Origin of the sequence: Sinanaerobacter chloroacetimidivorans, assembly GCF_018128545.1 — a bacterium.
Classification (GTDB): Bacteria; Bacillota; Clostridia; order Peptostreptococcales; family Anaerovoracaceae; genus Sinanaerobacter; species Sinanaerobacter chloroacetimidivorans.
Genome location: NZ_JAGSND010000002.1, coordinates 414139 through 466954 on the forward strand (window position 1 = coordinate 414139; position 52816 = coordinate 466954).

General features: G+C 42.7%; 68 protein-coding genes, 1 tRNA gene and 1 other annotated feature. Of the genes, 1 reads left to right on the forward strand and 68 read right to left on the reverse strand.

All coding sequences use genetic code 11. From position 1 onward, the window contains the following. The 57 genes from KCX82_RS05085 to KCX82_RS05365 all read right to left on the reverse strand — a co-directional run. Positions 1-702: DNA-directed RNA polymerase subunit alpha (locus tag KCX82_RS05085; protein ID WP_227017354.1), on the reverse strand; the 702-nt coding region annotated here is incomplete at its 3' end. A 223-nt stretch (positions 703-925) separates the two neighbouring features. After that, a complete protein-coding gene (rpsD, locus tag KCX82_RS05090; RefSeq protein WP_227017355.1) occupies positions 926-1546 on the reverse strand; it encodes a 30S ribosomal protein S4 in 621 nt (206 codons plus the stop codon). A 22-nt stretch (positions 1547-1568) separates the two neighbouring features. Beyond that, positions 1569-1967, reverse strand: a complete 399-nt coding sequence (rpsK, locus tag KCX82_RS05095; protein WP_227017356.1) for a 30S ribosomal protein S11 — start codon at positions 1965-1967, stop codon at positions 1569-1571. Between the two features lie 14 nt (positions 1968-1981). Further along, positions 1982-2353 carry a 30S ribosomal protein S13 gene (gene rpsM, locus KCX82_RS05100; RefSeq protein ID WP_227017357.1) on the reverse strand — a complete coding sequence of 124 codons (372 nt, stop codon included), beginning with the start codon at positions 2351-2353 and terminating at the stop codon, positions 1982-1984. 335 nt (positions 2354-2688) lie between these two features. After that, positions 2689-2802, reverse strand: a complete 114-nt coding sequence (gene rpmJ, locus KCX82_RS05105) for a 50S ribosomal protein L36 (RefSeq protein ID WP_227017358.1) — start codon at positions 2800-2802, stop codon at positions 2689-2691. A 62-nt stretch (positions 2803-2864) separates the two neighbouring features. Further along, a complete protein-coding gene (infA, locus tag KCX82_RS05110; protein WP_027399943.1) occupies positions 2865-3083 on the reverse strand; it encodes a translation initiation factor IF-1 in 219 nt (72 codons plus the stop codon). Positions 3084-3202: 119 nt separating this feature from the next. Beyond that, a complete protein-coding gene (gene map / locus KCX82_RS05115) occupies positions 3203-3949 on the reverse strand; it encodes a type I methionyl aminopeptidase (protein ID WP_227017359.1) in 747 nt (248 codons plus the stop codon). 3 nt (positions 3950-3952) lie between these two features. Beyond that, positions 3953-4603 (reverse strand): adenylate kinase, encoded by a 651-nt coding sequence (locus tag KCX82_RS05120; RefSeq protein WP_227017360.1) that lies wholly within the window; start codon positions 4601-4603, stop codon positions 3953-3955. A gap of 125 nt (positions 4604-4728) precedes the next feature. Next, positions 4729-6003 carry a preprotein translocase subunit SecY gene (gene secY, locus KCX82_RS05125; protein WP_227017429.1) on the reverse strand — a complete coding sequence of 425 codons (1275 nt, stop codon included), beginning with the start codon at positions 6001-6003 and terminating at the stop codon, positions 4729-4731. Between the two features lie 7 nt (positions 6004-6010). Beyond that, entirely contained in the window at positions 6011-6451 is a 441-nt protein-coding gene (gene rplO, locus KCX82_RS05130) for a 50S ribosomal protein L15 (RefSeq protein WP_227017361.1), read from the reverse strand. Positions 6452-6469: 18 nt separating this feature from the next. Beyond that, a complete protein-coding gene (gene rpmD, locus KCX82_RS05135) occupies positions 6470-6652 on the reverse strand; it encodes a 50S ribosomal protein L30 (RefSeq protein ID WP_227017362.1) in 183 nt (60 codons plus the stop codon). A 14-nt stretch (positions 6653-6666) separates the two neighbouring features. Continuing rightward, the gene (gene rpsE, locus KCX82_RS05140; RefSeq protein WP_227017363.1) at positions 6667-7173 is read right to left on the reverse strand and encodes a 30S ribosomal protein S5; all 507 of its coding nucleotides are present in this window, start codon (positions 7171-7173) and stop codon (positions 6667-6669) included. An 18-nt stretch (positions 7174-7191) separates the two neighbouring features. Then, positions 7192-7557, reverse strand: a complete 366-nt coding sequence (rplR, locus tag KCX82_RS05145; RefSeq protein ID WP_227017364.1) for a 50S ribosomal protein L18 — start codon at positions 7555-7557, stop codon at positions 7192-7194. A 15-nt stretch (positions 7558-7572) separates the two neighbouring features. After that, a complete protein-coding gene (rplF, locus tag KCX82_RS05150) occupies positions 7573-8121 on the reverse strand; it encodes a 50S ribosomal protein L6 (protein WP_227017365.1) in 549 nt (182 codons plus the stop codon). A 14-nt stretch (positions 8122-8135) separates the two neighbouring features. Further along, positions 8136-8534, reverse strand: coding sequence for a 30S ribosomal protein S8 (gene rpsH, locus KCX82_RS05155; protein WP_227017366.1), 399 nt, complete (start codon positions 8532-8534; stop codon positions 8136-8138). Between the two features lie 32 nt (positions 8535-8566). Then, positions 8567-8752 carry a type Z 30S ribosomal protein S14 gene (locus tag KCX82_RS05160; RefSeq protein ID WP_227017367.1) on the reverse strand — a complete coding sequence of 62 codons (186 nt, stop codon included), beginning with the start codon at positions 8750-8752 and terminating at the stop codon, positions 8567-8569. Between the two features lie 10 nt (positions 8753-8762). Continuing rightward, positions 8763-9305 carry a 50S ribosomal protein L5 gene (gene rplE, locus KCX82_RS05165; RefSeq protein WP_227017368.1) on the reverse strand — a complete coding sequence of 181 codons (543 nt, stop codon included), beginning with the start codon at positions 9303-9305 and terminating at the stop codon, positions 8763-8765. A gap of 24 nt (positions 9306-9329) precedes the next feature. Then, entirely contained in the window at positions 9330-9635 is a 306-nt protein-coding gene (rplX, locus tag KCX82_RS05170; protein WP_227017369.1) for a 50S ribosomal protein L24, read from the reverse strand. A gap of 15 nt (positions 9636-9650) precedes the next feature. After that, on the reverse strand, positions 9651-10019 hold the full coding sequence (gene rplN, locus KCX82_RS05175) for a 50S ribosomal protein L14 (RefSeq protein ID WP_227017370.1): 369 nt from the start codon (positions 10017-10019) through the stop codon (positions 9651-9653). 17 nt (positions 10020-10036) lie between these two features. Beyond that, complete coding sequence (rpsQ, locus tag KCX82_RS05180) at positions 10037-10294, reverse strand: 30S ribosomal protein S17 (protein ID WP_227017371.1); 258 nt, start codon at positions 10292-10294, stop codon at positions 10037-10039. 18 nt (positions 10295-10312) lie between these two features. Beyond that, positions 10313-10516 (reverse strand): 50S ribosomal protein L29, encoded by a 204-nt coding sequence (gene rpmC / locus KCX82_RS05185; protein WP_227017372.1) that lies wholly within the window; start codon positions 10514-10516, stop codon positions 10313-10315. Further along, positions 10516-10950: a 50S ribosomal protein L16 gene (gene rplP / locus KCX82_RS05190; RefSeq protein ID WP_227017373.1), complete on the reverse strand. Its 435-nt coding sequence runs from the start codon at positions 10948-10950 to the stop codon at positions 10516-10518. Before rplP ends, rpmC begins: the two co-directional genes overlap by 1 nt. 26 nt (positions 10951-10976) lie before the next feature. Next, positions 10977-11867, reverse strand: a complete 891-nt coding sequence (rpsC, locus tag KCX82_RS05195; RefSeq protein WP_227017374.1) for a 30S ribosomal protein S3 — start codon at positions 11865-11867, stop codon at positions 10977-10979. 26 nt (positions 11868-11893) lie between these two features. Beyond that, complete coding sequence (gene rplV / locus KCX82_RS05200; RefSeq protein ID WP_227017375.1) at positions 11894-12226, reverse strand: 50S ribosomal protein L22; 333 nt, start codon at positions 12224-12226, stop codon at positions 11894-11896. Between the two features lie 20 nt (positions 12227-12246). Continuing rightward, positions 12247-12531: a 30S ribosomal protein S19 gene (rpsS, locus tag KCX82_RS05205; protein WP_227017376.1), complete on the reverse strand. Its 285-nt coding sequence runs from the start codon at positions 12529-12531 to the stop codon at positions 12247-12249. 22 nt (positions 12532-12553) lie between these two features. After that, positions 12554-13387 carry a 50S ribosomal protein L2 gene (gene rplB / locus KCX82_RS05210; RefSeq protein WP_227017377.1) on the reverse strand — a complete coding sequence of 278 codons (834 nt, stop codon included), beginning with the start codon at positions 13385-13387 and terminating at the stop codon, positions 12554-12556. A gap of 15 nt (positions 13388-13402) precedes the next feature. Next, on the reverse strand, positions 13403-13693 hold the full coding sequence (gene rplW / locus KCX82_RS05215; protein ID WP_227017378.1) for a 50S ribosomal protein L23: 291 nt from the start codon (positions 13691-13693) through the stop codon (positions 13403-13405). Next, positions 13693-14316: a 50S ribosomal protein L4 gene (gene rplD / locus KCX82_RS05220; protein WP_227017379.1), complete on the reverse strand. Its 624-nt coding sequence runs from the start codon at positions 14314-14316 to the stop codon at positions 13693-13695. The genes rplW and rplD overlap by 1 nt, the downstream gene beginning before the upstream one ends. A 28-nt stretch (positions 14317-14344) precedes the next feature. Next, a complete protein-coding gene (gene rplC, locus KCX82_RS05225; RefSeq protein WP_227017380.1) occupies positions 14345-14980 on the reverse strand; it encodes a 50S ribosomal protein L3 in 636 nt (211 codons plus the stop codon). 94 nt (positions 14981-15074) lie between these two features. Next, a complete protein-coding gene (gene rpsJ / locus KCX82_RS05230; protein WP_227017381.1) occupies positions 15075-15386 on the reverse strand; it encodes a 30S ribosomal protein S10 in 312 nt (103 codons plus the stop codon). A gap of 438 nt (positions 15387-15824) precedes the next feature. Beyond that, positions 15825-16001 (reverse strand): hypothetical protein, encoded by a 177-nt coding sequence (locus tag KCX82_RS05235; protein WP_227017382.1) that lies wholly within the window; start codon positions 15999-16001, stop codon positions 15825-15827. Between the two features lie 78 nt (positions 16002-16079). Continuing rightward, positions 16080-16268, reverse strand: coding sequence for a hypothetical protein (locus KCX82_RS05240; RefSeq protein WP_227017383.1), 189 nt, complete (start codon positions 16266-16268; stop codon positions 16080-16082). Positions 16269-17083: 815 nt separating this feature from the next. Beyond that, on the reverse strand, positions 17084-17722 hold the full coding sequence (locus tag KCX82_RS05245) for a lactate utilization protein (RefSeq protein ID WP_227017384.1): 639 nt from the start codon (positions 17720-17722) through the stop codon (positions 17084-17086). 329 nt (positions 17723-18051) lie between these two features. Next, on the reverse strand, positions 18052-19245 hold the full coding sequence (gene tuf, locus KCX82_RS05250; RefSeq protein ID WP_227017385.1) for an elongation factor Tu: 1194 nt from the start codon (positions 19243-19245) through the stop codon (positions 18052-18054). Positions 19246-19269: 24 nt separating this feature from the next. Then, positions 19270-21333 carry an elongation factor G gene (gene fusA / locus KCX82_RS05255; protein ID WP_227017386.1) on the reverse strand — a complete coding sequence of 688 codons (2064 nt, stop codon included), beginning with the start codon at positions 21331-21333 and terminating at the stop codon, positions 19270-19272. Positions 21334-21373: 40 nt separating this feature from the next. Beyond that, positions 21374-21844: a 30S ribosomal protein S7 gene (gene rpsG / locus KCX82_RS05260; protein ID WP_227017387.1), complete on the reverse strand. Its 471-nt coding sequence runs from the start codon at positions 21842-21844 to the stop codon at positions 21374-21376. 271 nt (positions 21845-22115) lie between these two features. Beyond that, the gene (gene rpsL, locus KCX82_RS05265) at positions 22116-22532 is read right to left on the reverse strand and encodes a 30S ribosomal protein S12 (protein WP_227017388.1); all 417 of its coding nucleotides are present in this window, start codon (positions 22530-22532) and stop codon (positions 22116-22118) included. Between the two features lie 121 nt (positions 22533-22653). Then, on the reverse strand, positions 22654-26304 hold the full coding sequence (gene rpoC / locus KCX82_RS05270; protein ID WP_227017389.1) for a DNA-directed RNA polymerase subunit beta': 3651 nt from the start codon (positions 26302-26304) through the stop codon (positions 22654-22656). A gap of 18 nt (positions 26305-26322) precedes the next feature. Continuing rightward, on the reverse strand, positions 26323-30018 hold the full coding sequence (gene rpoB, locus KCX82_RS05275; protein ID WP_227017390.1) for a DNA-directed RNA polymerase subunit beta: 3696 nt from the start codon (positions 30016-30018) through the stop codon (positions 26323-26325). A gap of 207 nt (positions 30019-30225) precedes the next feature. Further along, positions 30226-30591, reverse strand: a complete 366-nt coding sequence (gene rplL, locus KCX82_RS05280) for a 50S ribosomal protein L7/L12 (RefSeq protein WP_227017391.1) — start codon at positions 30589-30591, stop codon at positions 30226-30228. Between the two features lie 252 nt (positions 30592-30843). Continuing rightward, positions 30844-31341: a 50S ribosomal protein L10 gene (rplJ, locus tag KCX82_RS05285; RefSeq protein ID WP_227017392.1), complete on the reverse strand. Its 498-nt coding sequence runs from the start codon at positions 31339-31341 to the stop codon at positions 30844-30846. 128 nt (positions 31342-31469) lie between these two features. Continuing rightward, positions 31470-31604, reverse strand: a sequence feature (ribosomal protein L10 leader region). Between the two features lie 17 nt (positions 31605-31621). Continuing rightward, positions 31622-32320 carry a 50S ribosomal protein L1 gene (rplA, locus tag KCX82_RS05290; RefSeq protein WP_227017393.1) on the reverse strand — a complete coding sequence of 233 codons (699 nt, stop codon included), beginning with the start codon at positions 32318-32320 and terminating at the stop codon, positions 31622-31624. A gap of 45 nt (positions 32321-32365) precedes the next feature. Then, a complete protein-coding gene (gene rplK, locus KCX82_RS05295) occupies positions 32366-32791 on the reverse strand; it encodes a 50S ribosomal protein L11 (RefSeq protein ID WP_227017394.1) in 426 nt (141 codons plus the stop codon). Positions 32792-32976: 185 nt separating this feature from the next. After that, entirely contained in the window at positions 32977-33501 is a 525-nt protein-coding gene (gene nusG / locus KCX82_RS05300; protein WP_227017430.1) for a transcription termination/antitermination protein NusG, read from the reverse strand. Positions 33502-33754: 253 nt separating this feature from the next. Continuing rightward, a complete protein-coding gene (gene secE, locus KCX82_RS05305) occupies positions 33755-33997 on the reverse strand; it encodes a preprotein translocase subunit SecE (RefSeq protein ID WP_227017395.1) in 243 nt (80 codons plus the stop codon). Positions 33998-34181: 184 nt separating this feature from the next. Further along, the gene (gene rpmG / locus KCX82_RS05310) at positions 34182-34331 is read right to left on the reverse strand and encodes a 50S ribosomal protein L33 (protein ID WP_227017396.1); all 150 of its coding nucleotides are present in this window, start codon (positions 34329-34331) and stop codon (positions 34182-34184) included. Between the two features lie 187 nt (positions 34332-34518). After that, positions 34519-35019, reverse strand: coding sequence for a PaaI family thioesterase (locus tag KCX82_RS05315; protein WP_227017397.1), 501 nt, complete (start codon positions 35017-35019; stop codon positions 34519-34521). Next, on the reverse strand, positions 35000-35467 hold the full coding sequence (locus KCX82_RS05320) for a YbaK/EbsC family protein (protein ID WP_227017398.1): 468 nt from the start codon (positions 35465-35467) through the stop codon (positions 35000-35002). The genes KCX82_RS05315 and KCX82_RS05320 overlap by 20 nt, the downstream gene beginning before the upstream one ends. Positions 35468-35684: 217 nt before the next feature. Further along, positions 35685-36878, reverse strand: a complete 1194-nt coding sequence (gene tuf, locus KCX82_RS05325) for an elongation factor Tu (RefSeq protein ID WP_227017385.1) — start codon at positions 36876-36878, stop codon at positions 35685-35687. Positions 36879-37074: 196 nt separating this feature from the next. Beyond that, positions 37075-37150, reverse strand: a tRNA-Thr gene (locus KCX82_RS05330). Between the two features lie 202 nt (positions 37151-37352). Further along, complete coding sequence (locus KCX82_RS05335) at positions 37353-38120, reverse strand: ABC transporter ATP-binding protein (protein WP_227017399.1); 768 nt, start codon at positions 38118-38120, stop codon at positions 37353-37355. Then, positions 38113-39111, reverse strand: a complete 999-nt coding sequence (locus KCX82_RS05340; RefSeq protein ID WP_227017400.1) for a FecCD family ABC transporter permease — start codon at positions 39109-39111, stop codon at positions 38113-38115. Before KCX82_RS05340 ends, KCX82_RS05335 begins: the two co-directional genes overlap by 8 nt. Next, positions 39098-40096, reverse strand: a complete 999-nt coding sequence (locus KCX82_RS05345) for an ABC transporter substrate-binding protein (RefSeq protein ID WP_227017401.1) — start codon at positions 40094-40096, stop codon at positions 39098-39100. The genes KCX82_RS05340 and KCX82_RS05345 overlap by 14 nt, the downstream gene beginning before the upstream one ends. Before the next feature lie 17 nt (positions 40097-40113). Next, a complete protein-coding gene (nirJ2, locus tag KCX82_RS05350) occupies positions 40114-41106 on the reverse strand; it encodes a putative heme d1 biosynthesis radical SAM protein NirJ2 (RefSeq protein ID WP_227017402.1) in 993 nt (330 codons plus the stop codon). Between the two features lie 231 nt (positions 41107-41337). Further along, positions 41338-41949 (reverse strand): RNA polymerase sporulation sigma factor SigH, encoded by a 612-nt coding sequence (gene sigH / locus KCX82_RS05355; protein ID WP_264373190.1) that lies wholly within the window; start codon positions 41947-41949, stop codon positions 41338-41340. 2 nt (positions 41950-41951) lie between these two features. Beyond that, positions 41952-42704 carry a 23S rRNA (guanosine(2251)-2'-O)-methyltransferase RlmB gene (gene rlmB, locus KCX82_RS05360; RefSeq protein ID WP_227017403.1) on the reverse strand — a complete coding sequence of 251 codons (753 nt, stop codon included), beginning with the start codon at positions 42702-42704 and terminating at the stop codon, positions 41952-41954. Between the two features lies 1 nt (position 42705). Further along, positions 42706-43191 (reverse strand): dihydrofolate reductase, encoded by a 486-nt coding sequence (locus tag KCX82_RS05365; RefSeq protein ID WP_227017404.1) that lies wholly within the window; start codon positions 43189-43191, stop codon positions 42706-42708. A 304-nt stretch (positions 43192-43495) separates the two neighbouring features. On the opposite strand from KCX82_RS05365, the gene KCX82_RS05370 reads away from it, so the two are divergent. Next, positions 43496-43858 (forward strand): NifB/NifX family molybdenum-iron cluster-binding protein, encoded by a 363-nt coding sequence (locus KCX82_RS05370; protein ID WP_227017405.1) that lies wholly within the window; start codon positions 43496-43498, stop codon positions 43856-43858. A 77-nt stretch (positions 43859-43935) separates the two neighbouring features. Here the strand turns inward: KCX82_RS05370 and thyA are convergent, their stop codons facing one another. The 11 genes from thyA to KCX82_RS05425 all read right to left on the reverse strand — a co-directional run bounded on the left by thyA (position 43936) and on the right by KCX82_RS05425 (position 52668). Then, positions 43936-44766 carry a thymidylate synthase gene (gene thyA / locus KCX82_RS05375; RefSeq protein ID WP_227017406.1) on the reverse strand — a complete coding sequence of 277 codons (831 nt, stop codon included), beginning with the start codon at positions 44764-44766 and terminating at the stop codon, positions 43936-43938. A 16-nt stretch (positions 44767-44782) separates the two neighbouring features. After that, a complete protein-coding gene (locus KCX82_RS05380; RefSeq protein WP_227017407.1) occupies positions 44783-45265 on the reverse strand; it encodes a hypothetical protein in 483 nt (160 codons plus the stop codon). Beyond that, complete coding sequence (locus KCX82_RS05385) at positions 45240-45665, reverse strand: Mini-ribonuclease 3 (protein ID WP_227017408.1); 426 nt, start codon at positions 45663-45665, stop codon at positions 45240-45242. Before KCX82_RS05385 ends, KCX82_RS05380 begins: the two co-directional genes overlap by 26 nt. Before the next feature lie 162 nt (positions 45666-45827). Continuing rightward, complete coding sequence (locus KCX82_RS05390) at positions 45828-46553, reverse strand: polymer-forming cytoskeletal protein (RefSeq protein WP_227017409.1); 726 nt, start codon at positions 46551-46553, stop codon at positions 45828-45830. A 28-nt stretch (positions 46554-46581) separates the two neighbouring features. Beyond that, positions 46582-47292: a bactofilin family protein gene (locus KCX82_RS23115; protein WP_227017410.1), complete on the reverse strand. Its 711-nt coding sequence runs from the start codon at positions 47290-47292 to the stop codon at positions 46582-46584. A gap of 36 nt (positions 47293-47328) precedes the next feature. Further along, positions 47329-48204: a polymer-forming cytoskeletal protein gene (locus KCX82_RS05400; RefSeq protein ID WP_227017411.1), complete on the reverse strand. Its 876-nt coding sequence runs from the start codon at positions 48202-48204 to the stop codon at positions 47329-47331. Positions 48205-48231: 27 nt separating this feature from the next. Next, entirely contained in the window at positions 48232-49137 is a 906-nt protein-coding gene (locus tag KCX82_RS05405; RefSeq protein WP_227017412.1) for a polysaccharide deacetylase family protein, read from the reverse strand. A gap of 139 nt (positions 49138-49276) precedes the next feature. Then, entirely contained in the window at positions 49277-49819 is a 543-nt protein-coding gene (locus KCX82_RS05410) for a YfcE family phosphodiesterase (protein ID WP_227017413.1), read from the reverse strand. Positions 49820-49906: 87 nt separating this feature from the next. Then, positions 49907-50632, reverse strand: a complete 726-nt coding sequence (gene nagB / locus KCX82_RS05415; protein WP_227017414.1) for a glucosamine-6-phosphate deaminase — start codon at positions 50630-50632, stop codon at positions 49907-49909. A gap of 10 nt (positions 50633-50642) precedes the next feature. Continuing rightward, entirely contained in the window at positions 50643-51725 is a 1083-nt protein-coding gene (gene buk, locus KCX82_RS05420; RefSeq protein WP_227017415.1) for a butyrate kinase, read from the reverse strand. Positions 51726-51879: 154 nt separating this feature from the next. Continuing rightward, positions 51880-52668 carry a 5-deoxy-glucuronate isomerase gene (locus tag KCX82_RS05425; RefSeq protein ID WP_227017416.1) on the reverse strand — a complete coding sequence of 263 codons (789 nt, stop codon included), beginning with the start codon at positions 52666-52668 and terminating at the stop codon, positions 51880-51882. Between the last annotated feature and the right edge of the window lie 148 nt (positions 52669-52816).

The following is a 52816-nucleotide window of genomic DNA, read 5'->3' on the forward strand; positions in this document are numbered from 1 at the left end:
CATCGATTCCATGCTATCTGTAAGATCAATGAACAGTTTCAAATGCTCCTGCATGATCTTGGCTCCGATGGAAACCCCTTCTTCCGGCGTAATGCTGCCATCTGTCCAGATTTCGAGAATGAGCTTATCATAGTCCGTAACCTGTCCTACTCTTGTGTTTTCAACTGTAAAATTCACTTTTCTAACTGGAGTGTAGATAGAATCTACCGGAATCACGGCAATTGGCATTGATTCAGTTTTATTCTGATCTGCAGGCACATATCCTCTGCCTCTTGCAATGTTAATTTCCATAACCAGCGTAGCATTTTCTTCAAGAGTGGCAATGTGCAGGTCCGGATTGAAAATTTCGAGATCACTGTCAGCGATAATATCTCCCGCAGTCACTGTCTTTGGTCCTACAGCATTAATGATTACTCTTTTTGAACTTTCGCCGTTGATTCTAACCGCAAGCTTCTTAAGATTCAGAATAATTTCGGTAACATCTTCCTTTACTCCCGGAATCGTAGAAAACTCATGGAGAATTCCATCAATTTTCACCGAAGTAACCGCAGCTCCCGGAAGTGACGAAAGAAGTATTCTTCTCAGGCTGTTTCCAAGAGTGGTTCCGTAACCTCTTTCAAGGGGCTCCACAACAAACTTGCCGTAATTTTGGTTGTCATCAGAAAAATAACATTCAATTGTTGGCTTTTCGATTTCTATCACTCAAAAACCCTCCTTTTTTTTTTCAATCACAGTACAACTGTTCCAAGCTGCCTGATAGACTGTGCCGATGCTTTTATCAAGATCGGCATGTCTTTCCCCTGGCACCTTCTAATTTTGCTCCGCAGTCTTAGAGGCGAATAAGCTTGGAAGTTGTTGCGGGGCACGGCAGGACACCATCCATAATATCCCATAAAATTTGCTTCGCAAATTCGGATAGGTGCGCCTATTTTGAGTATAACTCGACGATGAGATGTTCTGCGATAGGAGTATCGATATCTTCTCTCCTAGGCATTGCAACAACTTTACCCTCAAGTTTTTCTACATCAACCGTAATCCAAACCGGTACGCTGATTGACATATCTTTAATCTCCTTAAATTTAGGAGAAGTTGTACTCTTTTCCTTAACTTTTATCACATCGCCTGCTTTTACTGCAAAGGATGGAATATTTTGTTTCTCTCCGTTTACAGTAAAGTGACCATGTCTTACAAGCTGTCTCGCTTCTTTTCTAGATGAGGCAAAGCCCATTCTGAAAACAGCGTTATCCAATCTTGTTTCAAGCATGATCAGCAGGTTTTCACCTGTGATACCCTTCTTTTTCGCAGCTTTATCAAAGTAATTTCTGAACTGAGTTTCAAGAACTCCGTAGAATCTCTTTGCCTTCTGTTTTTCTCTCAGCTGTAAACCGTAATCAGAAATTTTCTTTCTGCTCTGTCCATGCTGTCCGGGCGCGTAATTTCTTTTTTCAATAGCGCATTTAGGGCTGTAACATCTTTCGCCCTTTAAGAACAGCTTCTGGCCTTCTCTTCTGCATAATCTGCAAGAAGCATCTGTATATCTAGCCATTTTTAATTACACCTCCCTTTAATTAAACTCTTCTTCTCTTTGGTGGTCTGCATCCGTTGTGAGGAATTGGTGTGATATCTTTAATTAGATTGATCTCAAGTCCTGCAGCCTGCAGCGCTCTGATTGCGGCTTCACGTCCGGAACCAGGTCCTTTAACATATACTTCAACCATCTTAAGTCCATGCTCCATAGCACCCTTTGCAGCTTCTTCCGCAGCCATCTGAGCTGCAAAAGGAGTTGACTTTCTGGATCCCTTGAAACCAAGAGAACCGGCACTTGACCAGGAAAGTGCATTTCCGCTAAGGTCTGTAAGAGTTACAAGAGTATTGTTGAAGGTGGATTGGATATGAGCCTGACCACGTTCAATGTTCTTACGTTCTCTTCTCTTTTTTCTAACTGTTTTCTTTACAGTTTTAGCCATGATTTCCTACCTCCTTACTTTTTCTTCTTTCTTCCTACAGTCTTTTTAGGACCTTTTCTAGTTCTTGCGTTTGTCTTTGTGTTCTGTCCTCTTACAGGGAGTCCTCTTCTATGTCTGATTCCTCTGTAACAGCCTATTTCCATAAGTCTCTTAATGTTTAAGGAAACTTCTCTTCTGAGATCTCCTTCTGTCACATATTCAGAGTCTATAATTTTTCTAATTGTTCCCGCTTCATCTTCTGTCAGATCCTTGACTCTAGTATCAGGATTGATTCCAGCCTTTGCAAGAATTTCTAAAGAGGTAGGTCTTCCGATTCCGTAAATATACGTAAGTCCAATTTCTACTCTCTTATCTCTTGGTAAGTCGACACCGGCTATACGAGCCATAAGTTTTCCTCCTTCTCTTGCTTACTAAATTTCCCTTTGGAAATTTGCTGCAATGATCATATCATTAAAATTTATATAGAATTCTTTCCTTAAGGTAGTTTTCTTGTCTCACGACAATAAAACACAGCCGCTCCCCCAAGGGAAAATTCCTTACTGTAATTTTGGTCCAATCTCGAACAAATATCATTTTCAAAGAAAACTCAACAGGTTCTCAATCAAAATTGGTATTTGCCCAAGGAACCGAAATTGTTTTCAAAGATAACCGTAAAACCAATCCAACTTTTTGATGTGAAGCATCTTGAAAAGTTGGCGGTTATTTTGAAAACATTTTGTGACTAACCTTGTGTCTGCTTGTGCTTAGGATTTTCACAGATAACCATTACTTTTCCATTTCTTTTGATAATTTTGCACTTTTCGCAGATAGGTTTTACTGAGGCTCTAACCTTCATTTCTCATTCCTCCTTAAAATGTGCTATGTGTGCCGCCGAATTGGCAGTACGCAATTCGTATTTTATTTATCTCTCCAAGTAATTCTACCTCTTGTGAGATCGTAAGGTGACAATTCCACCTTTACTCTATCTCCGGGTAAAATCCTGATGAAGTTCATTCTTATTTTTCCCGAAATGTGTGCAAGCACTTCGTATCCGTTTTCCAGTTTCACAATAAACATGGCGTTAGGCTGGGCTTCAAGTACGGTACCAAATACTTCTATGACATCTTTTTTTGCCATATATTACACCTCTCTTTTATACAATGCCGGCAAGGTTTTCTTTTTGTCGGCTACTTTAGATCCATCAAGTATTATTTTTGACTTCTGTAAAACCAGGCTGTCAAACTTGATACTTCTTTCTACAGCGTCAGCAGTTCCGGTTCACCATCAGTAATGACAACAGTATTTTCATAGTGAGCAGAAAGCTTTCTGTCCAATGTTACGACTGTCCAGTTATCAGTGAGTACTTCTACTTCATAGGTTCCCGCATTAATCATTGGTTCTATTGCGAAAACCATCCCTGGGGCTAGTCTTGGTCCTCTTCCCGGCTTTCCGTAATTTGGAATTTGCGGTTCTTCATGCATGGCCCTACCCACTCCATGACCTACAAAATCCCTGATGACTGAAAACCCTTCTGATTCCGCTTTCTTTTGTATCGCCGAGGAAATATCCGATAATCGATAGCCTACTTTGCAAAATTTTAAGCCTTCAAAAAAGCTGGCCTCCGTCGCAGTGATCAACCGTTGAGCTTCCTCACTGATGTTGCCGACCCCATAGGTTCGCGCAGCATCACTGACATACCCTTTATGGGTACAACCCACATCCACACTGACGATATCTCCATCCTGCAACACCTTGTTTTTAGAGGGAATTCCATGAACCACTTCCTCATTTACTGAAACACAGGCGCTGGCAGGGTAGCCGTTATAGCCTTTAAAGCTGGGTATCATCTGATTTTTCAGGATGATGCTTTCTACGAACTCATCAATTTCCATTGTCGTGATTCCCGGCCGTATCATATTGCAAAGTTCCGAAAGAATAAAGGCTGTCACTTTCCCTGACTCTCTCATAATTTCAATTTCTTGTTGTGATTTGATGATAATCATTTTTTATGCTCCTAAAACACTCACAATGTTGTTAAACACTACATCTGAAGATCCAATTGCACCGTCAATATGGGCAAGTCTGTCTGTACTCTCGTAATATTCAACTAATGGCTTTGTCTGGGCATTATAAACTTCTATTCTATTTTCCACCGTTGCTGCAGAATCATCGGATCTTTGATAAAGTTCTCCGCCACAGACATCACATATTCCGTCCTTTTGAGGTGGCATATTGATCACATGATAGGTGGCACCACAATTTCTGCAAACTCTTCTTCCTACCAGTCTTGTCTTTAGAATTTCTTTATCAACATTAATGTCAAGAACTTTATCAATCGTCAGATTACGTTCCTGCAAAAACTTGTCGAGCTGCTCTGCTTGGTAAACAGTTCTTGGAAAGCCATCTAGTAGGAAGCCGTTCTTACAGTCCTCCTCTATCAAACGAGCCTCCGCAATCTCTAAAACAAGATTATCTGGAACAAGCTCGCCTTTATTCATATACTCCTGGGCTTTTTTCCCAAATTCAGTTCCTTCTTTGATATTCTTTCTGAATATATCACCAGTTGAGATATGAGGTATGCCATACTTTTGGGCTATTCTGGCTGCCTGAGTACCCTTACCTGCCCCAGGAGGGCCAAGCAAAATTAATCTAAGCATTTTATTATATCCTCCATTATGCTGCGTCCGTTCAGTTTTTCTTATCCGGAAGTGAATTTGAATCTGTTTGGACGAAACACATTGCTTCACATCTCTATTTTAAGAAGAAGTGAAGCAAATGTGCATTATTTCAGGAAACCTTGGTAATTTCTCATAACCATCTGTGCTTCGAGCTGCTTCATTGTATCCAGGGCTACACCGACTGCAATCAACAAGGATGTTCCGCCAAATCCGATTTGGAGGTTGGTAAACTGCTGCAGCAAGGTAGGAAGGGTGGCAATAAAGGCAAGGAAAATTGCTCCTACAAATGTAATTCTTGTCATTACCTTGTTTAAATATTCAACTGTAGATCTTCCTGGTCTAATTCCCGGGATAAATCCACCATTTGCTTTCATATTATTTGCCACTTCCATTGGGTTAAAAGTAACCGCTGTATAGAAGTAAGTAAAGAATATGATTAAAATGATATTAAATAATCCATAAATCCATACTCCGGGATTCCCGGTGTGGGACAGCCACTTCGTTACAAAGTCGGCAAACCCTGTACCTGGGATAAAGTATGTGATTGTCATAGGAAATTGCAGTAAGGAAAGGGAAAAGATTACCGGAATAACGCCGGCCTGATTCACTTTCATCGGAATATGGGTGCTTTGTCCCCCATACATCTTTCTTCCTACTACTCTTTTGGCATATTGAACCGGTATTCTTCTTTGTCCTTGCTGGATCAAAACAACGCCTACAATCACTATCAATGCAAATAAGCAAAATAATATGACGGAAACAACTCCAACCTCACCAGCTTGAAGCTTGATCCAAGTCTGATGGATTCCACTAGGCATTCTGGAAACGATACCTGCAAAGATGATAAGGGAAATACCATTTCCAATACCATTTTCATTAATCTGTTCACCAAGCCACATCAGGAATGCGGTACCGGCGGACAGGGTCAATACGATCACGGTTACAGAGAAAAAGTCTTTGCTTACCAATGCCTGTCGGAACAATCCTACGGAAAGTCCGATAGCCTGAACAAACGCAAGTATTACCGTTAAATATCTGGTATACTGCGCAATTTTCTTTTTCCCTTCAGTTCCTTCCTTTGCCAGCTGTTCCAGTCTGGGAACGGCAATAGTAAGGAGCTGTAATATAATTGATGCTGTAACATAGGGGGTGATGCTTAAAGCAAATATAGTAAAGTTGCTGAAGGCACCGCCTGAGAATAGGTCAAACAAACCAAACAAACCTGTATTTCCGCTGAAAACCTGATCCAACACGGTTCGATCGATTCCCGGCACAGGTATGTTTGAGCCCAGTCTAAATACTAAAAGCATTAAGAGCGTAAAGATAATCTTCTTTCTGATATCGGCAATCTTCCACGCCTGAGCCATTGTTTTAATCATACCCATATTAGATCACCTCTGCCTTTCCTCCGGCAGACTCGATCTTTTCAATTGCTGTTTTGCTAAATTTGTGAGCCTTTACGGTTACATTCTTTTCCAAAGTACCTTCTCCAAGAATTTTAATACCGTCAACGACCTGCTTTGCAAGGCCTTTTTCTTTCAGCAGCTCTGGAGTTACAATCGTACCAGCTTCAAATGCATTTAGATCATCTACATTTAAAATGGTATATTCTTTCTTCCATATATTTGTGAATCCTCTTTTAGGAATTCTTCTGTATAATGGCATTTGACCGCCTTCGAAACCAAGTCTGGTTCCGCCGCCGCTTCTGGAGTTCTGACCATTCATACCTCTGCCGGCAGTTTTACCCTGTCCGGTAGCGGTTCCTCGACCTTTTCTCTTTGGTTTTTTGGTGGAACCTTCCGCAGCTCTTAATTCATGCAGTTTCATTCTACAACACCTCCATTCTTACACTTCTTCTATTCGTACAAGATGCTTTACTTTTTCTATCGCTCCACGTGTCTGTGGGGTGTCAGGATGTTCAACCGTATGATGCAACTTTCTAAGTCCTAACGCTTCTACTACTTTTCTCTGAAGTGGGGAAGCGCCGATGACACTTTTTGTTAAAGTGATTTTTACTGTTTTAGCCATTTTGCGATTCCTCCTTATCCTAAAATTTCTTCCTTAGTTTTTCCTCTTAGTCTGGAGATCTGTTCAACAGTCTTAAGATTTCTAAGTCCTTCTATAGTAGCGCAAGCCATATTTCCGGAATTGTTAGAGCCGATAGATTTCGCTCTTACATCTTTAATTCCGGCAAGTTCCAGTACCATACGTACAGCACTTCCTGCGATAACTCCTGTACCAGGGGCAGCAGGCATAATCAAAACCTGACCTGCACCGAAAATTCCCAGAGTTCTATGTGGGATAGTCGTTCCAACAGTTGGAACATATATTAATCTTTTCTTTGCATCTTCAATTGCTTTTCTTACAGCTTCAGGAATTTCCTGAGCTTTTCCAAGACCTACGCCAACGTAGCCTTCGCCGTTTCCAACTACTACGGTTACGCTGAATCTAAAGTTTCTTCCGCCCTTAACAACCTTGGCAACACGTCTGATGTTAACGATGGATTCTTTTAAGTCAAGCTTGGATGCATCAATCATATTTTGTCGCATTCCTTTTCTCCCTTCCTGTTAGAATTTCAGTCCGGCTTCACGTGCACCGTCAGCCAGTTCTTTTATTCTTCCGTGATATAAGAATCCGCCTCTGTCAAAGGCAACTGTTTCAATTCCCTTTGCCAGTGCTTTCTTCGCAGCAGCTTCACCAACCAGCTTAGCTGCAGCCTTGTTTCCGCCGTATGCAGCCTGAGCCTTGATGTCCTTATCAAGGGTGGATGCAGCAACCAGCGTAGTTCCGTTTACATCATCGATAATTTGAACGGAAATGTTCTTAATACTTCTGTAAACGCATAATCTTGGTTTTTCAGGAGTTCCGAATACGCTTTTTCTAACTCTTGCATGTCTAGCCAGACGTTTATCGTTTCTACTTTCTTTTGCCATTTATCTCACTCCTTTCTACTTCTTCTTACCGCCAGTTTTGCCTTCTTTTCTACGGATTACTTCGCCAGCATATCGAATTCCCTTGCCTTTATATGGTTCAGGTTGTCTCCACTTTCTGACGTTGGCCGCATAATTTCCGACAAAAGCTTTATTGATCCCTTTAACAATGATTTCAGTCGGTGTTTTCACCTCTGTTTCAATCCCATCAGGATCCGGCATTTCGATTGGATGTGAATATCCTAAATTCATGACCAGTACGTTGCCCTTCTTCTCTGCCTTATAACCAACTCCTACGAGCTGAAGCTTCTTTTCGTAGCCTTGAGTAACGCCGGTTACCATATTATTGATTAATGTTCTGGAAAGACCATGTGCTGATCTTGCCTCTTTATCATCAGCTTCTCTGGTTACATTCAATACACCTTCGCCGATTTCTAATTTAATTCGTTTGCTGATCTGCTCCTGCAGCTCACCTTTAGGTCCCTTTACAGTAACAAGATTGCTGTCACTTACGGTTACCTGAACGCCGGCAGGAAGAGCAACAGGCAGTCTACCAATTCTTGACATTTTCTATTTCCTCCCTACCAAACATAACATATAACTTCGCCGCCAACGCCTAGCTTTCTTGCTTCCTTATCACTGATTACCCCATTTGAGGTAGAGATAATTGCGATTCCTAGGCCTCCAAGTACTCTTGGCACCTCGTCGCTCTTAGCATAAACTTTGAGTCCCGGTTTTGAAATTTTCTTAATTCCACTAATTACTCTTTCTTTATCTGCACCATATTTCATCTGAATTTTGATAGTGCCTTGCTTGTCATCTTCTACAACGTCAAACCCTTTAATATATCCTTCTGCGGCCAAAATTCCTGCAATGGACTTTTTCATCTTAGATGCTGGAATTTCAACTGTTGCATGTCCTACAGTATTGGCATTTCTGATTCTTGTTAGCATATCTGCTATAGGATCTGTCATGGTCATTTTTGAAGTACCTCCTTCCCTATTACTATTGTTTACCAGCTTGCTTTTCTAACGCCAGGGATCTCACCCTTGTAAGCCAGTTCTCTGAAACAGATACGGCATATACCATATTTTCTTAAAACGGAATGTGGTCTTCCACATATTTTACATCTTGTATATGCACGCGTTGAAAACTTAGGTTTTCTCTGTTGTTTTATTTTGAGAGATGTCTTTGCCATTAGTTCCCTCCTATTTCTCAAACGGCATGCCGAGGAATTCAAGAAGCGCCTGAGCTTCCTCATCTGTCTTAGCCGTTGTAGTGAATACGATGTTCATACCTTTGATTTTATCTACCTTGTCAAAGTTGATTTCAGGGAAGATAAGCTGCTCTTTAATACCCATGGAGTAATTTCCTCTGCCATCGAATGAGTTTCTGCTTACTCCTTTGAAGTCTCTAACTCTTGGAAGAGAGATGTTAAAGAATTTGTCTGCAAATTCAAACATGCTGTCTCCTCTTAGCGTAACTTTAGCACCTACGGGCATGCCCTGTCTTAATTTGAAGTTTGCGATAGACTTCTTTGACTTCGTAATGACAGGTTTTTGGCCACTGATGAGTGAAAGTTCTTCCACCGCAGTTTCCATCATCTTTGTGTTATCCTTTGCTTCTCCAAGACCCATGTTGATTGTGATCTTCTCAAGCTTAGGCACTTCCATTACATTCTTATATTTAAATTTTTCTACTAAAGCATTAAATACTTCTGTTTTATAAGTTTCTCTTAGTCTAGCTGCCAAGATTGTTCCCTCCTTTCAAACCTATTAGTCCAAAACTTGACCTGTTTTCTTGGATACTCTCTTTTTTGTTCCGCCTTCGATCTTGTATCCGATTCGAGTCGGGGCTTTTGCTTTGCTATCATAGAACATTACGTTGGAAACATGGATAGGACCTTCCTGGTGCTTAATTTCGCTGTGCAGCTTTCTGGTCTGTTTCTGATGCTTCGTTTGGATGTTTACACCTTCTACGATAATCTTGTCTTCCTTCGGCATTGCTTTTAGAACTTTGCCTTTTTTGCCTTTATCTTTACCGCTGATTACAACTACGGTATCATCTTTTTTAATTTGCATCTCCACACCTCCCCACTAAAGTACTTCTGGTGCCAAAGACACTATTTTCATGAAGCTTTTCTCTCTCAACTCTCTGGCAACTGGTCCGAAAATACGAGTTCCCACAGGGTTTTTGTCTTCTTTTATAATGACTGCTGCATTCTGATCAAACTTAACGTAGCTTCCGTCTATTCTTCTGGTGCCATGTTTTGTTCTGACTACAACAGCCTTCACAACATCGCCCTTCTTCACAACACCACCGGGTGTTGCTTCTTTAACGGCACATACGATGATATCTCCTATGTTCGCATAATGACGGCTAGTACCACCAAGTATACGGATACATAATAATTCTTTAGCGCCTGAATTGTCAGCTACTCTTAATCTGCTTTCCGGCTGAATCATAATGGGTGCCTCCTTTTCTATTTAACTTTTTCGATTACGTTTACAAGTCTCCATCTCTTGTCTTTGCTAAGAGGTCTTGTTTCCATAATTCGTACTTTATCTCCGATGTTACACTCGTTGTTCTCATCGTGAGCCTTGAACTTCTTGGTTCTCTTTACAGCTTTTCCGTAAAGGGAATGTCTTACGAAGTCTTCCACAGCAACACTGATCGTTTTGTCCATTTTATCACTCACTACGATGCCGACTTTTGTCTTTCTTCTGTTTCTATCTAACATATTACATCCTCCTTTCGATTAACCTTGAACCTTTTTCAGTTCTTTCTCTCTGATAATGGTTTTTACGCGTGCGATTTCCTTTTTAATATCCCTCATTTTAATCGGGTTTTCAAGCTGACCTGTAACATGCTGGAATCTGAGGTTGAATAATTCATTCTTTAACTTCTTGAATTCAGCGTTCAGTTCAACTTCTGTCATTTCTCTCATTTTTTCAATTTTCATTACGCTTCACCACCCTCTGCTAATTCTTGGCCTTTGATGGCAAATTTGCTCTTTACAGGAAGCTTGTGGGATGCAAGTCTCATGGCTTCTCTTGCCTGAGCCTCTGTTACACCTTCAATTTCAAACATAACTCTTCCTGGTTTTACTACTGCTACCCAGAACTCAGGAGCACCTTTACCGGAACCCATTCGAACTTCAGCAGGTTTTTTCGTTACTGATTTGTGTGGGAATATCTTTATAAATACTTTACCACCTCTTTTAATAGATCTGGTCATGGCGATACGAGCAGATTCTATTTGATTTGAAGTGATCCAACCACATTCTTGTGCTATCAGGCCATAAGTTCCGTAAGTAATGGTATTACCTTTGGTTGCTATGCCCTTCATTCTTCCTCTGTGGACTCTACGACGTTTCACTCTTTTTGGCATTAACATCGCTATCTTCCTCCTTTCTCTATCGCTTATTCTGCAGCTTCAGCCACTGGTGCTTCTGCTTTTACTTCCTCAACTTGTGGTGCCGGAGCAGCTGGCTTTGGAGCTCTAGGTCTTCTTGGATTTTCAAGTCTCTTCTCTTCTGGCTTTGCTTCTCCTCTAGGCCCTCTGTTATTATTTCTGTCGCCGTCTCTTCTTGGTCTGTCATTATCTCTTCTTGGTCTGTCGTTTCTCTTTCTGTCGCCTCTGTTATCAGGCTTATCCTCAGGGATAGGGCTCTTTAGGCCTTTTTCAAGGATTTCTCCATGATTGATCCATACCTTGATTCCTAATTTACCGTAAGTGGTGTTTGCTTCTGCAAATCCATAATCGATATTCGCTCTTAAAGTATGCAGAGGAACATTTCCTTCGCTGTACTTTTCGCTTCTAGCAATTTCAGCACCGCCTAATCTTCCGGAAACCAGAACCTTGATTCCTTTCGCACCGGATTTCATCGTTCTTCCGATGGCCTGTTTCATGGCTCTTCTAAAGGATATTCTCTTTTCCAGCGCCTGAGCAATGCTCTCAGCTGTTAACTGGGAATCCAGTTCGATTCTTCTGATTTCAACGATGTTGATCAATGTGCTCTTGCCAGTAAGCTTTTCAACCTCAGCCTTGAGCTCATCAATGCCATTTCCGGATCTTCCGATTACCATACCTGGCTTACCGGTTAGAACCGTAATTTTAACCTGATTGTTTGCTGCTCTATCAATTAATATCTTTGAAATTCCTGCTGCATAAAGTCTTTTTTTCACATATTCTCTGATTTTATGATCTTCAACAAGGTAATCTGCGAATTCTTTCTTGTCTGCATACCATTTGGAATCCCAGTCTTTTATAATGCCCACTCTTAACCCATGCGGACTTACTTTCTGACCCATTCAACGAACCTCCTGTTCTGAATATTTTATCTTTCCTTTAGTGTTACGCCTACGTGGCTGCTTCTTTTAAGAATAACTGATGCACGGCCCTGTGCTCCTGCTCTCCATCTCTTCATGGTTGGTCCTTGATGAGCGTACACTTCAGCTACATATAGCTTATCTACATTCATTTCGAAATTGTTTTCAGCATTTGCTGCTGCTGATTTAACAACCTTCTCAACGATTTCCGCACCTTTACCAGGTGTGAATTTTAATATGGTTAACGCCTCGCTTAAGTTCTTTCCTCTTACTAAATCAGCAACAGGCTTCAGCTTGATAGGAGACATCCTTACATATTTTGCAACTGCTTTTGCTTCCATTGATTAAGATCCTCCTTTACTTATTTTTTCTTAACTTTCGAAGACTTATCTGCCGCATGACCTCTGTAGTTTCTCGTAGGAGCAAACTCGCCCAGTCTGTGTCCTACCATATCCTCAGTGATATATACCGGAACATGTTTCTTTCCGTCATGCACTGCAATTGTATGTCCCACCATCTGTGGGAATATAGTTGATGGTCTTGACCATGTTTTTAAAACTTTCTTTTCGCCGGCTGTATTCATTGCATCAATATTCTTAAGCAGCTTGGCATTTACAAAAGGGCCCTTTTTAAGTGATCTTCCCATTATCTTTGCTTCCTCCCTTCAACTATTTTTCGTTACGTCTTTTTACGATATATTGATTTGACGGATTATTCTTCTTTCTGGTCTTATATCCCAGAGCAGGTTTACCCCAAGGAGTAACCGGGCTAACTCTACCGATTCCGGTTTTACCTTCACCACCACCGTGTGGGTGATCGTTCGGATTCATGACGGAACCTCTAACGGTAGGTCTGATACCCATATGTCTTTTTCTTCCTGCTTTACCAATCTTGATGTTTTCGTGATCGAGATTTCCTACTTCGCCGATGGTGGCTCTGCATTCAATTCTGATTCTTCTTACTTCGCCGGAAGGAAGTCTTACAGAAGCGTAATCTCCTTCTTTTGCCATAAGCTGTGCGCCGTTTCCTGCAGATCTTACCATCTGAGCACCTTTTCCAGGTTTCAGCTCGATGCAGTGGATCACGGTACCGACTGGGATGTTCTTAACCGGAAGTGCATTTCCAATTTTGATATCAGCATCTGCTCCTGATACTACAGTATCACCAACAACCAATTTGTTCGGAGCGATAATATATCTCTTTTCGCCGTCTGGATAAACAATCAGTGCAATATTTGCGCTTCTGTTAGGATCATACTCGATTGTAGTAACTTTTCCTGGAATACCATCTTTGTTTCTTTTGAAGTCAATGATTCTGTATTTCGCTCTGGTACCGCCGCCTCTGTGTCTTACGGTGATTTTTCCTCTTACATTTCTTCCTGCATTTTTCTTAAGAGTCACTGTAAGAGATTTTTCCGGAGTACTCGTCGTAATTTCTTCAAATGTTGAAACCGTCATTCCTCTTAATCCAGGAGTGATAGGATTATATTTTTTGATTCCCATATCTTTCGTCCCTCCTTATAGACCTTGGAAGAATTCGATTTCCTTACTTTTTTCCGTAAGGGTTACAATTGCTTTCTTTGAAGCAGGTCTTCTTCCCACTGTTTTTCCCATTCTTTTTACTTTACCTTGAACATTCATAATGTTTACTTTTGCTACTTCTACTCCGAAAATTTCTTCCAGTGCATGTTTAACCTGAGTTTTGTTTGCATCGGTAGCAACTTTGAAAGTATATTTTTTATTAGCCGCATCATCCATACTTCTTTCGGAAATAACCGGCTTTATGATTACATCATAGGGGGTTGTCATTATGAATACACCTCCTCAATTTTGTTGATCGCATCCTTAGTAACGATGAAGCTTGTATAATGAATGATCTCATATACGTTCATTGTGCTTACTAAAGCTGTCTTTACTCCTGGAATGTTAGCTGCGGACTTGATTACGTTTTCGTCCTTGTCAGCCATAATGATGAGGGCTTTCTTTGCTGCCTTCACGTTTTCTAATACTTTGATCATTTCCTTTGTCTTTGGCTCTGCAAAGGAAAGTGAATCTAATACGATAATTTCTTTTTCCTCCACCTTTGAGGATAAAGCTGACTTCATAGCGAGTCTTCTTAATTTCTTAGGCACCGTATATCTGTAATCTCTTGGCTTTGGTGCGAACACAACGCCTCCGCCAACCTGTGAAGGATCTGTTGAGCTACCTTGTCTGTGACGACCAGTTCCCTTCTGTCTGAAAGGTTTTCTACCACCGCCTCTGACTTCGCCTCTGTTTTTCGCTGACTGTGTGCCTTGTCTTTGGTTTGCGAGGTAATTCTTTACCACGGCGTGTACCGCATACTGGTTCACTTCTATTCCAAAGATATCATCTTTTAATTCGATACTACCGGCTTCTGCTCCGGACATATTCAGCATAGTTACTTTTGCCATTTTACTTCCTCCTTTCTGAAGTCATTATCTATTTGTCTTGACCTTTAACTGCGTATTGAATGCGGAGTAAACTGCCTTTTCCGCCAGGTACCGCACCTTTAACCAGCATCAGGTTTCTGTCCTCTATGATTTTTACAAGAACAACGTTCTGAACAGTTATGGTGTCTCTACCCATTCTTCCGGGACCTGCATTTCCCTTGAATACTCTGGAAGGATAGGTTCCTGCTGCCAGAGCACCGGCAAGTCTCTTATGCTTGGATCCGTGGGTCATCGGTCCTCTGTGATGTCCGTGTCTTTTAATGTTACCCTGAGTTCCTTTACCCTTTGATACGCCTGTGACATCCAACTTCTTGCCAGCTTCGAAATCAGCTACTGTGATCACCTGATTTGGCTCATAAGTTTCGCCTTCATCAAGTCTGATTTCTGTTAGATGCTTTTTCAGCGGAGCCTGCCATTTTGCAAAATGACCTTTTGTAGGCTTGTTCAGTCTCTGCTCCTTCGCATCGCCGTATCCGATCTGAACAGCATTGTAGCCATCAGTTTCAACGGTCTTGATTTGAGTCACGACTGCAGGGCCTGCTTCAATCACAGTTACCGGAATCGCTTCTCCAGCTTCGGAAAAAATCTGAGTCATTCCAATTTTTTTCCCTAAAATTGTTTTCATCCTTACACCTCCTGGTTTCTTACAGCGGATTACTGTTTTGTGAGTAATCATACTAAGGGGAGATTTTTGCAAATCTATGTTTTCTTAGTATTTTCTAAAGTTTGATCTCGATATCAACACCTGCAGGTAAATCCAGCTTCATCAATGCATCAACTGTCTTTGGTGTGGTGTTTGAGATATCAATGAGTCTCTTGTGCGTTCTCTGTTCGAACTGCTCTCTGCTGTCCTTGTACTTGTGAACGGCTCTTAGAATTGTGATGATCTGCTTCTCTGTTGGCAGTGGAATTGGTCCGGAAACATCTGCACCTGTCTTTTTGGCTGTTTCCACAATTCTTGCTGCTGACTGATCTAAAGATTTGTGATCATAAGCCTTCAGCTTGATTCTGATTTTTTGTTGTTCGCTCATTCTTTCTTTCCTCCTTGATTTTCGTACGTTTTCGCTATGCTGTACGAGGGGTTCGTCCCTGGTGCTTTCTCCGTATACTAGGATTTGCTTACTCGGTACACGGCGCCGTGTGTTTCATATTTTTTTACACAAAGCAAAAAGCACGAGAATCCCTTCGCCCGTTTCTGGAACGGACAATTCTCTGCAGAAATTACCTGATAGCTCAGCAACTTCCTGCTTCATCGCCTTTTTTAGCAAGCCTTTAGAGTATATTATAAGTTGTGGGATATTGCAATAGTTTTTCCAAAAAAAGTTGAAGAAAAACCAAAGTTTTTTTAAAGAAGTTATCTGACAATTTCAACGTTTTAAAAGATAGGATTCAATACACGCACCGGGGCGTTCAGTGAATTATAAAATCGACTTAAAAAGCCAGTCATTTCAGTCTTTTCAGCGCTTACATCAAAAAAATATCACTCCGATTAGAATACCAAGTCCAACAATCCCTCCATACACAAGCCCTACAATGATGGTAATACGATTGTATTTCGAGTTTCTGTTTTTCTTGCCTCCCTGATAGGCAAAAAATAAATTCAATATGAGTATTACAATAGCGATGCCCGCAACTATCTTTTCCATATCCCTTGCCCCCTTAATGATTCGTTTGTCTATAAGCAGACACACTGGTCCGTAATGAAACTAACCATCTGCAATTTATTAAAAAAACAATGTTCCAATAATCAATCCTAATCCAATGGCACCGCCAATTCCAATGCCAACCATGATGGTGATACGATCATACTTCGGATTCCGGTTTCTCTTGCCTCCCTGATAGGCGAAAAACAAACACATCAGTATACTGGCAATGATAACAATTAATGCGATACCTGCTGTAATGATTTTCATGGTATATCCCCCCCTAATATTTATTAGTTAGTCAAATTTCATTTATTAGTATTTAAACCGGATCATTTAACTGCCAGATCGAAATAGTTGAGTTTTGACAAGCCAAAGGTCTGACTTTGTATCACGAAAATACTCACAGGTTTCTAATGATATGGTCTCGATTCGTTATTTTTAACCCCAAAAACAAACGGTATCCCTAATCGGTGTTTTTGGGTTATGGCTATCATGGAATACCATCATTAAAAATAACATCATCTTCAACCTATATCATAAACGAAACCTGTTCGGATATTTTCTTAAATCCAAAGCTCAGCCATTGCGGCTTGATAAAAAACTTGCAAAAACTAAAGCTGTCAGTTTAATCGTTTGATATTACAAATCTTTTTTGACTAACTGAGTTCGACTCCGAAGCAAATTTTCACTAACTAAAAAAATTTGCTAACCGCTGGTTCGGGCTGGGTGCCATTTGTTTGTAAACTATGTGATTTTAATTTGTCTGATCTGCAAAAGGGCTATAACAATACGTTGAAATAATTTTGCTTTGGTCTTATCCGAAATGGTCATAATCTTTATGGGATATAAGCAAAGCCTTGAGCAGGTTTGAAGTATTTTCAACCGAATCGAGTAGGATTTTTCGTAGATTGCATCAGCAATCTCAGCAAATAATGTGACCCTTCACATTTTTGCGCACGAAAAATCATGAGATGAGGTTATGAAAATATCAAAACTGCGAACCAGCTTTGCGTTATCACATAAAATTAGACCTTTTGCTGATCAGACGAAAATTGTAACTTAGTTTCACAAACTAATAAATATTAATAGCCTAAATCCTCATTCACTAATATCACTTCCAGCCTTCCCGGATTGCTGCAGAATCTGGTGGTGACGATATTACAGCAGAGGCAGTCATCAGAAGTGCAGTCTCCGCATATCCCGGTAGCCGAACATGGTGTTTTTTTATTCAAGCGCAGTGCATTGGGCACAGCAGCATCAAGCCTTGCTCTGTTTAAAGCGGCTTCATGGTCTCTCACAATTTTATTGGCGCCAATTACAATCACTACCTTCTTTGGGCCGAAACAGAGTGCCGCTACTCTATTGCTTGTACCGTCTAGATTGACAAGTTCACCATCCATCGTAACAGCATTGGAGCTCATCAGAAAATAATCCGCCGTCAGGGATTGGCGCCTTCGTTCAAAAGATTCAACGGGATCCTTTGTGGAATAGGGATCGATGGTCGTCAAATCTCTTTCAGCTAGTTTGGGCTTAATACCAAGTGTGTTAATGGTAGCAGACCCGCCCCAGGAAACCACACTGTTATCCTGAATGATATCCAGTACCTTTTGAGCTGCTTCCTCCCCGGTCTCACAATAGTGGGCAATGATCTTCCGCTTTTCCAGATTCTTTTTCACAGTCTCCATCTTTAACTTGTTTGCTTTTCTTACTTCATCCAACATTCTTTTCATCACTCCTTCTGCAAACGATAATTCTATTTTAGCACTTTTTTTATTTCACGCATACAGAACCCTGAAAGAAATTTGATTCCATCAGAGTAAAAACGAAAAAAAGACCCGCAATTTATGCGAGTCTTTTCATTTGTAATTTATAAATCTTATCCTTTGAGGCAAAGCCCTAAAGTTGCACGCTTAACAAGCAATTTCGATGACGCCGGAAAAATTTCTCAGAGCTAGGCACGAGATGCGAAACGCATCGGAACGTACTCTGTGCTACGTGAGAAGCGGATTCGCATCTCAGTAACACCGCTCTGGGGGATTTTAACAAGTCATTATGCCTTGATTGCAGTTACAACGCCAGCTCCTACAGTTCTTCCGCCTTCTCTGATAGCGAATCTCAGTCCTTCTTCGATAGCGATCGGTGTGATCAGTTCGATATCCATCTGGATGTCGTCTCCTGGCATACACATTTCTACGCCTTCTGGTAAGGTTAAGGATCCGGTTACGTCTGTTGTTCTGAAGTAGAACTGTGGTCTGTATCCATTAAAGAATGGTGTATGTCTTCCGCCTTCTTCCTTCTTCAGTACGTATACCTGAGATAAGAACTTTGTATGAGGCTTGATGCTTCCTGGCTTTGCAAGTACCTGACCTCTTTCGATATCAGTTCTCTGTACGCCTCTCAGCAATGCTCCGATGTTGTCTCCGGCCTGTGCCTGATCCAACAGCTTTCTGAACATTTCTACGCCTGTTACTACTACTTTTCTTGGAGCTTCGGATAATCCTACGATTTCTACTTCGTCGGATACCTTCAGGATTCCTCTTTCTACTCTTCCTGTTGCTACTGTTCCTCTTCCTGTGATGGAGAATACATCTTCTACTGGCATCAGGAACGCTTTGTCTGTTGCTCTTTCTGGCTCAGGAATGTAAGTGTCTACTGCTTCAAACAGTTCTACGATCTTGTCTCCCCATGGTCCTTCCGGATTGTTTAATGCTTCCAGCGCGGATCCTCTGATGATTGGTGTATCATCTCCTGGGAATTCATACATATCTAATAATTCTCTAACTTCCATTTCTACTAAATCAAGAAGTTCATCGTCATCAACCATATCGCATTTGTTTAAGAATACGATGATATATGGTACGCCTACCTGTCTGGAAAGCAGAATGTGCTCTCTTGTCTGTGGCATTGGTCCGTCTGTTGCTGCTACTACCAGGATCGCTCCGTCCATCTGTGCTGCTCCTGTGATCATGTTCTTTACATAGTCAGCATGTCCCGGGCAGTCTACGTGTGCGTAGTGTCTGTTTGGTGTTTCATACTCTACGTGCGCAGTTGCGATGGTGATTCCTCTTTCTCTTTCTTCCGGTGCTTTGTCGATCTGATCGAATGCTACCATCTGGCCCAGTCCGTATCTCTGGAACAGAGTCTTTGTAATAGCTGCTGTCAAGGTTGTCTTACCATGGTCTACATGGCCGATTGTCCCGATGTTTACATGGGGCTTATTTCTTTCAAATTTAGCTTTTGCCATTTTAGAAATCCTCCTAAAAAATTTTTATTTATTAATCTTCTCTAATAAGCTGTCCGGCAGCTTTTCAAAGTGGTCAAACTGCATAACATATACGCCTCGACCCTGAGTTTTCGATCTGAGGTCTGTTGCATATCCGAACATTTCGGAAAGAGGTACAAAGCCTCTGACCGCAACAGCCCCTGAATGCATATCGGACCCTTCGATTCGGCCTCTTCTTGAGCTGATATCTCCGATGACATCGCCCATATATTCTTCAGGAACCGTAACCTCAATCTTGAAGATCGGTTCAAGCAATACAGGCTTTGCCTTTTTCGCTGCTTCTCTGAAAGCCATGGATGCGGCAATTTTGAAGGCCATTTCCGAGGAGTCTACTTCATGATAGGAACCATCATAAAGCTCAACACCTACGTCTACTACCTGATAGCCAGCCAAAGGTCCATTCTGCATCGCCTCACGAATACCTTCATCAATTTTGCCGATGTATTCCTTCGGAATCGCACCACCAACAATTGCATTCTTGAATTCGTAACCAGCTCCCGGTTCTCTTGGAGCTATTCTGATCTTAACGTGTCCGTACTGACCACGACCACCAGACTGCTTCGCATACTTGTGATCCACATCCGCGTTTGAGGAAATAGTTTCTTTGTAAGAAACCTGTGGTTTTCCGACATTCGCTTCTACTTTAAACTCACGGAGAAGTCGGTCTACGATAATTTCCAAATGAAGCTCTCCCATACCTGCAATAATCGTCTGGCCTGTTTCTTCATTGGTATAAGTTTTGAAGGTTGGATCTTCTTCTGCAAGTTTTGCCAATGCAATACCCATTTTATCCTGCCCGGCCTTCGTTTTGGGCTCGATGGCGATTTCAATAACAGGATCCGGGAACTCCATGGATTCCAAAATAATTGCATGTTTTTCATCACATAAAGTATCTCCGGTAGTGGTATCTTTTAGCCCTACCGCTGCTGCAATGTCTCCGGAATAAACCTCTTCAATTTCCTCTCTTCTGTTGGCATGCATCTGAAGAATTCTTCCGATTCTTTCTTTTTTGTCCTTCGTTGAGTTATATACATAGGAACCGGATTTTAATGTTCCCGAATAGACTCTGAAGAATGCCAGCTTTCCAACAAAGGGGTCCGCCATGATCTTAAATGCCAATGCGGAGAAGGGTCCTTTATCGTCAGCTGCTCGTTCCCCTTCCTGATCGGTATCTGGAAGTATCCCCTTAATCGGAGGGATATCCACCGGGGAAGGCATATAGGCAACGACTGCGTCAAGCAGCATCTGCACGCCTTTGTTTCTGTAAGAAGATCCGCAAATAACCGGAATCATTTTGCCTGCGATCGTCATCTTTCTGATTGCGGCTTTGATTTCCTCTTTTGACAGTTCTTCTCCATCTAAATATTTCATGAGCAGTTCTTCGTCTGACTCAGCAACTGCTTCTACGAGATTATGTCTCCACTCGTCTGCTGCTTCCTTTAGCTCTGCAGGAATATCAACTACATCAAATTCCTTACCCAAATCGTCCTTGTAGATTTCGGCTCTCATTTCAACCAAATCCACAATTCCGATGAAGCTGTCCTCAGAACCAATTGGCAGCTGAATTGGTACAGCATTTGCCTTTAATCGGTCCTTCACCATTCCTACAACACGGAAGAAGTCGGCTCCCATAATATCCATTTTATTGACGAATATCATTCTCGGAACGCCATACTTTTCTGCCTGTCTCCAAACGGTTTCAGACTGGGGTTCTACTCCGCCTTTTGCGCAAAGTACTGTAACTGCTCCATCAAGAACCCTCAGTGACCTTTCTACCTCTACGGTAAAGTCAACGTGGCCTGGTGTATCGATAATGTTTATTCTAGTATCTTTCCATTGTGCAGTAGTAGCAGCAGAGGTTATAGTGATACCTCTCTCCTGCTCCTGTTCCATCCAGTCCATAGTGGCTGCCCCTTCATGAACTTCGCCAAGCTTATGGGTTTTTCCTGTGTAGAACAATATTCTCTCTGTAGTAGTGGTCTTCCCGGCATCTATATGTGCCATGATACCAATATTTCTTGTTTTCTCAAGCGGGAATTGTCTAGGCATACCAGAATCCTCCTTTCTGCTTCTTTCATATGAATTCTAATTACCATCTGTAATGTGCAAATGCCTTATTAGCCTCTGCCATCTTATGCGTATCTTCTTTTTTCTTAACAGATGCTCCGGTACTATTGGAGGCATCCATCAGTTCCTTTGCAAGTCTTTCATACATGGTCCTTTCGCCTCTGGCTCTTGTGTACTTTGTAAGCCATCTTAAGCCCAGCGTCTGACGTCTGTCTGCTCTAACTTCTACCGGAACCTGGTAGTTCGCACCACCAACACGTCTGGCTCTAACTTCCAGAACAGGCATGATATTATTCATTGCCTTTTCGAACACTTCCAAAGGATCGTTCCCTGTGTTCTCTTTGATCATGTCAAATGCATCGTATACAATTGACTGTGCTACACCTTTTTTTCCGTCTAACATGATACTGTTGATCAGCTTTGCCACAACAACACTTCCGTAAACTGGATCAGGGAGCACTTCTCTTTTTGGTACATTACCTTTTCTTGGCACTTCTCTTCCCTCCTTGCTTGCTAATTTTGCGGAATGCGGTCTGCGTTTCACAAAATTATCTGCGCAATCAATAATTAATAGAATTTTTGCGCTTTCGCTCGGTACTCGACATTCTCACGAATGCCGCGGTGCACATGATATCTATATTTTTTATCTATATCAAGGGCACTGTCAGCCCGCCAAAAATTATCGGCGGACTTATGCAGGAACATCTCAAATCTTATTTCTAATTTTCTCCGATTTGCCGATTTCTACTGCATCTTTTCCCGAATTATTTTGCTTTTGGTCTCTTTGCTCCATACTTAGAACGAGCCTGATTTCTCTTAGCTACGCCTGCTGTATCAAGAGTTCCTCTGATGATGTGGTATCTTACACCAGGAAGGTCTTTTACTCTTCCGCCTCTGATCAGAACTACGCTATGCTCCTGAAGGTTGTGACCAATACCAGGAATGTAGGCAGTTACTTCGATACCGTTGGACAGACGTACTCTCGCTACTTTTCTAAGAGCTGAGTTTGGTTTCTTAGGAGTCACAGTTTTTACGGAAGTACATACCCCTCTCTTCTGTGGTGCTTCTGTTTCGGTAGGAACTCTCTTCAGGGAGTTTAATCCTTTCAACAGCGCCGGAGATGTGGACTTTTTCACCGCACTTGTTCTTCCTTCTCGAACCAACTGATTAATTGTAGGCATTCTTTTTTCTCCTTTCCTTGTCTTGTGCAAGGGCACAAATAAGTGATATCTCAAGCCATGTGGCTCAAAACCAACGATTAGTATATCACAAATCAAACACCAGTGTCAATTTGTTTCTACGTTATTCAACTTCAACGATTTCAGACAGTTCTGCGATTTCAGACATATCGGCAATATCTTCAAAGTCCATGTTTTCGGATAGACGATCATTGCCGTAATCATCATAATCTTCTTCTTCCATTGGCGGTTTGAAGGATTCCATGAGCTCCGTATTGACACCGTAATCAACGTCAATATTTTTGTATCTCTTCATTCCTGTACCTGCAGGAATCAGCTTTCCGATAATTACATTTTCTTTTAATCCCAGCAGATTATCTGTCTTTCCTTTAATTGCAGCATCGGTAAGGACTCTTGTAGTTTCCTGGAAGGATGCTGCCGACAGGAAGGAGTTGGTTGCCAAAGATGCCTTTGTAATACCAAGAAGGATTCGTTTGCCCTTGGCCGTCTCTCCGCCTGCTTCATCAGCTGCCTTGTTGGCATCTTCCAATTCAAACTTGCTGTAAAGTCCGCCCGGCAGCAGGGAGGTATCCCCTGCATCTTCAATCTTGTACTTGGAAAGCATCTGGCTGACGATGACTTCTACATGCTTGTCATTGATGTCTACACCCTGTTGCTTATATACTCTTTGTACTTCCTTGAGCAGATACTGGTATACGCCTTCTACGCCGTTGAGACGAAGAATATCGTGAGGGTTCAAAGGCCCTCTGGTGATCTGATCTCCGGCAAGGACATAGTCCCCTTCTTTTACATTCAGTCTTGCTCCGTAAGGAATGATATAGATTCTTTCTTCTTCGCCGCGAACCTTCACTTCCGTCTTGTTGTCCTTTCTGCTCTCGATGGAGACTACCGTTCCGTCGGCTTCGCAGATTTCAGCAAGTCCTTTCGGTTTTCTGGCTTCGAATAATTCCTCTACTCTGGGCAAACCGTGGGTGATATCGCTTCCTGCTACGCCTCCTGTATGGAAGGTTCGCATGGTGAGCTGTGTACCCGGTTCTCCGATGGATTGCGCCGCAGTAATACCAACAGCTTCTCCGATATTAACCGGCTCTCCTGTCGCCAGGTTTCTGCCATAGCATTTTGCACAGATACCATAGACGCTGTGGCAGGTCATGACGGATCGGATCGCTACGGATTCAATACCGCTGGCTTCTACTTCGTCAGCTGCAGCTTCCAGAATTTCTTCGCCCTGTTCCACAATCAGTTTACCTGTCTGCGGATTTACGATATCTGTCAGCGCTATTCTTCCGACAATTCGAAGCTTCAATGGTTCGATCACTTCCTTGCCGTCGGTAAAGGCCTTGACTTCGATACCTTCGTCAGTACCGCAGTCGATTTCTCTTACAATTACGTTATGGCTGACGTCAACCAGTCTTCTTGTGAGGTAACCGGAGTCCGCTGTTCGGAGCGCCGTATCGGCAAGACCTTTTCTCGCTCCGTTAGTGGAAATAAAGTATTCCAATACGGACAATCCCTCACGGAAATTGGATTTGATAGGGATTTCAATGGTCTGCCCGGAAGCGTTGGCCATAAGACCACGCATTCCGCCGATCTGTTTGATCTGGCTCTTGCTACCTCTGGCTCCCGAGTGAGCCATGATATATAAGTTGTTTAATGTTCCCAGTGATTTCATCAATGCATCCGCGATATCATCGGTGGCATCATTCCAGGTATCAATAACTCTTTCATATCGTTCGGAATCGGACATCAGACCTCTTCTGTAGGCCGATTCGTATTTTTCTACTTTCTTCTCAGCTTCTGCCAGAATACCGGCTTTTGCATCCGGAATCTCCATGTCGGATACACTGATGGTGATCGCGCCTATGGTAGAGTAATGGAAGCCTGTATCCTTGATATAGTCCAGCATGATGGCAGTAGTCGTATTCCCATGCTTACGATAGCATTTGTCGATGATCTGGCCCAGCTTCTTCTTATCACAGAGGAAGTCGATTTCCAGGGAATATTTATCCGCTTCACGGTCAACATAGCCAAGATTCTGAGGAATTCCTTCGTTGAAGATAAATCTTCCAACCGTGGACTCGATCAGTTTTCCTCTTTCGTCACCTTCAATAAATCTTCTAACCTTAACTCTTGCATGAAGACCAACAATGCCGTTTCTGTACGCCATCAGCATTTCGTCAAAATCGGTAAAGATTTTGCCGTCGCCCTTCTCGGCAAGAGTATTTCTTTCTTCCACGCCGGGATGGGTCAGGTAATAGCTTCCCAGGATCATATCCTGAGTAGGCGTAGTGATAGGAGATCCGTCTTTCGGCGCCAAAATATTGTTGACGGAAAGCATCAGGAATCTGGCTTCAGCTTGCGCTTCCACGGAAAGGGGTACGTGTACCGCCATCTGGTCGCCGTCAAAGTCAGCATTATAAGCGGTACAAACCAGTGGATGAAGCTTGATAGCCTTACCCTCTACCAGCACCGGTTCAAAGGCCTGGATACCCAGTCTATGAAGCGTCGGGGCACGGTTTAGCAGTACAGGATGCTCTTTTATAACCTCATCCAGTACATCCCATACTTCCGTTCTGACTTTTTCCACCATTCTCTTAGCACTCTTGATGTTATGGGAATGGCCGTTCTGCACCAGCTTCTTCATAATGAAAGGCTTGAACAGCTCCAGCGCCATTTTCTTCGGCAGTCCGCACTGATAGAACTTCAGCTCCGGTCCTACTACGATTACGGAACGTCCGGAATAGTCAACACGCTTTCCGAGCAGGTTCTGTCTGAATCTTCCCTGTTTTCCCTTCAGCATGTCGGAAAGGGATTTCAGCGGTCTGCTTCCAGGGCCCGTTACCGGTCTTCCTCTTCTTCCGTTATCGATAAGGGCATCTACCGCTTCCTGCAGCATTCTCTTTTCATTTCGAACGATAATATCAGGAGCGCCGAGATCCAGCAATCTCTTCAATCTATTATTTCTATTAATAACTCTTCTATACAGATCGTTCAGGTCGGAAGTTGCAAATCTGCCGCCGTCCAGCTGAACCATCGGTCTTAAATCAGGCGGAATGACCGGAATGACCTCGAGGATCATCCATTCCGGCTTGTTTTCAGACAGACGGAGCGCTTCGATGACTTCCAGTCTTCTTACGATTCTGATCTTCTTTTGTCCGGAGCTTTCCCGGAGCTTCTTTCTCATATCCTCGGACAAAGCAACAAGATCGATGTGTGTCAAAAGCTCTCGAATGGCTTCCGCACCCATGGCTGCCTTAAATCCGGTTCCAAATTTATCTTTGGCTTCTCTGTATTGTTGTTCCGTCAGGATTTCCTTATAGCCCAGGCCGGTATTGCCAGGCTCTGTTACAATGTAAGCGGCAAAATACAGAACCTTTTCCAGATTTCTTGGGGAGATGTCAAGAACAAGACCCATTCTGCTCGGTATTCCTTTGAAATACCATATGTGGGAAACCGGCGCTGCCAGTTCAATGTGTCCCATTCTTTCTCTTCTTACCTTGGCCTTGGTAACCTCAACGCCGCAGCGGTCACAGACAATTCCTTTATACCGAATTCTTTTATATTTTCCGCAATGGCACTCCCAATCCTTTGTGGGACCAAATATCTTTTCACAGAAAAGGCCCTCTTTCTCAGGTTTTAGAGTTCTGTAGTTGATGGTTTCCGGTTTTTTAACTTCTCCTTTTGACCAGCTTCTTATCTTTTCTGTAGATGCAAGACTAATTTGCAGTGCTTCAAAATTATTTAATTCATACAAGGAGCTTCTCCCCCTTTCCTATAATTCATCTTCGAAATCTTCGTCAATCAGGTCCAAATCCAACTCTTCCTCTTCAAGGTCATCCTCCATTACATCTTCGGAGAAACCACCCTCTTCTTCAAAAATTTCTTCCTCGTCGGCGATAGATTCAATGTCAATAATACTTTCTAGTCCTGAGATACCATCCAATTCCGCCGATTCTTTGATTTCAATTTCTTCATGATCATCTGTTAATACTTTAACGTCCAGGCCAAGGCTCTGCATTTCTTTGATCAGTACCTTGAAGGACTCAGGAATACCCGGTTCCGGAATATTTTCACCCTTCACGATGGATTCGTAGGTCTTTACACGGCCCACGACGTCATCGGATTTCACGGTGAGGATTTCCTGAAGGGTATAGGCAGCACCGTATGCTTCCAGTGCCCATACTTCCATCTCTCCGAAACGCTGTCCGCCGAACTGGGCTTTACCTCCCAGAGGCTGCTGTGTAACCAGAGAGTATGGTCCTGTGCTTCTGGCATGGATCTTATCGTCAACCAGATGATGCAGTTTCAGCATATACATATATCCGACGGTAACAGGATTATCAAATGGTTCTCCCGTTCTTCCGTCTCTCAATACCAGCTTTCCGCTCTTCGGGAAGCCTGCTTCTCCCAGCAGGTCAATAATGTTCTGTTCGCTGGCGCCGTCAAATACCGGCGTCGCAATGTACCAGTCTTTATATTTAGCCGCCAGTCCCAAGTGTGTTTCAAGCACCTGTCCCACGTTCATACGAGAAGGTACGCCCAGTGGGTTTAACATGACCTGAAGAGGTACTCCGTTTTCCATGAACGGCATATCTTCTTCCGGAAGAATTCTTGAAATTACACCCTTGTTACCGTGACGTCCGGCCATTTTATCACCGACGCTGATTTTTCTCTTTGTGGCGATATAACATCTCACCAGTTTATTGACTCCCGGCGGAAGTTCATCACCATTTTCTCTGGAGAATACTTTTACGTCTACAACGATACCGGCTTCTCCGTGAGGAACCCTAAGGGAAGTGTCTCTGACTTCTCTGGCCTTTTCACCAAAGATGGCTCGAAGCAGTCGTTCCTCTGCGGTAAGTTCCGTTTCACCCTTCGGTGTAACTTTACCTACCAGTATATCGGAGGAGCTTACTTCTGCACCGATTCTAATAATACCTTCCTCATCCAGGTCTCTCAGCGCATCTTCACCGACGTTCGGAATATCTCTTGTGATTTCTTCCGGTCCGAGTTTTGTATCTCTGGCTTCTGCTTCATACTCCTCAATGTGTAGAGAAGTCAACGCATCTTCCATGATTAGACGCTCATTCAATATAATAGCATCCTCGTAGTTATAACCTTCCCAGGTCATAAATCCGATGAGCAGATTTTTTCCAAGTGCGACTTCGCCCATGTCGGTAGAAGGTCCGTCCGCAATAACCTCGCCTTTTTCAACATGCTCGTTCTTGCTCACGATAGGCCTCTGGTTGATACAGGTACCCTGGTTGGAACGCTTGAACTTCAGCATCTTATATTCGTCAACGCCTTTGCCGTCCGCTCTTCTGATTCGGATTTTATTCGCGTCAACGTACTCTACAGTACCTTCATTCTTGGCCAGAAGTACGACGCCGGAATCTCGTGCAGCCGTATACTCCATACCGGTTCCTACGATAGGCGCATCCGTAATCAATAGAGGAACTGCCTGACGCTGCATGTTGGAACCCATCAGGGCTCTGTTCGCATCGTCATTTTCCAGGAACGGAATCATAGCAGTTGCTACAGATACTACCTGTTTCGGAGATACGTCCATATAATCAATTAAATCTTTTGGCACCAGGTCAATGTCACCGCCGGCTCCTCTTGAGGCAACTCTATGGTTGATAAATCTGCCTTCAGAATCCAGTGGTTCGTTTGCCTGAGCAATAATCAGCATTTCTTCTTCATCCGCGGTGAGATAATCGATGGTCTCTGTTACCACACCTCTTGTTTTATCCACTCTTCTGTATGGGGTCTCAATGAAACCGTATTCATTGATTTTTCCATAGGTTGTAAGAGAACCGATCAGCCCGATGTTCGGACCTTCAGGGGTCTCAATAGGACACATTCTTCCGTAATGAGAGTGATGGACATCACGGACTTCAAATCCGGCTCTTTCTCTGGACAGTCCTCCAGGGCCCAATGCGGACAGTCTTCTCTTATGAGTCAGCTCTGCCAGCGGGTTGGTCTGGTCCATAAACTGTGACAGCTGAGAACTTCCAAAAAACTCTTTGATAGCAGCAGTCACAGGTCTGATGTTCATCAGGGCCTGTGGCGTTGTAACCTCGATATCCTGAATAGTCATTCTTTCTTTTACGACTCTTTCCATACGAGCAAGCCCGATTCTGAATTGATTCTGAAGGAGCTCTCCTACGGTTCTCAGTCTTCTGTTGCCCAGATGATCTATATCATCAACATTTCCAATGCCATGGTTCAGATTGAAAATATAGCTCACGGATGCAATGATATCATCAATGATAATATGTTTTGGGGAAAGATTCGCTTTGTTTTGAAGCAATGCCTCTTTTATCGCGTTGTCTCCGTCATGATTATCCAGAATTTCCTTTACTACTGGGTAGTATACTTTTTCCGGAAGTTTGAGTCCTTCCAAGCTGAAAGAAATATAATCCGCTAAATTAACGAAATTGTTTCCGATTACTTTAACGACATGTCCCTCTTCCGTCCTGCTATATACATAAACAAACTTTACACCGGCATTTTCTATCTGGAAACCGGCTTCTCTTGAAATCTTGGCATCTCTTTCTACTAAAATTTCGCCGGTATTAGGATCTATGATATCTTCTGCGGCAATACATCCAATAATCCTATTGGACAGCCCCAGCTTCTTATTATATTTATATCTTCCTACTTTTGCTAAGTCATATCTCTTCGGATCAAAAAATAGGGAATCCAGAAGAGATTTTGCACTCTCCACTGTCGGAGGTTCACCAGGTCTTAATTTTTTATAAATTTCCTTCAGGCCGTCTTCATAATTTTTGGTCGGATCTTTTTCCAAAGTCCTTCTCAGTCTTTCATCTTCGCCAAAGATGTCCAGGATTTCCTGGTCAGACCCAAAGCCTAGGGCTCGAAGTAAAGTGGTTACCGGCTGTTTTCTGGTACGATCCACACGGACAGATATGATTTCATTGGAATCTGTCTCATACTCCAGCCAAGCACCTCTGTTTGGAATTATCGTCGTAGAGAATAATTTATTGTTTGATTTATCAACTGTTACATTATAGTACGGTCCCGGAGACCTGACCAATTGAGTTACCACTACTCTTTCGGCCCCATTATAAATAAAAGTTCCCTTTTCCGTCATCAATGGGAAATCCCCCATGAAAACTTCCTGTTCTTTGACCTCGCCGGTTTCTTTATTTACTAATCTTACTTTAACCTTAAGTGGAGCTGCATATGTTACGTCGCGTTCCTTACATTCTTCCTGGTCATATTTGGGGGTATCATTCAGAGAATAATCGATAAACTCGAGGACTAAATTCCCTGCATAATCCTTTATCGGGGATATATCTTCAAAGACCTCCCGAAGTCCTTCCTCGATGAACCAGTCATATGATTCAGTCTGGATTTGAATAAGATTTGGCATTGCCGCTACCTCATTTATTTTCGAGTAGCTCATTCGTGTCTTTTTACCTATTTTAACGGGATCTGGCATATTCATCACTCCTTGCATAGAAAACAAAATACTTTGCGTGGCAATGTACTATAATATCACAGTAATATCAAGTAGTCAAGGAAATTTTTTGAAAAATTCAAAAAAGGCGCTCATTGATTAGAGTCGCCTTTTTTTAATGTTGTTATACAGATTTTCTGTAAAAAATTTACGCCTTAAGACAAATTAGGCTTTGATACTATAATTTTCTTATTTTAATTCAACTGTAGCGCCAACTTCTGCAAGCTTCGCTTTGATTTCTTCAGCTTCAGCTTTGGAAACGCCTTCTTTAATGTTCTGAGGAGCTCCGTCAACAAGATCCTTAGCTTCCTTCAGGCCAAGACCTGTAAGTTCTCTTACAACCTTGATAACTTTGATCTTTTCAGCACCAGCGCTGGCAAGTACTACTGTGAATTCTGTCTGCTCTTCAACAGCTTCTGCTGCTACAGCTACTCCAGCTGCTGCTACAGGTGCAGCTGCGGATACTCCGAATTCTTCTTCGCAAGCTTTTACAAGCTCATTTAATTCTAAAACGGTCATCGCTTTGATCGCTTCGATAATTTGATCTTTATTCATTTTAATTTCTCCTTTATAAATTTTAAAATAATTCTTATATAACTTTTGTGATTTCTGACGGGGCACTTTCCATTAGCCTCGGACAAGTGCTTCGCCGTAAAATTCTACGCTCTAAAGAGCGTGAATTTCTGACGGGGCACTTTCATTAGCCTCGGACAAGTGCTTCGCCGTAAAATTCTACGCTCTAAAGAGCGTGAATTTCTGACGGGGCACTTTCCAGGCATTTAGCAAGCTAAATGCGGACAAGTGCGCCTATGCTTCTGCTTTTGCGTCCGCAATGGCCTGTAAAGTTCTTGCAAACTTGGAAACAGGTGACTGGATGCTTCCCATAAACTTCGCAATCAGCTCGTCTCTGGAAGGAAGCGTTGCAACTGCTTTTACGCCTTCTGCATCGAAGTAAGTTCCTTCGATAACACCTGCTTTAAATTCCATCTTCTTATATTCTTTGATGATACCATTCAGTACTCTTGCTGGAGCAACTGCATCATCATAGCTGATGGCAAAGGCGCTTGGTCCTGAAAGGGAATCCTTCAGTACTTCGTACTTGGTTCCTTCGATAGCTCTGTTAACCAGCTTGTTCTTATATACAGTATAGTCTACGTTGGCTTCACGCAGTTTTCTTCTCATGGCATCAGCCTGAGCAACAGTGATTCCCATGTAATCAATAACAACTGCAGACTGTGCTCTTTCCAGCTTTTCTTTGATCTCATCAATCACTGCCTGTTTTTGCTTTAAATGTTCAACTGACATTTTGTTCTCCTCTCCCGTATTGTTTCTATGCGATCCAACACGATTTCATATTAGCAGTGGAAATCTGCAAATCACAGATTTGGGATTTCCTTGCATCAGTTCGCCGAAAATTTGTTTCATAAATTGGGCGAGCTAAAGAAAAAGCCTTTTCCGCCATAGACAGAAAAGGCCCACATAATCATAAAGATTTCTATATTATGAGATACCTCGGCAGGAAATTAAGCTTTCACACCTGCTGTCTACGGCGATTATTCAATTTCATTCCGGGAACGTTACTGAATTAGAACGTTACCCTTAATGGGTTTATTTTAACTCCAGGTCCCATAGTGGATGCAACCGTTACACTCTTTAGGTACTGGCCTTTTGCTGCTGCCGGTTTTGCCTTTACAACTGCTTCCAATAAAGCATTAAAGTTGTCAGCCAGCTTTTCCGGTCCAAAGGAAACTTTTCCAATTGGTGTATGGATGATGTTTGTCTTATCAAGACGATACTCAACCTTACCAGCTTTAATTTCCTGGAGCGCTCTTTCAACATCCATGGTTACTGTTCCGGACTTTGGATTCGGCATCAGTCCTTTAGGACCTAAGATCTTACCAAGTCTTCCAACAACACCCATCATATCCGGTGTGGCTACTACTACATCGAAATCAAACCAGTTTTCTGTCTGAATTTTTGTAGCAAGCTCTTCCGCACCTACATACTCAGCTCCGGCCGCTTCTGCTTCCGCAGCTTTCGGACCTTTTGCAAAAACCAATACTCTCTTGGTTTTACCAGTTCCGTGAGGGAGTACGATAGCTCCTCTAACCTGTTGGTCCGCATGTCTTCCATCTACACCCAGCTTGATATGGACTTCAACGGTTTCATCAAATTTTGCTTTTGCAGTCTGAACTGCCAATGCTAATGCATCATTCACATCGTACAATGTGGCTCGGTCAACTAATTTCGCTGACTCTTTGTAAATTTTACCTCTTTTAGGCATTTTGTTACCTCCTTGTGGTAGTAGCGGCACTTGCCTCCCACTTCATTATTCCTTGATTACAATTCCCATGCTCCTAGCGGTGCCCTTGATCATTTCAGTTGCACTTTCAAGACTTGAAGCATTCAGGTCCGGCATTTTGATTTTTGCAATTTCTCTTGCATCATCGACAGTTAATGTAGCAACCTTCTTCTTGTTTGGTTCTCCGGAAGCAGATTTCAAGTTGGCTGCTTTCTTCAGTAGTACAGCTGCTGGCGGTGTCTTAGTTACAAATGTAAATGATCTGTCAGCATAAACTGTGATAACTACCGGGATAATCATTCCAGGCTGATCGGCTGTCTTTGCATTAAACTGTTTGCAGAAATCCATAATGTTTACACCCTTCTGACCAAGAGCCGGTCCAACCGGTGGTGCAGGAGTAGCATTACCTGCCGGAATCTGCAGTTTAATTAATCCTTCTACTTTCTTTGCCATATCAATATGTCTCCTTTCTCTGCCAGGGCAGTAATTCGCGCATTTCTAACAGTTTGCCCGCAAATACATTTTGGGTTACAAAATGCGGACAAGTGCTTCGCCGTAAAATTCTACAACTTAAAAGTCGTGAATTTCTGACGGGGCACATTCCAGGCATTTAGCAAGCTAAATGCGGACAAGTGCGCCTATATCTTGTCAACCTGACCGAATTCTAATTCTACAGGTGTATCTCTACCAAACATTGATATTTTAACCTTTAAGGTTTGCTTATCCATGTTGACTTCCTCGACAACTCCCATGAAGCTTTCGAACGGTCCGTTGATAACCTTGACACTGTCGCCAGGTTCAATATCCAGCTGGATATATACCTTTTCAATTCCCATTCTTCTGACTTCTTCGTTTGTGAGTGGTATCGGTTCGGAACCATGTCCTACGAATCCCGTAACACCCTGGGTATTTCTTACGAGATACCAGGATTCATTGGTTACAATCATCTTTACAAGAACATAGCCTGGGAACATTTTTCTGGTCTTTACTTTTCTCTGACCATTCTTAATTTCTACACGATCTTCCGTAGGCACTACAATACTGAGAACCAGATCCTGCATTCCTCTGTTCTCAACAATTTTCTCAATGTTTACCTTAACCTTGTTCTCATGCCCTGAATAGGTATGAACTACATACCATTTTGCTTTTTTTGAAGATTCAATCGTATTGTCACCAAACGTTAAACTGTGAGATGTCTCGGCATCATCAGTAATGCCTGCGTCGGAATCATCCTCTGCTGCCGGTTCTTCCGCCACAGCATCCGCCGATTCTTCCTCGTAAGACTCTTCCTCATTTTCGAAATTATCTTCGAAATCATCTTCGCCTTCATCAAAATCAAAATCATCAAGTTCTTCGAACTCTTCGAACTCATCGTTCTTCTTTATCTTGGCCATTTGTGCCTTCCTTTATCTTTTTTTAGAAACTAATATTTAAAGCATATTTAAGGGCAGCCAGGAAAGCGGAATCCACAACCCAAATCCCCAGGCCTAATACAAAGCAAGTAAGAAGTACTACCCCTGTATAGGAAACCAGTTCCTTTCTTGTCGGCCATACTACTTTCTTTGTCTCTGTTCTTATCCCTTTAAAATATTCCCTCATACTGACCTTAGGTTTTTTGTTCACCGCAGGAACGGGCTTCTTAGTCTTTTCCTTTTCCATTTAAATCACATTCCTTTCTTAGCCTGCCCAACTTTGAAGTAAATCGCAGGCAGACTTGTGCAAGGAAATCACGAATCTCTGACTCGTAGATTTCTGCTGCTATTAGCCTGCTCAATTTGTAGAGCAAATTATCAGCAGACTTATGCAAGGAAATCACAAATCTTCGATTTGTAGATTTCTACTGCTATTTTGTTTCTTTATGAGCGGTGTGCTTCTTGCAGAACTTACAGTATTTTGTGAACTCCAATCGATCAGGGTCATTTTTTTTATTTTTTGTAGTATTGTAGTTCCTTTGCTTGCAGTCTGTGCAGGCTAATGTTACTCTTACTCTCATGATTGTCCTCCGTCTAATCTAAAATTCAGAGCCATGTTTCAAGCTCCGTCCTTTATTTTTATATTTTATTATAAATGACATAACTTACACGATTTTATCATACTCTTATCATAAAGTCGCTTAATAAAATTATCATAAAATCTAGTGTCTGTCAATATATTTTTTGCCAGGTATAGAAATCTCTAAATTAAATTTCGATTTCTCTGGGATCATCTTCCTCTAGATAATGCCATTCTCTTTCTGTGAAATCATCGCCTGCGGCATCTTCTATGGCAACCTTCAGATACTTTGCCCAGGCTTCCGCAGCCACTTCGCCATTTTCTAAAAGCAGTTCGCCCGTACCTTCAAATATCTTTCTGGTATCTCTTGTGATTCTGCCCACTGCACGCAGTGTTTCATTCAAGGGAACAGGTTTTTTATATTTTACCTGAATTTCAGTAGTTACGCCCCAGCTACCGGGTTTATCGATGCAAATAGCCCTGCCAATGGTTTCATCCAATATGGCAGCCACCATTCCTCCATGCACTCTGCCCGGGAAACTCTGCTGCAGTTCTTTCGTATGAAAAACAGCTGCCAGCTCTCCATTATCCAGCTCATAGAATCGTGCATGAAATCCGTATGGGTTTTTATCTCCGCAGACAATGCATTTGTCACTGTTATTCTGCTTTTTAACAATCTTGTGTAACATGCACCCATCTCCCTTTCACTGCATTTTCCAGTTCTTCTATGGTAAACTTAACTGCAGAATTCCCTGTTCCGGCCGCGGGGAACACCTCTGAATACTTTTTTAAGGATTCATCCAGGCATACCTCAATGCCATCAGGCAAAGCAAAGGGGCAAACACCTCCTACCGGATGCCCGGTTGCGGCAAGAGTCTCCTCTACTGTCAGCATCTGGGCTTTGCAATGGAAGGTGTCTTTATATTTTCGATTGTCAATTCTGGCGGTACCGCAGACTACCAGCACTATAATTTTTCCATCCTTCAGTTTTAAGGCTAAAGACTTGGCAATTTCACCCGGCTCCCGTCCCAGAGCTCTGGCTGCCAGCTCCACCGTAGCGCTGCTTTCCTGCAGCAATAGGATTTCATTTGTAATATTATTGTCTATAAAATATTTTTTTACACTATCGTAACTCATGCTGCTGCTCCTAATAAAGGAAACCACCAGTACCGACTCGGCACCAGTGGTTTTATCTTGATCTTATATCCAGTCAATAAACAAGCAATTTCGATGACGCCGGAAAAATTTCTCAGAGCTAGGCACGAGATGCGAAACGCATCGGAACGTACTCTGTGCTACGTGAGAAGCGGATTCGCATCTCAGTAACACCGCTCTGGGGGATTTTAACAAGTCATTATGCCTTGATTGCAGTTACAACGCCAGCTCCTACAGTTCTTCCGCCTTCTCTGATAGCGAATCTCAGTCCTTCTTCGATAGCGATCGGTGTGATCAGTTCGATATCCATCTGGATGTCGTCTCCTGGCATACACATTTCTACGCCTTCTGGTAAGGTTAAGGATCCGGTTACGTCTGTTGTTCTGAAGTAGAACTGTGGTCTGTATCCATTAAAGAATGGTGTATGTCTTCCGCCTTCTTCCTTCTTCAGTACGTATACCTGAGATAAGAACTTTGTATGAGGCTTGATGCTTCCTGGCTTTGCAAGTACCTGACCTCTTTCGATATCAGTTCTCTGTACGCCTCTCAGCAATGCTCCGATGTTGTCTCCGGCCTGTGCCTGATCCAACAGCTTTCTGAACATTTCTACGCCTGTTACTACTACTTTTCTTGGAGCTTCGGATAATCCTACGATTTCTACTTCGTCGGATACCTTCAGGATTCCTCTTTCTACTCTTCCTGTTGCTACTGTTCCTCTTCCTGTGATGGAGAATACATCTTCTACTGGCATCAGGAACGCTTTGTCTGTTGCTCTTTCTGGCTCAGGAATGTAAGTGTCTACTGCTTCAAACAGTTCTACGATCTTGTCTCCCCATGGTCCTTCCGGATTGTTTAATGCTTCCAGCGCGGATCCTCTGATGATTGGTGTATCATCTCCTGGGAATTCATACATATCTAATAATTCTCTAACTTCCATTTCTACTAAATCAAGAAGTTCATCGTCATCAACCATATCGCATTTGTTTAAGAATACGATGATATATGGTACGCCTACCTGTCTGGAAAGCAGAATGTGCTCTCTTGTCTGTGGCATTGGTCCGTCTGTTGCTGCTACTACCAGGATCGCTCCGTCCATCTGTGCTGCTCCTGTGATCATGTTCTTTACATAGTCAGCATGTCCCGGGCAGTCTACGTGTGCGTAGTGTCTGTTTGGTGTTTCATACTCTACGTGCGCAGTTGCGATGGTGATTCCTCTTTCTCTTTCTTCCGGTGCTTTGTCGATCTGATCGAATGCTACCATCTGGCCCAGTCCGTATCTCTGGAACAGAGTCTTTGTAATAGCTGCTGTCAAGGTTGTCTTACCATGGTCTACATGGCCGATTGTCCCGATGTTTACATGGGGCTTATTTCTTTCAAATTTAGCTTTTGCCATCTTTTTAATCCTCCGTTTTCAATTATCCATACTATTGGTTTTTTGTATTCGGTACACTCTTCCAATATCAGCCCGCCCAATTTGCTTTTCAAATTGACGGAACTTATACAAGAAATCGCAAATCTATGATTTGCAGAATTTTTACTGCGTATGCCCGTTTTTCCAGAGAAGAATATACCCCATATTCTAACTAAATTGGAGCTGTTGAGCAGGTTCGAACTGCCTACCTCTTCCTTACCAAGGAAGTGCTCTACCGACTGAGCTACAACAGCAAGTCACGTAGAATATACTACTATACACATCCGATTCTGTCAATATCAAAAATAACGAAATATGTTGTATTTTCAGTATCTATAGTTAAAATATGCAAAATTCAAGGTTTGTCCAATCTTGTATGCTATCGTCCAAACAATTCAAATAATTCGGAATTATTTTATACTCGGACAAAAATTACAATATATCCTACGAAAAGTATTACGTTATTTTATTATAGTAAAAAAAAGACCTGCCCTCGTTTGAGACTTGCTTGATGCTCACACCAAAAACTTTGCCGATACTGCCGCCTATGGCCATGTTTTGTGGCGTATCCCTGGAAATGATCTTTCCTTTTTCCATTAAGATCATTTTGTGAGAATAATTCAACGCCAGGTTTAAGTCGTGCAGCACCAGAATAATGGTTTTCCCAAATTCCCGGTTCAGCCTCGCGATCAGTTCCATGATATCGTAACAGACATTGATGTCCAGATAGGTGGTTGGTTCATCCAGAAAAATAATATCGGTATCCTGGGCAAGAACCATTGCCAGAAACACACGCTGCCGCTCTCCTCCTGACAGCCGGTTCATTTCCTTTCCCCGAAACGAATCGCAGCAGGTCACTTTCATTGCTTCCTCTGCAATAGCCTTATCTTCTTTTGACAGCAGCTGCCCAAAGGCTTGATAGGGATATCTGCCGGACAATACGGCATTTTCTACAGTCATAGGGGGAGAGAGGTTATTTTGCATAAGAACGGATACTTCTCGGGCAAAGGCTTTCCGTTTCATCTCGCTGATGTCTTGGCCGTATAACAGTACCTTTCCATTCTTAGGCGCTAAAATGCGGGAACTTAGTTTCAGCAAAGTACTTTTTCCGCATCCGTTGGGGCCGATGATGGTTGTGATATCCTCTTTTTCAAAGCTTACACTGATGTCTTCAAGATAAGAATTTTTATCGTAGGAAAAGGATACATCAACAAGTTCAATCATAGCTTCTCCTCCTGTTCTTCATGATTAAATAAAGAAAAAAGGGGCCGCCGATAAAGGACATCATGATGCCTACAGGTAATTCATAAGGAACAAATATTATTCTAGCCATTAAATCGCAAAGTATTACAAACATTCCTCCAAGAAAAGTGCTTGCCGGAATCACAAAACGATTGTCATTTCCAATGAGAAATTTTACAGAATGGGGTACGATGAGACCTACAAAACCAATCAAACCTGCAAAGCTCACCGCAGCACCTGCAAGTAAAGAAGCGACGGAAAGGAAAAGAAAGCGGCAGAAGGTCACATGCATACCGAGAGATTTTGCCACGTCAGCTCCAAGCGAAAGAATATTCAGTCCCCGCATACAGAAGACAGCCAGAATCAATCCGGCAACGATGTAAACCGCCGGGCAAGCAAGGCTGCCGAGTGTCAGCGTTGAGAGTCCGCCCACCAGGAAATTACTTGCACCAATATAGGCATCAGGATACAGAATCAGTATGGTATTGATACCTGCGCCAAAAATGCTGCTGACAGCAAAGCCGGTTAATACCAGAGTAAGAGGTGATAATCCGCTGTTCATGGCAATGGCAAGTACAAGGAATGCCGCAAGTAAGGCACCGGTAAAAGCAGATAGAGGGAGCAGGAACGGGTAGGCCGGAAGAAATGCAGATGTCAGGAGCACAAACACACCTGCCCCCGTATTGATTCCGATAATATTAGGGCTGGCCAAAGGGTTGTTCAGAACCGACTGGATGATAACACCGGCAACGGCAAGACTGCTGCCTGCCAGCATTGCCCCCAGAACTCTGGGTAAACGCACATAAACGAGAATCCGGTATAAGGGGTCGCTGTCAGTCCCTGCAATAAAAGCGGAAATCATTGTGGTGAGGTTCATTTTATTGGCACCCAGGCAAATCCCCAATATCATGGAAACCACCATTCCTAAAGCAGAAAAGATGAGAAGCAGCCATGCTCTTTTATTTCTCACCATAAAGAATCTCCGAAAGATAGGCATAGCTTTCTCCCCATTTGGTGTTTGGTTTATATAAAAACAATTCCTTGGGCAACAGTAAATAGCGGTTGTTTTTTACCGCCGTGAGCCCGTTCCATGCCGGGTTTGCCTCAATGGTTTTTTTCAGATTTTCCCTTGCAAGATGGTCGTCGTTCCCCATAGGAACAACGAATATGTAATCCGGATCTGCCACGATCATGCTTTCCATACTGAATTCATGCAACAGACTTGGGGTTTTATCGGCAATATTCTCACAACCCATGTCCCGAAGCATCTTTCCGGTCATGCTTTTGGAATCTTTCACAACCGCACCTCCCGAATAGGTGATGAGAAATGCGATCAATGGAGGATCCTGTTTTGGAATGCCGGAAATGATCTCTTCGATCTGCCTGCCCACAGCAGCACCGTTTTTTTCATATAAATCTTTCCGTCCGGTAATTTCGGTAAAGATCTTCAGCATAGCAAGATAATCCTCAAAGTAAGTTACCCGAAAGTATGCAGCAGGAATCCCTGCCTTTCCGAGGACATCCTGCAGCGCCACATGTCCTTCTGTTTCCGAGGACAGGATCACAAAATCCGGATCTAGCGCAATGATTGCCTCCACATTGGGACTGTTGTATTTTCCTACTGCGGCAACGGTCTTGGAAAGAGGCAGCCCTCTTTCATCAAAGGCATCATCGGAAACACCAACAAGTTCGCCCCCTGCCAGAATCCAGGTTTCAGCAAAGCTGCCCATCAAAGCCACAACTCTTTTCGGATTATGGATTTTGATGTCATTTCCCAGTGCATCAGTAAAAGAAAAGCTTTCCTCTTTATCGGCAAAGGGTTCATCTTTATCAGCAAAGCTTTCCTCGTCAACGGTGCTTCTCTCCGGAAAGTGGCCGGCAAGTTGTTTTCCGCCGCACCCGGGCAGAAGAAAGACCATTGCAGTAATGATCATCAGTATAAGAAAAATCTTTCTCAAATAGATTCCAGCTCCTTTTACTTTAATTGCATTCCGTAAGCACAATAACTGTCTTCCTCCATAAAGTCCCCGTCGTGATAGTATCCTGCCCTTGCACGACAGCCGCCGCATGCTTTCTGAAAGTCACATATGCTGCAAGACCCTTTATATTTCCGACGGCGTAAAGTCTGGAACAGAATGCTTTTGTTCCAAATCTCATCAAAGGGCAGCTGACGGACATCTCCTGCCTCCTCGGTCATATAGGCACAAGGACGAACCGTTCCCATGGGGCTTACGACACAATAGGACAAACCTGCCAGGCAGCCTTGTAAAAAGCGTGTCCGGATTCCCATTTGCTCTGCGATTCGTATAAACTGAGGCGCACAGGTAGGCTTGATATCAATGGAAACGTCTCTTTGCTTTGCCATAATTTTTTGCAGTAGTTTTTCATATTCAACTACTTCTAAAGTGGTTTCCTCAAGAAATTTACCCCTCCCTACCGGGATTAAGAAAAATAGGTAATGTGCAATTGCTCCCTGACTTACGGCAAAATCAGTGATATCACAAATCTCGCCGCTGTTCCAGTTCATGATGGTGGTATGGATCTGGAAAGGCAGTCCCGCTTCTTTGCAGTTCTCTATTCCCTCCAGGGTCAAAGAAAATGCGCTGCTGTCTCCCCTGAAATCGTTGTGCTTCTTTTCGTCCAGGCTGTCAAGGCTGATGCCCATAGCCGCAGCTCCGCAAGCTTTCAGCTGCTTTGCTGCCTCACGGGTGATCAAGGTGCCGTTGGTTCCGAACACGGGGCGAAGTCCCGCTTTTACAGCACAGGAAACCAGATGGTAAATATCAGGGCGCATGAGTGGTTCACCACCGCTGAATATCATGATTTTAAAACCGGCCCTGGAAATTTCTTCAATGAGTCTCTCCGCCTGGGCAGTAGTCAGTTCTGTCTCCTGCCTATTTCCTGCATCCTGATAGCAATGTTTGCATTTTAGGTTGCACTGATTTGTCGTCAGCCAAGATACGATCATAATGTTCTCCCGCTTGTATTTCTTATGGAGTACTTATTTTTATTGAGTACCTAGTATGAAATACTATGCCGGCTCACGATGGTTTATTCGGCTGCCATGATTATTCCGGACAAAAAATCACCTCGTTGAACGGTGCACATAAAAAAAACATACTTTTTAGGGTATGCTTCTTTTTTCGGATATACTTCTTTTTATTAAGATATACTTGTTTTTAGAGTATGCTTCTTTCCTCTAACGGCCTAAATAAAGCTCCAGTTTGCGCTTCGTTCTTTGAATTGCGTTATCTATGGCTTTCGGTGATTTACCGGTAATTTCAGAGATTTCCAAATAAGTTTTACCCTGTAGATACTCATTCCATACGCTTAATTCCAGGTCACTGAAAATGTCGGCGCCATTGCCTTCAATGTAGTCCATATCCTCTTTCAGAAGAAACAAAGCTTCCGGATCCGTATTGCTGTTGGATGACAACGTTTCTTCCAGAGTTTTGGCCGGATCCTTGTCGGATATGGGTCTGCTGAGAGATACGGAAGTATTCAGCGGAGAGTGCTTCAATCTGGTAGCCCTTTTAATCGCTGTAATGATTTGCCGGTTGATGCAAATTTCCGCAAAAGTATGAAAAGAAGCCTGTCTCGTCTTGTTATAGCTGCGAATGGCTTTAAAAATCCCGATCATGCCCTCCTGCATGATATCTTCCCGGTCTGCACCGACCATGAAATAAAGATGTGCTTTACTCCTGACCACATCCTTGTACTTCCTGATTAGAAATTCCTCAGCGTTTTCATCGCCGTTCTGAGCAAGCACCACGAGCTCCTCATCTTCATACTCCATATATCGTTGTTCCATCGTTATCCTTTTCTTTGTCTTCTTACTTCGTACATCAGAATAGCCGCAGCATTGGACGCATTTAAAGAAGAGATTTTCCCCGCCATAGGGATTGAAATGATAAAATCACACTTTTCTTTTACCAGCCTGCTGATCCCTTGGCCTTCAGCGCCTACCACTATGGCCAGACTGCCTTTTAAATCCGCCTTATCATATTCCCTGCCATCCATATCGCAGGCTGCGACCCAAAGCCCCATATCTTTCAGCCTGTCCAAAGTCTGTGCAATGTTTGAAACCTTGGCAACGGGAATGTATTCCACCGCACCGGCAGCGGCTTTTGCTACTGTTTCGGTAATGCCAACTGCTCTTCGTTTGGGAATAATAATGCCATGGGCCCCTGCCCCGTCGGCAGTACGCATGATGGCTCCAAGATTGTGGGGATCTTCGATCCCGTCCAGAACAATCAGAAAAGGATCTTCTCCTTTTTCTTTGGCTATTTGGATCAATTCCTCCACTTCATAGTATTGGTAGGAAGAAATATAGGCGACAATACCCTGATGAGCACCTCCGTCGGCAAGTCTGTCCAATGCGGACTTTTCCACGTATTGAAGGGGGATTTTTTTATCCTTCGCCATGCCGATGATCTTTTTGATAGAACCCTCCGCATCTTTTCCCACTAATAATTTTTCGATAGCCCTATCATTTTTTAATGCTTCCATTACCGGATTTCTGCCTATCAAAAGGCTTGAATTTTCAGCAGTCTTATCTTCTTTCAAATCATTTTCTCCTGTATTCCGTAAATCTGTAGGTAAGCCCGTTCTCAAGACGAGGTTCACTGACCGCAACCACTTCAAGATCAGGGCGCAGATCCAAATTTTCAAAATGTTTATCTGCTTCAAAAGCGGCTTCTATCTTTGTCACAAACAATTCATTGCAATAAGGCAGGAACTGGCGGTATACCGTTTCCCCGCCAATGATAAATACGTCTTCCATATTGAAAGATTCCAATGTTTTAAAAAGCTCTCCCATAGACCTGCAAATCAGGCAGTCCGCCTGATAATCCGGATTTCTGGTCAAAACGATATTTGTCCTGTCCTTCAGCGGTTTTTTGCCGGGCAAAGATTCCAGTGTTTCTCTTCCCATGACAACTACTTTCCCAAGCGTTTTTTCCTTAAAATATTTTAAATCACCGGGCAGATAGGTAAGGAGCCCGCCATCCTTTCCGATTCCCCAGTTTTGATCTACTGCTACGATTGCTTTCATAGTAAGATGCCCTCCTTGCTACCGTGATCTATTCTTCATTGTTTTCGTATTTCGTGCCGTAACGTTTCAAATTATTGTAACATGCCGTCACGCTTTTAAATTATAACATAACGGCACATTGATTGAAACCCAATATCAGGGAAACTTCACCTGTTCGTTTTTATTTTTTACTGTAATTCGCATATCTAATCATGATTTAAATTAATTAATCGTTCATTCATAAATAATTATTGACATATGTTCAAAACAGTTATAACATAAAGAAAAACAGGAAACATTTATATAAAACAGGAGGAGATCACTTATGAAAATTGCATTACCCACCCGTCAGAACCTGATCGACAGTCATTTCGGCCATTGTGAATATTTCACAGTTTTTACGGCTGATGACAGCAACAAGAAAATTACTGCACAGGAAACGGTTGCCTCTCCGGCAGGCTGCGGCTGCAAATCGAATATTGCACATGTACTCTCCGATATGGGAGTAACGGTGATGATCGCAGGAAATATGGGAGATGGTGCCGTCAATGTCTTAAACAGTGCAGGAATTGAAGTATTGCGCGGATGTTCGGGAGATGTGAAAGAGGCTGCCTTAAACTGGCTCAGCGGAACCCTTGTGGATTCGGGAGACAGCTGTCACGCGCATGACCACGAATGTCATCATTAATTCATGAAAATACTTTTACTGTAAACCAATCAGATTATAAAAAGCACGAGGTGTTTTGGGATCCCTCGTGCTGCTGTTTATACTGCTACCGGAATCCCTTTGATTTGAAGTCCGGCTTCATAATTCTCAACAATAAAATCGTCTACGGTAAAATCATAGAAATTTTTAATGTCCGGGTTGATCCTGAATTTTGGTGCAGGAAACTGCGGTCTGCTGATCAGCTCCTCAACCAACGGAATATGCCTGTCATAAATATGGGCATCTGCGATGACATGCACCAGTTCACCGGCTTCAAGTCCGCTTACCTGGGCAAACATATGTACAAGAACGGCGTACTGAACTACATTCCAGCTGTTAGCCACTAAAGTATCCTGAGATCTTTGGTTTAAAATGGCATTCAGTTTATTGCCGGAAACGTTAAAGGTTACGCTATAGGCGCAGGGATACAAAGCCATTTCATGCAGATCCTGGAAATTGTACAGATTCGTCATAATCCTTCTGCTGTAAGGATTGTTCTTCAAATCGTAAAGAACCCTGTCTACCTGATCAAATTCACCTTCTTTGTATTTGTGCTTCACTCCAAGCTGATAGCCGTAGGCCTTACCGATGGATCCCTGTTCATCTGCCCAAGCATCCCAGATATGGCTGTTCAGATCATTTACATTATTGGATTTCTTCTGCCATATCCAAAGCAGCTCATCGATTGCGGATTTTACGGGTGTTGGCCTGAGGGTAAGCGCCGGGAATTCCTCGGCAAGATTATAACGGTTTATAATCCCAAATCTTTTCAGCGTATGGGCCGGCGTTCCGTCTTCCCATCTTGCACGTACTTCCTGGCCCCGGGAGGATTCACCGTTTTCCAGAATATCCTTACACATTTCAATAAATAGTTTGTCCGCTTTACTCACAAATTCAACCTCCCAATTATTCTTCTATCTTTGCTGTAACCGAAAAATGCTGTACCGGCAAAATCCAGAGCAGGTATCCTCTCACTCTGGCAGTATATCTTCCATCCTGAACGACCTCCACCTTTTCTCCGGTGGCGGGATCCACGTATCGCAAAACACCTTTTTGGTCTTCGTCTGCCTTATATATATCATAGATGCGATAAATCATCAAGCCCATATCTGCCAATGCACCGCTGTGCTCTTCCTCAATGGAGTATTCTACAAATTGCTTGAATTGTTCTTCCTCTCCGGAAAGATTTTTTACCTCATCCAGAAAGACCGATTTTACAATGAGAATCAATACCAAAACAGCCAGTACGATAATCATGGCTTTTTCCCTGCCCGTCACAGACTGACCTTTCCGTTGACCGGCGTCCTGATCCTGGGAGATTTGACGATTGGTTTTATAATAATCTCCCATGGCATCCCTGAATTTATTCCGCGTCTGTTTTTCTGACATTTTTTATTCCTTTATTCCTTTCAATTGCTTCCAGTGTTTGCTGTATGATCATTGTCAGCCGTTCTTCTTCCTGGGCAAGATACAAATATCCAATCAAAGCCTCAAAGGCAGTTGCCCATTTGTAGATAACCGGATCCGCATTTTTGGGTTTTGAGGTAATTTTTTTATTTCTGGCGCGCTTTACCAGCGCGAGTTCACTCTCGGTGAGCTCTTCCAGCATTTCTTTTAAAGCATATGCCTGAGCCTCTGCTCTGACATATTTCACCGCGGACTGGTGCAGCCGGTCCGCATTTACCTGCCCTGTATCAAATACATGTTTTCTCACATGCATCTCATAAACGGAATCACCCAAATATGCCAATACGGTGGTATTTAAATATGCTATATTTTTCTTTTCCATAGTTTTTCCCAACATGCTGTATTATTCTTTGTTCTTAGTCTGCCCAATTTTATCGGACACCAGCTAGAGTTTACCATAAGATTCAAAAAAATGGAATAATAAAAACCACTGAAAGCGAAAATGTCTCATTCAGTGGCTTACATCCATTTTTGACAGTCCTTTCTATGATTCGTCTTCCAAGGATACATTTACGCGTCCTTGCAATTCGGCACCGGAGCTCATAGATAAAGTAGCGGCGGTGATGGAACCTTTTACTACAGATGTTCCGGACATATGGGCACCTTTCTGAGCCGTAATGTTCCCTTTTATCGTTCCGTCGATGGTAATGAGCTGGCCGTTCATGTCACCGTTGAGAACGCTTCCCTTTCCAACATTAACATCTCCTCTGGCTTTGATATCACCTTCTATATCGCAGCCTTCCAGTTCGATATTGCCGCCGTCGATATCACCGTTCACTTTTCCCGTTACTTTAATATCACCATAGGCAAAAACATCGCCGGTTACGCTGCCCTCTACACGAATATGGCCTTTGCTGCTCACAGTTCCCAGAATACTGGTAGAAGAGGATATAACACCAACTTCCGAAACCGGTTGATAGGATTCTACCGGTTTCTCTTCCTGTTTCCAATCCATCACGACAGGTTCCTGTTTTACAATCTGCGGAGCCTCTTCCTCCGCAGATAATTCCACAGGTTCTTTTACCGGTTCTTTCATAGTCTCTTTCACAGGTTCTTCCACGGGCTCTTCTGCTCTTACGGATAAGGTTTCTGCCGGCGAATCAGCGGATTTCTCTTCCAATTGTTTCTCCACCATCTTTTTCATTAAATCGGAAAAGCTTTCGTTTCCACCTCCGATTTTTCCGATGGCTTTATCATCTAAATCACTCATCGTTTTACCTCTCTATCCTATTGCTTGCTTATCCCAAAACAGAATCAAACTCTCTCTGGCTTTGGGAGTCGTCAAGGGCTACACTCACATTTCCTTTCAGCTTGGCGCCCTGGCTCATGGAAATGGTCTGAGACTTTACATCACCTGCCAGCAACGCATTTTCAAGGAATTCGGACATCTTATTGATGTTGAGATTGCCTTTTACCTTACCGTTAATTTTTATGTTATCTGCAGCAATATCTCCCACAATCATAGTATTGGTTCCGATGGAAACATTGCCTTTTGCCACTATGTTTCCTTGAATGACACATCCGTTCAGAGTAAAGCTGCTGCCGACAAGATCTCCGATTATTTTTCCGGTAACCTTGATATCACCTGTTGTTTTTATGGAGCCTTTCACATCACCGTAAACATCAATGTCCGTACTGGAATTGATTTCTCCGACAACCACCATGCTTCTGGATATAACGGTAACCGGATGCTCCTGCTGGATTGGTACCGTAGTAGTGGCGGTCACATTTTTAGCGTTGTACAGAAATTTTTTTCTTTCCAAGTCCACTTCTATTTCCGGTTCTCTAATCGTTTCAGGTTCATGTTCTGTGATTTTCTCAGTGACCTGCTTATCTTCATATGCTGACACATTTCCGTTTTCTTGCTTTTTTATATCTCCTGCACCTTCACCGGCAGGGATCCCCATTAAATCCATTACGGCCTTAGAAAAATTATTCTTTGTAGCCACCTTTTTCCCTCCAATTTATTCAATTATAGATTGAATTTATATTGTGATATCCACATCAAACGTCAGGTCATTTTCCTTTTCATTAAGCGGGATGTTTACTTCTCCCTGGATCTTTGCGCCCTGGCTCATAGCGATGGATGCCGTGGTTACATTTCCCGACAGAATAGCCTTCGGCTGGAATTTCGCTTCTTTTTCTACGATAACATTTCCCTTAATCTTACCGTCAAGACAGAAATTTTCACCCTTTACATCTCCGATTACCACCGAATCCCCGTCTACAGATACCATGCCTGAAGCAATGATGTTTCCCTGTACGGCACAGGCTGTAAGCTCGATGTCTTTCCCCATCAGATCTCCTACCACCTTGCCGTTTACCAGAATATCTCCCTGGGAAGATACTTTTCCTTTTACGCTTCCCAATAATTCTACATCACCTTCCGCCTTAATTTCTCCAATAATGACGGTGCCTCTCGCAATGGTGGTTTTACCGGGAGCCTGTTTGGGCTGCAGATTTTGCTGTGCCTGCTGAAGAGTCTGAGCTTGCTGCTGGGACTGCAGATTCTGCTGGGGATAGGATTGCTGGACTTGCTGCTGTTGCTGCTGAGCCAGCATGGCAAGTATTTTTTCTTTATTTGGATTTGCAGCGGTGGCTGCCGGAGGGTCGTGTTTTACCTCTGTTTTCTCTTCCTGGGCTTCCAATATTTTTTCCGCTTCGGCAAGGGTGCTTTCCGCAGAGATCAGATGATCCTCTGCATCGTTTTCCTGTTCTTCCGTTCCTTCGAGGTCCATTTCCGTTTCCTCTTCCACCGGCTTCTGTTCCGGGGTTTTCAAATTTTCAGCAGAGTTTTCTGTCGATCTTGATAATCCCATTAATTCCGATACTGCCTGTGAAAAATTATTTTTAACTCCCATTTGAATTATCCTCCATTATTACTATGATCATTCCTCTTTATAATTAAAAGCCACGGGTTTTACATCATTTGTCAGTTTATCAAAGTCATAGCCCTTTGCTTTAAAGTACTCGATAATATCAGGCAAAGCAGCAACCGTATCCTTTTTTTTCACGCTATCATGCATCAGAATAATCACCCGATCCTTATTGGCGGCTGATTTGGTAGTGTTTGCATAAACAGAATCCTTCGTGGTCTTGATATCCGCATCACCACTGGAAGAGTTCCAATCATAATAGGTAAAGCCTCTCCTTGTCAATTCAGAGGAAAGCTCCATCTGGAGTCTGGCATTGTAGATGTTTAAGCTGCCTCCGGGAAATCGGAACATGTCCGGCTTTACTCCGGTTGTTTCATAGATTAAATGATAAATTTTATTAAAATCGGCAAGATAACTTTCCACAGATTCGTAGATATCCTCATATTTATGAGAATAGGTATGGATCGCTATGGTATGACCCTCGTCAACAATCCGTCTCATGAGTTCTTTTTCTTTCGGTCCTTCTTTGCCGATGACAAAGAAGGTGGCCTTCACATTTTTCTCTTTTAAAATATCAAGAATTTCCGCAGTTCTGTCCGAAGGGCCGTCGTCAAATGTCAGATAAATTGTATGAGGAGAAACGGTTGTCTTCTCCGATAAATCCGCATACATTTCCGGATAAAGTTCCTGATATTCCAAGGCCTCACTTTCCTGTGACCGATCCGGCTTTTCAGTTGACTGCGCGAGAACAGTTTCTGAATGAAGCTCAGAAATCTGTTTTTGATAATTTTTATTCATGACTGCCAGATAAACAGCAGCAAAAGACAGTCCTATTATCAATAATAAGACAATGCCCACAATGAAATGCTTGAAAAATTTTACACTTCCTAAATACATAGCAAAACACTTTCGATACACACACACACAAAAGCACACTTGGGACAATTACATACTTTCATTATATCTTATTTTCGATATTTTTCAACAAAATTCATTGATTGTGGCGTGAAAATTAGCGAAATGCAATGACAATATCAGGAAGTGTATTTTTCCATGGTCAAAAGCGGTCGCTTTGATTGAGCAGATTACTTAAAAACCCATATTCTGTTTTTCTTTTTTGCTGGATTTCTTCATAGCCGATAAAGGCTTCTATCCCTTCTTCCGACAAGGTGACCACGGCGTAGGATCCCTTCCGCCCGCCGGTTGGCAGAGTCAGGCTTCCCGGATTTAAAAGATACATTCCTTCCACATCTTCAAACAGAGGGACATGGGTATGTCCAAAGAATGCTGCCTTGCAGCCCATGGATTCGGCTTTGTAAAGCAGTGTCTGAAGATTTTGCTTTACATTCTCCATGTGCCCGTGTGCCAGAAAGATCTTGCCGAAGACGGTATCAAGGATGCGATATCCGTCCTGGGAAAAGGCCCCGTCCATATTTCCCTTTACACTTAGTACGGACACCCCCAAACGGTTCTCCAGATTCTTTGCATCCTTCCCATAATCACCAAGATGAATAATGAGGTCAATATCCTTTAATTTTTTATATATTTCAACAGCCTGATCTATGTTTCCATGAGTGTCGCTTATTACAAAAAGCTTCAAATGTATTCTCCTTTCTGAAAGAATCTTTTCGATTCCGAATAGAAAAAGTTTACCACAGATCGTCGAATTCTGCGATAAACTTATTTTCTAAAGCAGGCTTAACGCCTCAGCATCCGCAACCACCGTAAGATTCGGATGCATTTGAAGAATAGAGCCAGGCAAGGCCGGAGTCACAGGACCCGTCAGCACCTTCTTCAGGATTTCGGCTTTTGTAATCCCACTGACACAAAGGACAATGCGTTTTGCCTGCATGATGCTTTTAATTCCCATGGTAACCGCCTTTTTCGGAACTTGATCTTCATGCTCAAAAAATCTGGCGTTGGCCTTAATGGTACTATCTTTCAAGGTTACGCAATGCGTGGTCTTTTCAAAGGCCTGATCCGGCTCATTAAAGCCGATATGTCCGTTATGGCCCAATCCCAGCAATTGGAGATCAATCCCCCCCAGCTTTTCAATAAGCGCATCATACCGCCGGCATTCCTCATCGATATTCTCGGCAAGGCCATTGGGGAGATTGGTGTTTTCGGACAATATATTAATCTTATGAAAAAAATTATGATCCATATAATAGCGATAGCTTTGTTCATGCTCGGCAGGCAAACCTACATATTCATCCAGATTTACGGAATGTACGCTGGAAAAGTCAATATCTCCTTTTTCGTACCAGTCGATAAGCTGCTGATAAATTCCAAGCACCGTAGCACCGGTGGCAAGGCCAAGAACACAATTGCTTTTTAAAATAACCTGAGCAGAGATTACATTTGCTGCTTTGCGGCTCATATCACTGTAATTCGTTGCTTTTATAATTCTCATTCTATTTCTCCTATCGTATGATTATGGACTCCGTGTATTCTCTTGCAGTCTCCACCTGCCTCAGAATTCTTAATGCGCCAAGAGACAGGGATTCCATTTCATTTTCTCCTGGCATCAAGATAACGGGTGCAATAAACTTCACTCTTTCTATAACCCAATCCGTCAGCATTTTTGAATAGGCAACCCCGCCCGTAAGAATGATGGCATCTATATTGCCGCTCAGTACGGGGGATATTTCTCCAATTCCCTTCGCGATCTGATAAGCCATCGCCTCATATACTTCCCTGGCTTTCTGATTGCCGTCGGCTATCATTTTTTCCACTTCCCTGCAGTCATGGGTTCCCAGATGTGCTTTCAGCCCTCCCATTCCTCTGATCATTTTTGACATGGCAGGCTTATCATACTTGCCTGAAAAACACATATCGACAATATACGATAATGGGATACTTCCTGCCCTTTCCGGTGAAAAAGGCCCTCCGTCATCGGTAATAACATCCACGATTTTTCCTTTTTCATGAACATTTACAGAGATGCCGCCACCAAGATGAGCCACAACAAAGTTCATATCTTCATATTTTTTCCCAAAAGAAGCGGCTGCCTTTCTTGCCATTGCCTTGGTGTTCAAAACATGGGTAAAGCTTCTGCGGGTGATTTCAGGAATACCTGTTATTCTTGCAATGTCGTGAAGTTCATCCGAAGCAACGGAGTCATAAATCAACGCCGGGATTCCCAGCGGCTCTGCTATGGCATCCGCTATAAGTGCCCCTAAATTGGAGGCATGCGCAAAGATAGGGCCATAAAGGATGCGATCTTTCATTTTCTGATTGACATAATATCCTCCCGCGTGAACCGGAGGCAGCATCCCTCCTCTGCCTACCACCGCATCCAATTCATTTAATTGAAAGCCGTGAGCTGCGAAGCTTGCAAGGATCATCTCTTTTCGAAATTCCATCTGATCTGTAATATCAGAAAAAGGCGCCAGATCCTCCACGCTATGGTCAATGGTTTCACAGTGCAGCTCTGTTTCCTCCTGATAAACCGCGAATTTTGTGGATGTAGATCCGGGATTGATAGATAGTATTTTATAACTCATAAACGCAAGCCCTTCCATCTTTATACTGAATAGATTTTCTTTTCAAAGGAATATTCATCAACCTTCTATATTAATACCCAAAAAACAGGATATCACATCTGATTGAAAATATGTATAAAGAAAATAAAGCGACGCAGAAGCGCCGCTGGTATTTTTATTTATTGGGCCAGATTTTTACGTCCTTTTCCAAAAGCCAGGTATATCTCTCGTCATTGTCTCTGCTGGTCCATGGATTGTCTTTCAAATGCCTGATCATCCAGCAATAATACATGGCGAATCCCGGAGCAGCAACCTGTGGATGGGTTGGTCCACCTGGAATGAAAAACGCACTGTTATTCTGGATCTTAAACGCTTCATCTCCAAGGAAGGCGGCGCCAAATCCTTCTTCTCTGTTAAAACGATAAAAATAGACTTCCGGCTGATCATGTCCGTGGGGAATATAGCTTGACCATCGGCCCGGATAATTAATCAGTTCTCCCATTACCATATTGGAGTAGGGGGCATTGTTGTAGTCAAAAACGGTTCTGCAGGCCCTGCGCGCTGTATTCTCCCAAACTCCGTCGCCGAAAATTTCCGTACCCACATCATCCTGCGTATATAATTTTGAAGCAAAGCTGTTTTCATTGGTTGTTTTCTGTATCAGTAATTCAGCATTATCCTTTGCTGTTACAGAGATTTCAATACCGCGTGCCACATGCAGGGCAACCGGATTTTCGTCGAAAACAGATCTTCTGACCGCAGTTGCCTCCTGACCTTCCCATTGAAGCGTCACTTCTCCGTCTAAAAGTAATACCGCTGTTTCTTTTTCTTCTTCTAATATATTAAGAGTTTCACCGGCACTCATAACCTGGATACCGATATCCATCAGCATGTCCGGATGATTGTCCTCCATATTGCAAATCTCGTTATAGCCTTTTTTCATTTTGCCATAAACTGTTACCATAGTTTTCTCCTTTATTGAAATATAGGAGAGGGGTTATAGCCCTCTCCCACATCGATTTGATTATTTAGTACTTAATCATGAATTTTCTGATGATCTTTACAAGATCGTCATAACCGCCTGCAAACTGGTCAAGAGTTTTGTTAACCGG

What these genes read in the sequence shown, in the direction of transcription:
- rpsE (WP_227017363.1), bottom strand. Translation starts at nt 7,173, where the DNA reads ATGCGACAAAATATGATTGATGCATCCAAGCTTGACTTAAAAGAATCC.
- KCX82_RS05370 (WP_227017405.1), top strand. Translation starts at nt 43,496, where the DNA reads ATGAAAATTGCATTACCCACCCGTCAGAACCTGATCGACAGTCATTTC.
- rpsH (WP_227017366.1), bottom strand. Translation starts at nt 8,534, where the DNA reads ATGACCATGACAGATCCTATAGCAGATATGCTAACAAGAATCAGAAAT.
- KCX82_RS05425 (WP_227017416.1), bottom strand. Translation starts at nt 52,668, where the DNA reads ATGGTAACAGTTTATGGCAAAATGAAAAAAGGCTATAACGAGATTTGC.
- rpoB (WP_227017390.1), bottom strand. Translation starts at nt 30,018, where the DNA reads ATGCCAGATCCCGTTAAAATAGGTAAAAAGACACGAATGAGCTACTCG.
- KCX82_RS05340 (WP_227017400.1), bottom strand. Translation starts at nt 39,111, where the DNA reads ATGGTGAGAAATAAAAGAGCATGGCTGCTTCTCATCTTTTCTGCTTTA.
- rplV (WP_227017375.1), bottom strand. Translation starts at nt 12,226, where the DNA reads ATGGAAGCAAAAGCAGTTGCAAAATATGTAAGGATGTCTCCTATCAAG.
- rpsJ (WP_227017381.1), bottom strand. Translation starts at nt 15,386, where the DNA reads ATGAGCGAACAACAAAAAATCAGAATCAAGCTGAAGGCTTATGATCAC.
- KCX82_RS05385 (WP_227017408.1), bottom strand. Translation starts at nt 45,665, where the DNA reads ATGGAAAAGAAAAATATAGCATATTTAAATACCACCGTATTGGCATAT.
- rpsC (WP_227017374.1), bottom strand. Translation starts at nt 11,867, where the DNA reads ATGGGTCAGAAAGTAAGTCCGCATGGGTTAAGAGTGGGCATTATAAAA.
- rpsK (WP_227017356.1), bottom strand. Translation starts at nt 1,967, where the DNA reads ATGGCTAAAACTGTAAAGAAAACAGTTAGAAAAAAGAGAAGAGAACGT.
- rplB (WP_227017377.1), bottom strand. Translation starts at nt 13,387, where the DNA reads ATGGGAATCAAAAAATATAATCCTATCACTCCTGGATTAAGAGGAATG.
- secY (WP_227017429.1), bottom strand. Translation starts at nt 6,003, where the DNA reads ATGATTAAAACAATGGCTCAGGCGTGGAAGATTGCCGATATCAGAAAG.
- rplK (WP_227017394.1), bottom strand. Translation starts at nt 32,791, where the DNA reads ATGGCAAAGAAAGTAGAAGGATTAATTAAACTGCAGATTCCGGCAGGT.
- rpmG (WP_227017396.1), bottom strand. Translation starts at nt 34,331, where the DNA reads ATGAGAGTAAGAGTAACATTAGCCTGCACAGACTGCAAGCAAAGGAAC.
- KCX82_RS05235 (WP_227017382.1), bottom strand. Translation starts at nt 16,001, where the DNA reads ATGGAAAAGATAGTTGCGGGCATCGCTATTGTAATACTCATATTGAAT.
- rpmJ (WP_227017358.1), bottom strand. Translation starts at nt 2,802, where the DNA reads ATGAAGGTTAGAGCCTCAGTAAAACCTATCTGCGAAAAGTGCAAAATT.
- tuf (WP_227017385.1), bottom strand. Translation starts at nt 36,878, where the DNA reads ATGGCAAAAGCTAAATTTGAAAGAAATAAGCCCCATGTAAACATCGGG.
- KCX82_RS05160 (WP_227017367.1), bottom strand. Translation starts at nt 8,752, where the DNA reads ATGGCAAAGACATCTCTCAAAATAAAACAACAGAGAAAACCTAAGTTT.
- rpsL (WP_227017388.1), bottom strand. Translation starts at nt 22,532, where the DNA reads ATGCCTACAATTAATCAGTTGGTTCGAGAAGGAAGAACAAGTGCGGTG.
- rplD (WP_227017379.1), bottom strand. Translation starts at nt 14,316, where the DNA reads ATGGCAAAAGTAACTATGCTGAATATGTCCGGAGCAGAAGCCGGTAGT.
- rpmD (WP_227017362.1), bottom strand. Translation starts at nt 6,652, where the DNA reads ATGGCTAAAACAGTAAAAATCACTTTAACAAAAAGTGTCATCGGCGCT.
- KCX82_RS05120 (WP_227017360.1), bottom strand. Translation starts at nt 4,603, where the DNA reads ATGCTTAGATTAATTTTGCTTGGCCCTCCTGGGGCAGGTAAGGGTACT.
- buk (WP_227017415.1), bottom strand. Translation starts at nt 51,725, where the DNA reads ATGAGTTATAAAATACTATCTATCAATCCCGGATCTACATCCACAAAA.
- rplW (WP_227017378.1), bottom strand. Translation starts at nt 13,693, where the DNA reads ATGACAACCCCCTATGATGTAATCATAAAGCCGGTTATTTCCGAAAGA.
- rplR (WP_227017364.1), bottom strand. Translation starts at nt 7,557, where the DNA reads ATGGCAAAAGAAAGTAGAAACGATAAACGTCTGGCTAGACATGCAAGA.
- rplL (WP_227017391.1), bottom strand. Translation starts at nt 30,591, where the DNA reads ATGAATAAAGATCAAATTATCGAAGCGATCAAAGCGATGACCGTTTTA.
- nirJ2 (WP_227017402.1), bottom strand. Translation starts at nt 41,106, where the DNA reads ATGATCGTATCTTGGCTGACGACAAATCAGTGCAACCTAAAATGCAAA.
- rplF (WP_227017365.1), bottom strand. Translation starts at nt 8,121, where the DNA reads ATGTCAAGAATTGGTAGACTGCCTGTTGCTCTTCCTGCCGGCGTTCAG.
- rplO (WP_227017361.1), bottom strand. Translation starts at nt 6,451, where the DNA reads ATGAAACTGCATGAATTAAGAGCTGCGGAAGGTTCCACCAAAAAACCA.
- sigH (WP_264373190.1), bottom strand. Translation starts at nt 41,949, where the DNA reads ATGGAACAACGATATATGGAGTATGAAGATGAGGAGCTCGTGGTGCTT.
- rplX (WP_227017369.1), bottom strand. Translation starts at nt 9,635, where the DNA reads ATGCAAATTAAAAAAGATGATACCGTAGTTGTAATCAGCGGTAAAGAT.
- KCX82_RS05380 (WP_227017407.1), bottom strand. Translation starts at nt 45,265, where the DNA reads ATGTCAGAAAAACAGACGCGGAATAAATTCAGGGATGCCATGGGAGAT.
- rplC (WP_227017380.1), bottom strand. Translation starts at nt 14,980, where the DNA reads ATGAAAACAATTTTAGGGAAAAAAATTGGAATGACTCAGATTTTTTCC.
- KCX82_RS05320 (WP_227017398.1), bottom strand. Translation starts at nt 35,467, where the DNA reads ATGAGTTACGATAGTGTAAAAAAATATTTTATAGACAATAATATTACA.
- KCX82_RS05335 (WP_227017399.1), bottom strand. Translation starts at nt 38,120, where the DNA reads ATGATTGAACTTGTTGATGTATCCTTTTCCTACGATAAAAATTCTTAT.
- tuf (WP_227017385.1), bottom strand. Translation starts at nt 19,245, where the DNA reads ATGGCAAAAGCTAAATTTGAAAGAAATAAGCCCCATGTAAACATCGGG.
- KCX82_RS05365 (WP_227017404.1), bottom strand. Translation starts at nt 43,191, where the DNA reads ATGAAAGCAATCGTAGCAGTAGATCAAAACTGGGGAATCGGAAAGGAT.
- infA (WP_027399943.1), bottom strand. Translation starts at nt 3,083, where the DNA reads ATGGCAAAAAAAGATGTCATAGAAGTATTTGGTACCGTACTTGAAGCC.
- rplJ (WP_227017392.1), bottom strand. Translation starts at nt 31,341, where the DNA reads ATGTCAGTTGAACATTTAAAGCAAAAACAGGCAGTGATTGATGAGATC.
- rpmC (WP_227017372.1), bottom strand. Translation starts at nt 10,516, where the DNA reads ATGAAAATTGAAAAAATGAGAGAAATGACAGAAGTTGAACTGAACGCT.
- KCX82_RS05240 (WP_227017383.1), bottom strand. Translation starts at nt 16,268, where the DNA reads ATGAAAATCATTACAGCAGGTATCGCATTAATTGTTATCATTGCCAGT.
- KCX82_RS05400 (WP_227017411.1), bottom strand. Translation starts at nt 48,204, where the DNA reads ATGGGAGTTAAAAATAATTTTTCACAGGCAGTATCGGAATTAATGGGA.
- map (WP_227017359.1), bottom strand. Translation starts at nt 3,949, where the DNA reads ATGATTATCATCAAATCACAACAAGAAATTGAAATTATGAGAGAGTCA.
- nagB (WP_227017414.1), bottom strand. Translation starts at nt 50,632, where the DNA reads ATGAGAATTATAAAAGCAACGAATTACAGTGATATGAGCCGCAAAGCA.
- fusA (WP_227017386.1), bottom strand. Translation starts at nt 21,333, where the DNA reads ATGCCTAGACAATTCCCGCTTGAGAAAACAAGAAATATTGGTATCATG.
- secE (WP_227017395.1), bottom strand. Translation starts at nt 33,997, where the DNA reads ATGGAAAAGGAAAAGACTAAGAAGCCCGTTCCTGCGGTGAACAAAAAA.
- rpsD (WP_227017355.1), bottom strand. Translation starts at nt 1,546, where the DNA reads ATGGCTAGATATACAGATGCTTCTTGCAGATTATGCAGAAGAGAAGGC.
- KCX82_RS05245 (WP_227017384.1), bottom strand. Translation starts at nt 17,722, where the DNA reads ATGTTGGATGAAGTAAGAAAAGCAAACAAGTTAAAGATGGAGACTGTG.
- rplP (WP_227017373.1), bottom strand. Translation starts at nt 10,950, where the DNA reads ATGTTAATGCCAAAAAGAGTGAAACGTCGTAGAGTCCACAGAGGAAGA.
- rplA (WP_227017393.1), bottom strand. Translation starts at nt 32,320, where the DNA reads ATGCCTAAAAGAGGTAAAATTTACAAAGAGTCAGCGAAATTAGTTGAC.
- rpsS (WP_227017376.1), bottom strand. Translation starts at nt 12,531, where the DNA reads ATGGGAAGATCACTTAAAAAGGGCCCTTTTGTAAATGCCAAGCTGCTT.
- KCX82_RS05390 (WP_227017409.1), bottom strand. Translation starts at nt 46,553, where the DNA reads ATGAGTGATTTAGATGATAAAGCCATCGGAAAAATCGGAGGTGGAAAC.
- rpsM (WP_227017357.1), bottom strand. Translation starts at nt 2,353, where the DNA reads ATGGCTCGTATAGCCGGTGTCGACTTACCAAGAGATAAGAGAGTAGAA.
- rplN (WP_227017370.1), bottom strand. Translation starts at nt 10,019, where the DNA reads ATGATTCAGCCGGAAAGCAGATTAAGAGTAGCTGACAATTCAGGCGCT.
- rpsQ (WP_227017371.1), bottom strand. Translation starts at nt 10,294, where the DNA reads ATGTTAGATAGAAACAGAAGAAAGACAAAAGTCGGCATCGTAGTGAGT.
- KCX82_RS05315 (WP_227017397.1), bottom strand. Translation starts at nt 35,019, where the DNA reads ATGTTACACAAGATTGTTAAAAAGCAGAATAACAGTGACAAATGCATT.